The organism is Fictibacillus sp. 7GRE50 (assembly GCF_015903875.1).
Classification (GTDB): Bacteria; Bacillota; Bacilli; order Bacillales; family Fictibacillaceae; genus Fictibacillus; species Fictibacillus phosphorivorans.
Genome location: NZ_JACZDW010000001.1, coordinates 1209735 through 1267405, shown reverse-complemented (window position 1 = coordinate 1267405; position 57671 = coordinate 1209735). Strand labels below are relative to the sequence as shown.

Here is a 57671-nt window from a genome sequence, read left to right as displayed (position 1 = left end):
CTATCCTGACCGGGTGGCTTCTATGACGCTTGGCGGCGCGGTTACAAAAATGAATTTCCGCTCGCGGTTCTTGATTGCGATGGGGAACCTATGTAAATCGTTCATCCCGTACATGTGGCTTTACAGCTTGTTTGCTTGGGTGATCATGCCGAAAAAGAGACATGAAGCTTCGCGTTCTTTGTTTATTGGAGAAGCAAAAAAGCTTTGTCAAAAAGAGTTCAAGAGATGGTTTAAGCTCACACTGAAGATTAATCCATTTCTGCAAAGTTTGCGTAAAAAAGAGATTCCGATCCCTACGCTTTACATCATGGGTGAGGAAGATTATATGTTCTTACCGCCGATTCAGGCGTTCATCGATAAGAAGAAGCATTCGAAGCTTTTAACTATTAAAGATTGCGGACATGTATGTAATGTTGATCAGCCGGAGCTCTTTAACAAAAGTTCGATTGAGTTTATTCGCAAGCAGATTGCTGCTGCACCGAATGCTTCTTAAAAACAGGTGTTTGCGTAAACTTTGTTGTTCTTGAAAGTGGTTGATTTCCGTTGCAGGTGCTTCGCTTTCCGCGGGGCAGACGGTGAGCCCCTTGCCACTTCGTGCCATTAAGGGTCTCACCTGCCCACCTGTCCCGCAGGAGTCTCGCACCTTACACTTCAATCAATTATTCAATGATGCCTTTTAGAGGGCATTTACAGCAATAATCAAGAAAAAATAAGTTAAAATAAAAGAAACGACCCTTCCAGCAGGGTCGTTTCTTTTGTTTATTTAGTTTTGCCAATTATTAATCGTAGTCCCGGGTCCGGAAGATGGGGTAGTGAACGTATGATTTGTTCCACTTTCCCAGACTACATTTCCTGCGGAATCTTTTTTGATGAACTTAAATTCTAGGGCTTTTCCAGAAGGTACACTGATGTCGTAGTACCATGTTGGATACGCTGCGATGATTTGATTGTAAAATGGTCCTACAGCTTTTGCGGCATTCCAATTTCCTAGTTCTTCGGTGTTTCCTACAACATAAACGTTCTGTCCGGTGCTTGTGTAGGCATTGTTGATCAAGAATCGCACGGAGCTTTGGGATCCAGATAATATATCAATCGGTCCGTAGCCAGTACTTACCGTTCCAGAAGAATTTGTTACGGTTACTTGGTAGCTTCCCGCTGATACTGCAGGAACCGTAACTTTGATCTCGTCGTTGCTCCATGATTGAACGTTTGCATTCACGGTGCCTATCTTTACGGTACCCGTCGAGGTTCCGAACGCATCACCACTGATCGTGAGTGAATTGCTTGGTTTCGCCATAGCTGGACCAACTCCACCGATAACCGGAGTAGAACTGCTGCTATTATGTGCATATACGGCTGTTTCGCCTGGCGATAGATCAAACGCAGAAATCGTACCACCTGATACTGTAATATTACTCCCTGTTAAGAGACCCGTTAATTGATCAGTATAAGTTCCAGCTGGTAACGCTGTAGCAGCTCCACTCACGTTATAACTCGTTGAAGTACTTTTGTTTACTGCGACTAAGACAACATCGTTTCCAAACTGTCTTTCGTATACGTAAACATCATTGTTGATCCAGCGCTGTTTTGTTTTTCCGAAGCCAAGGGCTTGATTCGTTTTTCGAAGGGTAGAGAGCTTTTTAATGATCTGATATGCCTTGGTTGTCTGACTAAAAGAAGTCATCTTTCCTCGGTTGTTTGGGTCTCCGTTACCAGACATATATTGTTCTGTTCCATAATAGATGTTAGGAACACCGCGTGATGTGAGCATAACGGCAAGTGCTAGATCTGTCTTTTTCGTATCCGCTCCGTTCGTATGAAAACGATCCATATCATGATTATCAAGGAATGTTACTTGATCGATCGGCTGTTCATATTTGGTTTGGGTTTCTGTGATCATACTGTCAAAACCATACCAGCTATCCGAATTGTTGCGAAGCACTTGGCGGAGTTCTTGACCATAACGGAAATCCAGCAGTGACATTCCGTATTTGTTCGCAAAATCATAATAGTTTTGGTCGACTTCATTTTCTCCTAAGAACCATTCTCCAAATGTAAACACAGGCTGATGAGAATTTATCGTTTCCATGAATGTTTTTTGCCAGCCGAACGGCATATGTTTGACTGCATCTACACGAATACCATCGATTCCCATGTTTAGCCATTGTTTGATCGCATTCTTGAAGTACGTATCTACGGTTGGATTTTGGTGGTTAAAATCAGCGAGGTCATATAGATTACGATAGATTCCATCTTCTATCGAGGAGAAATTCGTTCCTTTGTTGTGATGAAACAGACCTTTCGTATCGTTTGTATACCCACCGACAAGTGTTCCGTTGTCATAAAGTTTACCGTTCTCCATATAGCTTCGCGTGTCCTCAGATGCTGGAGATGTGTGGTTCGGTGCAAAATCAATTATGACTTTGATGCCTTTGGCGTGAGCGGCATTGATTAAGTTTTGAAAGTCAGTCATGCTTCCGAAATAAGGGTTGGCTTTCTTAAAATCCCTGCCCCAATAGCCATGATAAGCCGTGGTGCCAGCCGCATCATTCAATACGCTGTACACATTCTCAACTGGCTGAGAGATCCAAAGTGCTGTAACACCCATATTCGTTAAATATCCATCATTGATCTTGTTGATGATTCCTTGCCAGTCGCCGCCGCAATATTTTCGAAGATTGGAACAGTCACTGCTGAACAGGCTTCCTGTAGGATTATTTGATGCGTTTCCGTCTGAGAAACGATCGGTCATAATCTGATAGATTACATCTTGACCATAGTTAACCTTGTTGAAACTAGCAGCTTCTACGGTTGGTTGGCTGTCTTGAAAGGGAAGGTTTGAGAACGTTAAAGACAAACTAAGTGCAGCTGAAACGAATAAGCTTTTTTTCATGCGGTTATTCACTCCTTTTTTAGAAAATAAAAAACCCCGTTATTCGCAAGGAATAACGGGGTTGTCTTGAAATAAACATTGCCCTCAAGTTTTTACATGTAATAGCGCGCTCTATTACTCTCATTATTCAAATTAATGTAAACGCTGTCAATTAAGTTATTCATGGCCTGAAGGACAAACATTGATACTTAAAGGAAAGACAGAATGAAAATGATTCAAAAGTAATTTTTGCTTGTGAGAAGAAGGTATTTAGGCTTAGGTTTTCTTTAGAGTTCATTGATTTTCTTCTTCACTTTTTTCATCAAACTATTATTTAGAGTGTTCACATGCTCCTCATTTTTAACCAAAATTCGATAAGCATCAATGATGGATAGAGTACGAACCAAAATGTAGACCCCGATGCCTATCAATGCAATAAAAATCGGGTTGTACGGAGTTAATAAGTCTACGTCCACCCATTCTTTTTTTATGATTAAAAAGAAGATAGCTCCTCCAACAATAGAGCAGATTCCAATCATCATTACCGCAGTATACTTACTTTTTATCTCTTCGTATCTAATTTTTAAATCTTTTAAAGTGTTTTGGTCAAAAATCAGCATCTCTTTCTTAAGTAGGCTGTATCGATCCTCTTTTATGAGTCCTGCTGTAATCGTTCCGATTCCAAGAACGGCTATTAAAATCGTTAGTAGAGTAAAGGTGATTGGATCTTCCTTAAATAAGAAGTAAGGAATCGTTGAAAAGATTAACAGACTAAATCCAAGGGCAAGGTATTTCGAGACTTTATTTTGAGATAAGAGGTATCCTTCCGCCATCTCTTTGCTAACATAATAACCATTTTCATTCTCACGACTTTCTTCAACCGTATCTTTCAGTAAGTAATCAATAGATACTTCAAAAATGTTACCGAGCATCAATAGTTTTTCCGTTTCAGGAAAGCCCTGACCATTTTCCCATTTGCTGATCGCTTGTCTGGTTGTATTTAATTGCTCGGCGAGCGCTTCTTGTGAGAGGCCTTTTTGTTTTCTAAGCTTAAAAAGTTTTTCACTGAATGTCATAGGTGAGCTCCTTTCATTTACTCCTTTAATTGTAGTTAAACAATGTATGGTTTTCTATATTTTAGCAGATGCACTATGTCAACTTGAGGTTGCACCTATGTAATATCTACTAAAATAGGTTTGAAGGCATTAGAAAAACGACCAAGTAAATTGGTCGTATAAAGGGTGTTGGTTGCTTCTTATTCAGGTTGGTTGAAACAAGTCTCCTTAAATGGAAATAAAACATTTTCAAGAACAACGAAGCTTATAAAAATAGTGTTTTTATAAACTTACAGCGCGTGCGATCGTGAACAAACGTGAAGCGGGGTGGAAACCTTTTGTGATCAAGTCTTTGGTGATGGTTGCACCTAACATGCTGTAGACGGTTCCGTTACCGCCAAAACCTAAACAATAGTACTCGCCAAGACGGTTAGGGTGTTCACCGATATATGGCAGTCCGTCATGCGATTCTCCAAACGTCGCACACCACGAATGAGAGATTTTTGGGGATAGATCTGGAAAATGTTCTTTGATCTTTTGAAGAATTCGCTCACCACGTTCTTCGATAAGCCCTTCATTTAACGGTGCTTCAGCTTTGTCTTCATCTAGACCGCCGGCAACGATTCTTCCATCTTTAGTCGTCCTCATATAAAGGTATGGGCGCTTCGTTTCCCAGATCATCCATTCGTCGTACCATGTTTTCAGTGATGGTAGAGGTTCTGTTACGATCGCATATGAACGATTCAGGTCCGCTCCTAATTGCTGAGCTAAAAAGTCGTTTTCATAACCAGTCGCAAAGATAACATATCTCGCTGAAATGGTTCCTTTTTCAGATTCACAGGTAAAGCCGTGAACCGTTTTGGTTTTACGAATAAGAGGTGTTTGTTCAAAGATCCTAACTCCGGAAGCGGCCGCATCCTTTAACAAGATTTGTACACACTTATATGGGTTCACATCTGCATCACCACTCGTAACGAGAGCAGCTGGTTTGGAAAAAGGAAAACGTGAAGAAATCTCTTGTGGTTCTAGGTATTCTACTGGAAAATCGTACTTCTTTAATGCCTCATATTCACGTTCGAGTTTTAACGTGTCTTCTGGAGTGCTGGCATAGTACAAGCTTTTTTGTTCACGGAATTCAGGGTCTTCGGATAGGCCAGACGTCATCTTCTTCAAATCTTCTAACGCCTGTAAACAAAGCTGATAGAAATAAACAGCATCCTGTTCACCTTGCTGTTCAATGAGTTCGTGCAGCATCTTATCGCTTGAGAATTGCAGAAGTCCTGTGTTTGCTGAGGAGCTTCCTGCACCGGGGTGTCTTCGATCGATCAATACTACATCTAATTCTTTTTCTTGACCGAGCACATGGGCACATAGGGCGCCTGCCATGCCTCCACCAACGATTAGTACATCACACGATATATCTTCTTCAAGAACCGGGTACTGACCCGTGTTTGTATAGGTTTCAGGCCAATAGAGCTGACCATTGTGTAAATTCATAGTGACTCCTCCTCGTCTTCTCTTCATTCCCCCTATCTTGTGTAAAGAAACGCATGAGAAGAAACTTTTTCAAGAATATGGATTTTGTGTGAATGCTCCTGCTACAAGGTTCAATTTTTAAGGGGAAACTTTAAATTATGATGAGTGAGGAAGAATTAAAATTACACAAAAAAAAGAGCTGCATGCCCGATTGGACAAGCATCTCTCTTCTTCAACTTATGGCAATGTATTAACTTTATCTTCTTCTTTTACAAACAATAAAATTTTGCCCATATCGAGCTTCTTCTCATATTGATCTGCTTCTACATCAGATAACCCTAATTCTGTCATCTTGTTGCGAAGCTCATCGCCTCTGGACTCAAATACATTGCTAATCGCCGTGCCGAGTCCTTCTTCTTTTAAACCGATTGTATTTACATCTGCGTCATATGCGAGATCTTTTGTGTCATCCTTTTCGTGGGATAATACATATAAGTTGTCTTCGTGAATACCTCGAGCTTTCAAATCACTTGCAGCTGCAATCAATTCTTGTTGAGAGTTAAATTCATGTACGATAGGTTTTACCATTTACAATCCTCTCCTTTAAACGAAGTTATAGTGTGTATTCACGAATTTTTAAAGGACTAAACATACTTTTTTGAATGCGTACCGGGATAAAAGTACTAAAAGAGCCGCTTGAACTCAGGTGTGTAGGCATAAACTCCTTTTTTATTGGAATATAACGTTTTTACATCATTTTTACGAAAATCCTCTATCATTTTACATTTCAAAATATATACTTTTAATTGTTGAGTTTTTTACAAAATGAGTGATAGGGGAGTTTGTTTAATGAAAAAGACATTATCAGCTTTAGCACTTGCTTTAGGATTAACACCAATCGGCGCAGGCGTACATGCAGAGGATCACGCCACCCAAAAACACAAGGGCCGTTACTTAGATGTTCAACTGCTCGGAGTAAATGATTTTCATGGACAGATCGATATTACACGTAATGTGGCAGGGGAACCTGTTGGACGTGCAGACTATCTAGCAAGCTATTTAAAGATGAGAGAACGAGAGAACCCTAACACTCTTTTGGTGCATGCAGGCGATATGGTAGGAGCAAGCTCTCCGACATCTGCATTGCTGCAAGACGAGCCAACAGTAGAAATCATGAATAAGATGGGCTTTGATGTAGGAACATTAGGAAATCATGAGTTTGATGAAGGCGTAGATGAGATGATGCGATTGATAAAAGGTGGAACTCATGAAAAAACAGGCTATTTTAGGGGTGCAGACTTTCCATATGTGGTTGCTAATGTCATAGATAAGAAGACGAAGAAAAATATTCTTCCACCTTATGTAATTAAAAAGGTCAAAGGTGTAAACATCGGATTCATCGGAGTAGTTTTCTCAGACACGCCGGATATCGTCATTCCGAGTGGAACAGCTGGCGTTGAATTTATAGATGAAGCAGAAGCGATTAATAAGGCAACGAAATCTCTTAAGAAAAAAGGCGTAAAGTCTATCGTTGTTTTAGCACATAACCCTGTTGAGCAATCGGCGATCGGAGAAGTATCTGGTGAACTCGTGGATATGGCAAACAGAGTGGATGATGAAGTTGACGTAATGTTTGGCGCACACAATCATAGAAACGTGAACGCTGTAGTAGATAACAAGCTGCTTGTACAAGCATTCTCATACGGAACAGCTTTTGCAGATGTGGATCTTAAAATTGATCGCCGTACAAAGGATATCGTAAAAAGTAAAGCAGAAGTAGTTTCGGTTTTGCAAAAAGGTGTAAAACCTGATTCGAGAGTTACAAAAATTATTAAGCAAGCCGAAGACCAAGTAGCACCGATCATCAATGAAGTAGTAGGGAACACGAATCAACTGCTATCAGGGACAGAAGCGTATAATGGTGAGTCTGAATTAGGAAATGTGATCGCAGATTCCATGACAGAACAGACGGGCACTGATTTTGCGTTTATGAACCCAGGTGGTATTCGTGATGTGATCAATCCGGGTGAAGTGACATGGGGAGAACTTTTTAACGTTCAGCCGTTTGGAAACGACCTTGTTACGATGACACTTACAGGAGCGCAGATCAAAGAACTTTTTGAATCTCAATGGGCAACGGACAAAGAGAAAATGCTTCAGATTTCTGGTCTGAAAGCTACGTTCGACCTTTCCAAACCTGTGGGTGACCGAACTGTTTCTATGGTTAAGAGTGATGGAACACCGATTGCAGCAGAACAAGAATATACAGTTACCGTAAATAATTTTATGGCCGGTGGCGGTGATGGTTATACCGTTTTACTAGAAGGGAAGAATCCGACGGTAAGCGTTACGGATCTAGATGCGCTAGTGAACTATTTTAAGAATCGCGATACCGTATCTGCGCAGATTGAAGGAAGAATAACGAAGATCAACCCATAATTAAAAAAGGCAAAGCGTGTAAGATGCGCTTTGCCTTTTTCTATTTATTATCCACGTTCCACAAGGTCAAGTCTTCCTGTAGCAGGGTCGATAACGAGACCATGTACTTTAATATCTTCAGGAAGCAGCGGGTGATTTTTAACAAGTTGTACACTGTTTCTCACAGAATCTTCAACACTTTCAAACCCTTGAACCCATTTCTTCAAATCGAGTCCAGAATATTTTAACGTGTCAAACGTCGATTCTTCAATGCCACGGTCTTTCATCTTGGCAAGTAGTCCATCTGCGTTTACATTGCTCATTCCGCAGTCATAGTGACCAATGACCATTACTTCTTCTGCTTTTAGTTCATAGATAGCCACAAGGATACTTCTCATAATAGAACCGAATGGATGCGAGATTACTGCTCCAGCCGATTTAATAACTTTTACATCACCATTCTTGATATTCATTGCACTAGGCAATAATTCAGTCAGGCGCGTGTCCATACAAGACACAATAACAAGTCCTTTATCAGGAAATTTAGTAGTTTGGAAAGGTTCATATTCTTTGTTTTCAACAAATTGGTGATTGAACGCTAAGATTTCGTTAAGTACGGACATGATTCTCCTCCTTGTTTCTACAGAAAATAATTAAAGTATAAAAAGATTTAGAAGTATACGTCTTTTTCTATCATATTCAGCTTAAACTCGCTAACATATTCACTTCTATATTCACTATTATACAAAAATGTGGGCCGAATCTGCTCTTTTTTGTATTTGAAGCGAATCTTTTGTTGATAGAAACTTTAAAACAAAAGCACATTGTGACAAACATTTTATTAAAAGGTACGTATAATCGCTATTAACACCACATACATTGGTAAGTCGAAGGGAGGGTGAAACAAAGAAAAAAACTTGCCAGTAAAGTAGGGTTTAAATAGATCGGTACAAATCAATGAAAATTTGAAAGGGGTAGGGAAGATGGAAGTTATGACGTATGTACTTTTGGTTCTGCTGTTAATGGGGTCGGTTATGAAGAACTACATGGTGTCAGTTTCTATGCCGAAAACGGGACAAGTTATTATGGCGAATGAATCTGGTGTTAATTTCTTTTCGTATGGCGAAGTGAGTAACAAGAATGCATCGGAAGTTATGTCTGCAATTGCTGGTCCTTTCAATAATCAGAATTTCAGTTGGGTGGATACGTCATAGATTACATAAATGAATGTTTGAATGGGTGTAGTGAAATTTTTGATTTTAATCACTTGAGAAGAAGGGGGTCTGCTGAAAAAAATAAATAGGGCTATTTTTCGCATTCACTATCATGCTCGCGGCAGGATCACCGTACGTGTGCTAGTGTATGAATATACTTGAGCGGAATTTGGAGCTAAAGGCAGCTTGTTTGAGCTGCCTTTTTTGGCATTTATTTTATTTATGTGAACGGGTTTGATAGAATAAGAAAAAAACAATTGTGGTGAAACCGATGAATATATCAGTAAGTCAGTTTGCAAAAAAAATAGAAAAACATGTTGCTGAAATGAAAGTATTAGATGAGAATTCTCCAAAACTGCGCGAACATGTCTCAGCCATTCAAACATTGTGCGAATTAATGCTAGAAGCGGAAGAGGATGATTCAGCTGTTGACGTAAAAGGCTGGGTCCCTTCATATCCAGTTCAAAAACCAGCTAGCCTAGTGACCGCTCCTCCTCCAGCAAAAAAACACAAAAAGTCTATGATGGACTTTGATATGGACTATGAGGATGACGATCAAGACGAAAAAGACGGCAACGGAGACTCTATTTTTGATTTTTAATGCAAGATTGCTGAAAAACCTGCTCTTGTTGAGTGGGTTTTCTTTTTTGTGTTGGTTTGTATGGGGGAGAGTACTTGTGGTGGGGTAGAAGGAGAGGGAATTTCGGAAATTCTGTAGATAATTCCACAAGTTTTCCCCACATTTCCCCGTTTTGATATTTTCACAAGGGTCTTCTCACAACGAACATTCTATTCCAAAAGGTTGTTGTTTTTAAGTAATTTTCTACTTTGATAGTTGATTGTAGTGGAAGGTGCGAGACTCCTGCGGGACAGGCGGGCAGTCCCAAGAGTGGAAGTGGCTCGTTCAGCCCCGACAAGCAAAAGGTGAATGGGCTAGGAAGGCGCCCTTTGCCTTCTGGACCATTTAGCTTTTGACCTCGAGGGGCTAGCCACTGCAACTGGACAGGTGAGACACTTATACGAAACGTACGAATGTGGCTCACCGCCTGCCCCGCGGAAAGCGAGCACCTGGAACGGAAATCAACTACTTTCAAGGGCAACAATGAATGCGCAAAATATCCATAAAAAAAAACAGCACTACTATCAGCGCTGTTAGATCGAAACATAAGTATTCTGGTGTTCCATTCGTGCATCTCTACGTTTGGCAATTTCAATTCTTTCGTTGATCTTTTTATTAGAAAAATAAATGGCAGTCACTGTTGCGATTAGACTTAGAGCAGCTAAACCAAGAATTGTATAAATCATTGTTATAAGAAGTTCCATTTTATTGTTCCTCCTCGTATGTAATTTTTTTCTGTCTTACTTTTTTTATTCCACTGCCACATTTATTTAAACCTCTTTCTAATTTTCTTTCTATGGTTTTAGTTTTTAACTCATCATATGCCTGTTAATTGGAGCGCAAGGTTGACGACTCCTAAAGGCGCAAAGCGGCAGGATGCTCACCGCACGTCCCGTGGAAAGCGTGCAACCTGGAGCGGAAATAAACAAACTCTCAAGACCCATTTCAAATAGGTCCTTTGAATCAAAATAAAAATATGAGAAAGGAATGATGGTAAAAATTCTTCGTTCGCCTTATACTAAAATTACGAACATACGTTCTGTTTTGTTCGATGAAAAATGAGGGGTGAATGGAAATGGTCGGAGCAAGTGAATGGTTAAACTTAGTCAATCTCCTCGGTAATGTGGGATTTCCTATCGTCATTGCGGGCTACTTGCTTTTTCAGTTTGAGAGGCGCATTCAGAGCTTAGAAGGAATCATCCGAGAACTTCACTCTGAATTAGTAGAGAAAGAAGAGCTTGAGCGTAAGATCGATCAGTACGTCCGATTGCTGGACAGCGAACGTCAGCCGAAAAAACGTTAACGTTCGCTTTTTTTATCATGGACAACCCGTCCGCCAAAATTTTTACAATCCTGTGGCAACCTTTGTATTGTCATTTTTCAATGGTAAGATAAAAGAAAAACAGGAGTGGAACAGGATGAAGCTTTTTCTTATATTAGGTGCGATTCACGCAATGCTTGCAGTCATGCTCGGAGCTTTCGGTGCACATGCACTCGAAGCTAAATTAAATGCTAAGAACATGCTAAATGTGTACCAAACTGGAGTTCAATATCACATGTATCATGCACTAGCTTTGTTAGTTGTCGGTGTTTTACTTGGTAAATTTCCAGCTTCAACGCTATTAACAGGAGCAGGTTGGTCTTTCTTTATCGGTATATTGCTTTTCTCAGGAAGTCTATATGCTCTCTCAACGACAGGTATGAAATTCTTTGGTCCTATCACACCGCTTGGCGGCGTAGCGTTTATCGTTGGTTGGATTCTGCTGATTGTTGCTGTAGTAAAAGCATAATAAAAAGGCGCACTCTTAAAATTAGAGGGCGCCTGTTCTATAATTGCCTGAACCAGACATAAATAATATCTATCAACGAGGGCTGTATTGGGACATCTGACCACCTTGTTGCTGTTGCTGCTGTGTGCCATACGGATAGCTATAATTAATCTCTTCATCAAACGTGACATAGTTTACATACACCATCAATAGCAGGTAACGTTTACCTGTTTGCGGATCGCTTAGGATGATATGATCACGGCCAGCGGCTTCAATGATTCCTTTGAACACTTTGGCGTTCCATTTTTCATTGTTTTCGAAGGTCATATAAACGGTTGCGACTTTCCCTTTGTTCATCCTTAAAATATTTTCGATGTAGGACTGTTCGAGCGGAAGCTGCCCAGGTGCACCAATATCTTGCAGAGGGCCGCCGCCCATTCCTGGTGCCTGCTGACTTTGTGCCATGTCTTGAGGAACCCCCATGCCTGCCATTCCTCCCATGCCGCCACCCATCATACCCATTCCATTCTGAGCCCGATAATAATCTTGGCCGTACGGATTAAAGTTGTTCATCAACAAACCTCCCTAAAAGGTGTTAAACACATTTGGACAATCGCTTTGTTTCGGCTGATAAAAACAGTGAGCCTTGAAGCTTCCCGAATGAGGCTGATTGTACCAAGTCTTCGGACAAGCCCCTATTGGATCGAAAAACCATAACGAATTTCTGGCAGGGTGGAAGCGCTGCCCGTTAATAACCCTTCTCGCTAACCTTCTTTCATTCTCTCTAGCACCTTGATAAAAATATCCTTTGATCGTGGCTTCAAATCCACCAGGTCTTTGAAAGACCATCTGCTGCATCGTACGAATATTTTTAAAATCAAGGCAGTTGGAGCGAATTCGATTGACGCCGGTATTACCAACAAGGAGCATCCCTTGGTCACCTTCACCCTCAGCTTCCGCACGTATGAGACGTGCCAGCAAGTCAATATCCTTATTTGTAGCTTTAATGACTGCCAATTGCCTTCCCCCTCTATGTTGTTAATCTTGGTGTACAAGCAGGGAAACAGAACATTCGATATATGTGTATGAGCTGTTTTGGAAAACTAGACCAACGTTTTGTGAAAGTTGTTTTAAGTATGGAAGTAGGCAGGGGGAGTGAAGAGAAATGTCTTTGTAGGGAGAACATTATTGATAGATGGCCGTCTGAGGCGATTACCTCAAAATAATTACGAGGTAAATCTCATTTTATACGAGGTAATCACTCATAATTCCGTACTTAAGCCACATAATTCCGTGTATAAAAAAATTTATCCGATTTTCGATCAAATTCGACAACAAAAAAGATGACTCATCACATAAGAATGAGTCATCTCCATCATTAAACCTGCAAATAAGCAGGCACTGCTTCTTTTGTAAGGATGTTTCCAACGTAGAACGATCCGAACTCGCCGTAGCGCGCACTTACTTCGTCAAAGCGCATTTCGTAAACGAGTTTTTTGAATTGAAGCATGTCGTTTGAGAACAGCGTTACGCCCCATTCCCAGTCGTCTAGACCAACTGAACCTGTGATGATCTGCTTCACTTTTCCTGCATACCCGCGGCCGATCATGCCGTGAGAGTACATCATCTTCTTGCGTTCTTCCATCGGAAGCATGTACCAGTTATCCTCGCCATCACGACGCTTATCCATCGGATAGAAGCAAACATGCTTCCATTTTGGCAGTTCAGGGAACAGACGAGCTTTGATCATTGGATCCATCTCGCCGCTCTCGTTTTGTGGATTGTACGTACTTAGCTCGACAACCGAAACGTAAGAGTATTCTTTTACTGTATATTGTGCGAATGCTGTTTTGTTAAATGCATTTTCGATCTCGTTCAGCTCTTCCATCGTCGGACGAAGAAGCATCAGCATAAAGTCAGCTTTTTGACCCATGATGCTGTAAAGAGCGTGACTGCCCACTTTGTTTGCTTCTACGTTCTCCCATTTCTCAAGGAACGTCAAAAATTCATTGATCGCATATTCTCTCTGGTCACCCGAAAGCGTTTTCCAAGAGGCCCAGTCCATCGTACGGAAATCATGAAGGCAATACCAGCCTTCTAGTGTAATCGCTGCTTCACTCATCAATTATTCACTCCTTGCTAGAAATAAACACGTCCCTACAAATATACCATAAGTAGGGACGAATCCAAAAAGGAGGAATTAGCTGTATTGGCGAAGCAACTGCTCGATTTTACTTTTAACACCAGCAGGATTTCGAAGCTCAGCGCGTGACAGAGTGAGGCGTACCTTCGTCTCATCCATATCCATCGCTTCAGATAGCATGCCGAACAATCCTTTTCCTTTTTTATCGATTTCTAAGAACAGCTCGATGCTGTCTGTTTGTGGAACTAAGATCACTTCAAGCTCATCCAGCTTTCCAGCATATGCTCCTGACGTTGGCACATACTCAAATTCTTGTAAAAACGGAAGTCTGCGGCGCATATAACGCGGTGCAGAACCGCAGTATGCTTTTCTGAGGCGGAATCCAAGCTGCTCGATCGCATCAAAGATCGCAGACGTTTCACTATCTGGCAGTACGCGAATCTGATCGTTATCTGTTGGATCTACAGCCATCTGGATATCAAGTCCAGTTTTGATCCATACCGGAGTGTGGCCAAGTGTTAATGGCGCATCATATGGAAGTTTAAGAGAGAACGGAATCTCTTGCTGACTGCCAGCTTTTACAACAAGTGAGCTCGTTACATTTGTCTTTTCAATCGCAGCAGTATCTCTCACTTTTTTATCGTCCACTTCACGATAGTATTCTGTCATGACATAAAGAGTGATGTGATCGATATTTTGATCGACTTTACCACCCTCGATTCTAATCTTTCCTGTAATGCTCTCACCAGGTGAGTACGTATCTTTATCTAAAATGGTGTCTACCTTTGCTGATCCAATACCTACAGAAGCTAACATACGATTTACAAAAGACATGTATAATTCCTCCTCAACATTTTTCAAACAATTTTACGATAGATGAACGAAAAAGATTCATTTTCCAATAAATAAATTTCATAGACGTAAAAAAATTCTAAATATAAGAACTTCTTTTATCAAGCGCTTACAACTGCATGGATAGGTTTAAAAGGTGTGAAAAAAGGAGTACCCTAATAGTGAGTGCAAAAAAGTACAGTTTATATAGAGAAAATAGGAGGCTAAATCATGAGTGATCTTTTTATAGATTTAAAGAGTAAAGTCCAGTCCGCTAACCCAACAATCGTTTTTCCGGAAGGTACGGATGAAAGAATTCTAGAGGCGGCGAGCCGTCTAGCATCTGAGAAAGTTCTACAACCGATTTTAATAGGAAATCCTGCTGACGTAACAGCAAAAGCACAAGCTGGCGGATTTTCACTTGATGGGGTAGAAGTATTAAACCCTGCTGAATATGGTGAGTTCGACGCTTTGGTTGATGCGCTAGTTGAACGCCGTAAAGGAAAAACAACAGAAGAACAAGCACGCAAAATTCTTTTAGATGAGAACTATTTCGGAACGATGCTTGTTTACACGGGGAAAGCTCACGGACTTGTAAGTGGTGCAGCACATTCTACTGCTGATACCGTTCGTCCAGCTCTACAGATCATCAAAACAAAAGAAGGCGTTAAGAAGACTTCTGGCGCGTTCATCATGGTTCGTGGCGATGAAAAGTATGTGTTCGCAGATTGCGCGATCAACATTTCACCTAACAGCCAAGATCTAGCTGAATCTGCGATGGTTTCCGCTGAAACAGCACGTGTTTTCGGTATAGATCCAAAAGTCGCACTTCTTTCTTTCTCTACAAAAGGATCAGCGGTTTCACCAGAGACAGAAAAAGTAGTAGAAGCGTTGGAAGTATTAAAGGGTATGAACCCAGACTTCCCGTATGATGGAGAGCTTCAGTTCGATGCAGCATTCGTTCCATCTGTAGCAGCGAAAAAAGCTCCTGAATCACCGATCAAAGGGGAAGCGAACGTATTTATCTTCCCAAGTCTTGAAACAGGAAACATCGGATACAAGATGGTTCAACGTCTTGGCGGATTTGAAGCGATCGGGCCGATCCTACAAGGCTTGAACATGCCTGTAAACGATCTATCTCGCGGATGTAATGCAGAAGACGTTTATAAATTAGCGTTGATCACAGCGATGCAAGCTCTGTAAGTTCATAATGTAGTGAAGCCAGCTCTAAAGCAGCTGGCTTTTTTGTATGGAAAATGGATGTTATGGTGGCCGAGCAGCTGCTAAAAATACATCATCACATAAAAATGGAGTCACATCACATAAAAATTACCGCTAATCACATAAAAATAGCCATTCATCACATAAAAATAAATTTCAAGTCATATCCTGTACACCTTAAAAAGACACTGCCACCTAAAGTGACAGTGCCTTCTCGTTTCGATCCCACATTCGCTTTATATTCCCAGGAAGCAGCTCGCTTTCCTCGATCGAGAGCTGACCGCTGTAAAAAAGCTCGCTATTTTTGTGAAGCACTCGTAATAATGAAGCGTGAATTTCAGGAACTGTCACAGGACGTCCAAGCAGTTCCGCTAAACTGGCCATCACATCAGGCTTAATCTCTGGATATTGGAACTTTGTTTCCTCACCAGCCAAACCGCGCTTATAAAACTCTCCGATCACGGATGCGCGCTCTGAACCGCTGCCGTCCACGCATAAGTAAATCTGTACCGCAACACCGCCGCGCATACGCCGCTGAGAGATTCCCGCAAACTTTTTGCCGCCGACACTCAAGTCATAACTTCCCGGGCAATAAGAGCCGACGATCTCATAAGCTTCAAACTTCGCATCATACGGCGCAAGAAGCTCTTCCACAAGTGCAGTCATCGTGTCGTACCCTTGATTGATGTCGATCGTCCCTTCTTTTTCAGGGAGAATAAGCGAGATGTTCAACACGCCGCTATCGAGCACAACAGCAAGCCCGCCGGAATTCCTTACGATTGCCCGGTATCCTCGCGACTCTAAATATTCAATCGCCTCTTTTAGGTGAGGAAGACGTGTGTCTTGTATGCCGAGGACGATTGTGTCGTGATGCACCCATGTGCGTGCTGTTGCTGGAGAATTACCGCTGCCGATCGATGTGCAAAGCGTATCATCTGTAGCGAAAGACTGCCGTGCATCAAAAGACGGACCGAGTGTAGACTGGTCGATCAACCGCCAGACAGATTGAAAGAGTAGATTGTCGGTCATTACAATTTCTCCGCTACGATGATGAACGATTTTGGAATGCCGCGGTCGAGTTCATCTGGGTGTGGTTCTTCAACGAGCTGTTTGATCCATAATCCGGCAGATCCGATAGAAGTTATAATTTCACCAAGCATCCATTGGCGGATCTGTACTTGGAACGGTGTACGCTCTTCTGAAGTCGCATACTGAAGTTCAGGTAAAAATTTTGAATAAGCTACATCTGTTGTAACAAGCTCTTCACTAAAATAATCTCCCGTAACTTTATGCTTCCTTACTCCTTGGCTTTTTCCTTGAGACTCTATCAACTTTGTAGAAACAGGGTGGAAATCTTGCAGGATTAAAGTTCCTCCCTTTTTCAAAAGTCCTCTAACAACGCTGAAGTATTCGTTCAGATCAGCAAAATAGTGCAGAATGCCGTTTTCCATGAATGCCATATCATAATTCCCTGTCATTTCGGATTCTGGCAGATTTAAGATATCTTCTACCACATAGCGGACATCAACGTTAGCGGCAGCAGCCAGTTCACGCGCATATGCTGCGTTTGAATCAGAGATATCGATCACTGTCGTTTCTGCTCCAAGAAGAGAGAGTGCGACTGCTTTACTGCCGTGTGAACCTAAGAGATTCACGATCTTTTTGCCTGAGACTTCACCAATGTACTGATCTAATGGCTGAAGTCTGCGTTTCGGATCTTTTAGAATACGAGAAACTGCTTTCTCCGGCACACCAAAGCGGTTGACCCAGGCTGTATAAGAGCTGTTGCTCCAAGCTTGTCCGTTTCTAATTCTTCGATCTTGATCCATGATTGGTTCCTCCTGAAATCTATATAAAATCTATCATTTCCGTTATAAGCCTTATCTAGTATAACCCAAATGTGAACGGTAAGAAAATGGTGTGAATACCGATAAAAAGGGAGTGTGGATAGAAAAAAATAGTGGTTGTTTTCAAAGTTAAGAACACGATACAATAGGGTATATTCTAGTAGTTACAACACGATACTTATACAGAAAATACCTTCTTAGCTAGACGGACGAGGAAGGGATTTTTCTTTTTCACGAGAATTCTTACCTATAAATGCAGGTGAAGGAGCAGGAAAAAAATCAATGGCTAAACTCTTAGGAAAGTTGCACGAAGAGAAAGTATTTAAAGACCCAGTGCATCGCTATATTCACGTGCGTGATGAGCTGATCTGGCGTCTGATCGGTACGCGCGAGTTTCAAAGACTGCGAAGAATTCGGCAGCTTGGGACGACATACCTAACATTTCATGGAGCAGAACATAGCCGTTTTAGCCATTCTCTTGGTGTTTATGAGATTACGAGGCGGATCATTGATATTTTTCAAGAAAAGAAAACATGGGACCCAGAAAAGCGTCTGCTTGTTCTTTCCGCGGCTCTTCTACATGATGTAGGACACGGTCCATTCTCACACTCTTTTGAAAAAGTGTTCGGTGTGGATCATGAGGAATTCAGTAGAGACATTATACTAGGCGATACAGAAGTTCATCGCGTGCTTTTGCAGATGGGAGAAGATTTTCCTGTACAAGTAGCAGAAGTGATCGCGAAAACACATAGAGATAAATTGATCGTCAGTCTGATCTCCAGTCAGATTGATGCAGACAGAATGGATTATCTTTTGCGAGACGCTTATTTTACAGGAGTGAGCTACGGCAATTTTGATATCGAGCGAATCCTTCGTGTGATGCGACCGACTGAAGAGGGCGTCGTCATTAAATCAAGCGGCATGCATGCGGTAGAAGACTATATCATGAGTCGTTACCAAATGTACTGGCAAGTGTATTTTCATCCCGTAACGAGAAGTGCGGAAGTCATATTGAGTAAAATTTTGCACCGAGCGAAGGAGCTTTATGAAACAGGGTATTCATTCAAAAGAGAACTGTCTCATTTTAAAACGCTTTTTGAAGGCAATGTTTCGCTTCACGATTATATTTCGCTCGATGAAGGTGTGATCCATTATTATTTCCAAGGTTGGATGGAAGAAGAGGACACAATCTTAAGTGATCTATGTCATCGTTTCATCGATCGGAAATTATTTAAGTACACCGAAATGGTCTCATTTACGGACGGACACCTGCTGTCGAGTTACTTTACAGAAGCGGGCATCAATCCGAAATATTATTTAGTAGTCGATTCATCATCAGATCTACCATACGACTTTTACCGCCCAGGCGAAAAAGAAGAGCGTCTGCCGATCAACCTATTAAAACCAAACGGCGATATACGCGAGCTGTCCAGAGAATCAGACGTGGTCGAAGCGATCTCAGGCAAACGCCGAACCGATCACAAACTCTATTATCCACTCGATCTGATCGAAGCGATTGAGGATACAACGCTTAAAAGTAAAATTAAAGAGATTTTGAATAGATAACGACTAGCATTTTTAATTTTCATGTGATTGTTTTACACAAAGAGTCTTTATTAGTTTGTTACTTTAGACATCACTGAAAAGTTGATTGGAGTGTAGGGTGCGAGACTCCTGCGGGACAGGTGGGCAGTTCTTAAAAGTGGAAGTGGCTCGTTCAGCCCCGACAAGCAAAAGTTGAATGGGCTAGGAAGGCGCACTTTGCCTTCTTGACCGTTTAACTTTTGACCTCGAGGGGCTAGCCACTGCAACTAGACAGGTGAGACACCTATACGTGAAACGTTCGAATGTGGCTCACCGCCTGCCCCGCGGAAAGCGAGCACCTGAAACGGAAATCAACTACTTACAAACGCAACATTGAATAATCAAAGAAAAAATAGATAATAACGAAAAAGGATGTTAGGGGGAACGTACTGTGTTTGAGGATCATTTAAAGGTAGTCACCTTGATTCAAGAAGCCGGAGAAGTCGTCGGTCGGAAAAAGCTTCAAAAGATGGTATACATCGCTAAAAAACTAAACTTTCCTTACCAAGAAAAGTATCAATTTCATTTTTACGGCCCATATTCAGAAGAATTAACATTGAAGATTGAAGAGCTTTGCAACATGGGTTACATACATGAAGTGAAAGAAAAGGTGAGCGGCTATTCGCAGTACCGTTATGCTGTAAACGAAGAAGGGAAGAAGCTTCTATCGACTTACGGTGCACAGATTGAAAAACTAGGAAGCTGCGTTCGTTCAATGAATGAACAGTCTTCCAGGTTCTTAGAGCTTGTTTCAACCGTGATGTATTTCGAAAAGCTGGAAAAAGATGAGATCAAGGAAAAAGTACAAACGGTAAAAGCCAAACAAAAGTATACTGAAGAAGAGATGGATGAAGCTTTTCTGTATATTGATTCATTAAAAGGACAAGTTCAATAAAGATAAACCTGTTTAAAGAGCGTGAAATCGGCGCTAATGAACAGGTTTTTTATTTACCATCTAAATTGTAGTGGATGGCCGTTATTGAAAACGCCATAAATATAAATAAATGTGATAAAGATCGTAAATGGAACGATAATGCCGAGCAGCGTCATGAAAAAGCCTTTTGCCACACTTTTCTCATAAAGGCGCGTTGCGTAATAGCCGATTCCGAGTCCTATAAACAAGAGTGATAAAATTAAAGCAACAAGCCAAATCTTCATGCTAGCGCCTCCTCTATTATCAGCATATCCAGCACATTCTCCTTATAAACGACAGTTTCATTGAAACTTTTTTATATGAGGTACGACTAACAGGGTAAAAGGAGGGCTTAGTGATGAAAAACATGAAGCTGATTGTAATGGCATGTCTGCTCGTTCTCCTCGCCGCTTGTGGCTCGAAAGCGATGCCAGAAGAGGATAAGAAGAACGGAGCACCTCAGGTTAAGAACGAGATACCGTCTGAAAAAGAGGGTGTACAAGCTGAACTCGCACTCCAAGAAAATAGTAAAGAAGCAAAATTAACGTTGAAAAACGCATCCGATAAAGAAGCTGGTACTGGAACCGCGTATGCACTAGAAAAGTGGACAGACGGTAAATGGACGAAAGTAAATCAGAATCAGATGTTTACCGAGCAGATGATCATGGTGAAAGCTGGATCAAACTATGATCAAGCGGTTGATCTTAAAGAACAAGATGCAGGAACCTATCGTGTATCGAAAGAGTTCTTTGTAGATGAAAAGAAGGAAAAAGTAGCCGTTGTGTTCGAGACAAAATAACAAAAGACCGGTCAGCCCTATAGTTTTAGGGTCGGCCGGTCTTTCTTTAAGCACGATCTTAGAAGCTTTGAAAGTTGTTAATTTCCGTTCCAGTCGGCTTCGCTTTCCGCGGGGTGTGCGGTGAGCCTCTTAGCGCTATGCGCTGTTAAGAGTCTCACCTGTCCCACTGATCCCGCAGGAGTCTCGCGCCTTCCACTCCAATTAACTTGGCAAAGCAGAAGCTGACACAAGCCTTCAATAAAAATTTTTATTAATGAGGTAAAAACGCTAGTTGATAGAAGAACAATACGGCAAATAAGTAAACCAAGAACGGAACTTCACGATATTTACCTTTTACAATTTTTAGGATCGGATACGAGATGAACCCTAAAGCGATACCTGTTGCGATTGAAGACGTTAATGGCATCGTTAAAATGATTAAGAACGCTGGGAATGCTTCATCAAGTTCGTTCCAATTAATCTTGCTAAGTGAACCAAGCATCAAGCTTCCGACAATAATCAGTGTCGGTGCAGTAATTGCGGATAATCCTGAGATCGCACCAACGAGTGGTGAAAAGAACGCAGCGGCTACAAATAGCATCGCGACCACTACAGACGTCAAACCAGAACGACCACCAGCAGCTACGCCTGAAGATGATTCGATATAAGCGCTCGTCGGGCTCGTACCAAACGCTGCACCAACTGTCGTCGCAACGGAATCAGCTAACAGTGCTTGACGTGCACGAGGCATCTTATTGCCCTTCATTAGTCCAGCTTGTTCTGCTACTCCAACCATCGTACCGGTAGTATCAAAGATCGTTACAAGCAAGAAGGAGAACACAACCGCATATAATCCATATTGAAACACGTCAGAAAAGGCTGTGATCGGATCACCAAAGATGAAAAGTTCTGATGGTAAGTTTGGCGTTGATACAAATCCTTCTTTAAATTCTAAATGCCCTGTAAAGTAGGCGATTGCGCCCGTGATGATCATTCCGAAGAATAGGGCACCGTTCACGTTTAGTCCCATCAGGATCAACGTGATAGCAAGACCACCAAGAGCAAGGAGAACAGTTGGTGAATGCATATCACCTAAAGTTACTAGGTTATCAGGGTGAGCCACAATGATTTTAGTAAGACGCAAACCGATGAACGCGATAAACAGTCCGATACCAGCTGTAATACCATGCTTTAGGTTTGCTGGAATAGATTCGATCAATTTTTCACGAAACGGTGTTAAGGATAAGATGACAAAGATTATTCCTGCCACAAAAACTGCCCCAAACGCGATACGATAGTCAATATTAGGGTTGTTTCCTACAACAGAAAACGCAAAATATGCGTTCAGCCCCATACCTGGAGCAATGGCGATCGGATAGTTGGCCATTAAAGCCATCCACAGTGTACCGACTACCGTGGCAATAATTGTTGCAATAAACACAGTGTCAAAAGGAACACCAGCGGAATGCAGGATAATCGGGTTGACTATAACAATGTACACCATCGTCAGGAATGTTGTGATTCCTGCTAATATTTCTGTTTTGATGGTCGTACCAAGTTCTTTTAGTTTAAAAAATGAAGAAAGCATACGTTAGAACCTCCAAAATACGAACGATTTATGAGTACATGATATATAATATTCGTTTTTAAGTGTGATTTCAACAATTATCTTTAAAGTTTCCAACTGAGAGTTTTTTATGATTTGTGATACAATACGTGATAACAATGAATGTTTAGAGGAGCTGGAAGCATGAAAGATTTTTTCAATTCCAATGATGGTGACAAAAAGAAAAAAGGGATGGGCTTTACCATCATAAGTGGTGACTCCACAGACGGGCATGGCGGTTATGGTGTCGGGAGTCTGACGCTTGATCACGTAACACCTGTAATCGTCGATGTTGAAGAGTCGATCGCTTATATCGACATGGGAGCCATGCACGCGAGAAGCGATGTAGAAAAACGCATAAAATTTACTCCGAATCGTGAAGATACACCAAATCCACGCCTATATTGGCTCGTTTGGGTAACGATCAATCGAAAAGCAGAAGGACCGTTTTACTTCGGATTGACGGCATGTGAGATGCGAGTAGATGTTGAAGCGCGAAGAGGCTATAAAAGTCTGCCAGAACACGTGAACCGTATGGATAAATCCATGAAGGGTAAAATCATCATTGAGGATATGGACGAAAACGCTCGTCGCGTGCTCGGAAACTTCCTTAAAGAACATGATGAAGCGATGTTTAACCGTTCTAGTGACGAAATTAAGTCATTAGTGGAATAAAAATGGCAAAGTTATGAACCTTTTTTGAACATTTTGCAAATAACTTGTGACAAGAAAGCACTTCCATTAAAATATAGGTAGCATTGTACACACAATGTTTCTAGGACAATAAAGTGCCCGGGGCTCCTGTAGTAGAGCTCCGGGCATTTTATTTTGTCTTTTTTAGCATGTTGTAGGCATAGATTGATCGAATATTGTCGACTCGCGGATATCTTTCACAAACTCGTGGGTTAAAGCCCGAAACTTATGGATTCAAGCTCAAAACTTTTGGATTTCAGACCGAAACTTAAGGATCCACCGCTTCGCATAGCAAGCCAGCCACACTTACACACGATCACCAAGAAAAAATCTTCTTAAAAAATCCTTTTTCCTCTTTTTTCTGCTCTAATTTTTCTTTTATTTCACTCGAAGCACCATGTTCATCACAATACTCTACAGGTTCTGTTCCTTTTTCATAATACGAGATCCGTGTTACCGGACAGCTATCGGTTGCGAGCTTTCCGTTTTGCGGGTTGATGGTTACCGCTGTTACGCCTTCTGGCTGTTTAAATGATAAAATCTCTTTGTCTTTCAATGCGCTCTCCATAAAATACGCCCAGATCCGTTTGGAGTAACCTGTATCGTTCACATCATGCAGCTCTTCGTTGTTATCGTATCCTACCCAAACACCTGTAACGAGTTGTGGGGAATATCCGACCATCCAGCTGTCATTTGGTGTAGACCCAGATTTCCCAGCCATTGGACGCGTCAAATAGTGGTTGATACTTGAACCCGTAACACTTGTGTAGTCATTCAATTTTTCATCAAACGTACCGGCTAACAGATCTGTCATAACAAAAGCTTTGTTCTCGTCGATTACTTGTTTGCTTTCATATTTGTGTTCATATAGCACTTTGCCTTTAGAATCGGTGATCTTCGTGATAAACACAGGCTCTACTTTTTTACCACCGTTCGCAAAAACGCCGTATGCGTTCGTAAGTTCTAACACGCCTACTGCTTTTGATCCTAAAGCTAGTGAAGGGATGCTTGCGAGTTCACTTTTGATCCCGAATTTCTTAGCTGTTTTCACAAGTTTCTTAGGACCTAGATAAAGGTTCGTTTTTACCGCATAAATATTATCGGACAGAGCGAGCGCCTGAGCCATCGTAATAAAATCGTTGGCGTAGCGATTCTTGAAGTTCTTCGGCTTATAATCGCCAACACCGTCTCCCATCGCGAATGTTGTTGGTTCAGATTTTATTGGAGTAGACGCGGTGTATCCATGTTCGAGCGCCGTATAATATAGAAATGGCTTAAATGTTGAACCAGGTGCGCGTTTGGCTTGAAGCGCGCGGTTGAACGAACTCTGCTCAAAATCTCTGCCGCCTACGAGCGCTTTTACATCTCCGCTGCGAGGATCCATAGCGACTAGAGCTGTCTGGATCGAACTGTTATCGATGATGCGATTTTCAATCGTGTGTTCAGCATCTGCTTGCATTTTAGGGTCAAGCGTTGTGTAGATACGAAGTCCGCCAAACTGTATCGAATTCGTGTTCACGTTCAATTCCTTTTTTAAAGCGCGCATAACCGCATCCTGAAAATAAGGAGCGACCGTTGCGACCTCATCCTCTTCTTCTCGTACATAAGTTAATGGGGCTGATGCTGCTTTTTGAACGGACGCCTTCTTAATCGTTCCATCTTCAGCCATCGCGTTTAAAATGATGCTCTGTCTTTTCTTCGCGTTCTCTTCATGAAGAATTGGAGAATAGTAGCTCGGACCTTTAGGGATCCCAGCTAACATCGTCGCTTCACTTAGTGAGAGCTCTTTTGCATCTTTGCCAAAATAATAGCGAGAAGCGGATTGGATTCCGTAAGAGCCATGTCCGTAATAGATTGTGTTCAAATAACCTTCTAAAATCTCATCCTTTGAATAGCTCATCTCAAGACGAAGGGTATAGAACGCCTCTTGAAACTTTCTTCGCCATGTTTTGTCATGCGTTAAAAAAAGGTTACGAGCATATTGCTGCGTGATGGTACTCGCTCCTTGAACTTTTGCTCCAGCCTTAAGGTCAGCGAGTAAGGCACCGCCGATCCGCTTCATATCAAAACCGTTATGTTTATAAAAACTTTTATCTTCAATAGAGATCGTAGCGTCGATCACATGTTTGTCGATTTTTTCGAGTGGAACCCAATATCGGTTCTGACCGCCGTTGTTGATCTCTCCCATTTTAGAACCGTCCGCTGCATACATGATGGTTGTTTGAGGAACAAGCAAAGCGGGAGGGCCCATGAGTTTAGCGAGCAGCAACAGTCCAACAAAGGATAATGCAAAGCATCCAGTGACGATAAGACCCCATTTTTTCATCCAGCGTATTTTCTGCTGTTTCGTAGCTTCTTTATAGATCTGCCAAAACTTCATAATCCGCCCTCCTTAAAAACTCTCATTTTGTTATCTAGTATGGTGAAAAAAGATGCTCCTTAAACGTGATAAGGGAATGAAGTGCTATAATGGCTGTGAGAAAGAGGAGGTTCGTAACATGCTTATACAAAACATTCAATATATGACGACTTCGGCAGATGGAAAATGGGTTGTTAACACGGGAGACATCCTTATAAAAGATAATAAAATTGATTCAATAGGAAACGTTGAATGCGAAGAAACGGTTGAGAAGCTAGACGGTAAAGGAATGCTGGCGCTGCCCGGATTAGTAAACGGCCATCAGCATACACCGATGTCTCTGCTACGCTGCTATAGTGATGATGTGACACTTATGACTTGGCTCAATAAAAAGATGCTTCCGCTTGAGATGAAGATGAGTGATGAAGATCGCTATTGGGGTGCTCTTCTTTCCATGGCGGAAATGATCAAGAGTGGAACAACTTCATACGCAGATATGTACATAGGAGTGGATACGATCGGGGAAGCGGCCGTTGAATCGGGCATTCGTTCCGTCATCGCTCGTGGGCTCATCGCGATGGATTCGGATTATGAAGGCCGGTTGAAGGAAGCGGCAGATGTTGTTGATCGCTGGCACGGAGTAGGAGACGGAAGGATTACAACGATGATCGCACCGCATTCACCGTATATGTGTCCACCTGATTTCTTGAGAGCAGCTGTGAATCTTTCAAAAGAAAAGAACGTTCCGCTTCATATTCATCTAGCAGAAACGAAAGATGAAGAAAAGATGATTCAAGAAAAGCACGGGCTAAGACCTGTTGAATATTTAAAACAAGCAGGGGTGTTCGACCGTCATGTACTGCTTGCGCATGGTGTTCATTTTAACGATGCAGACTATGAAACGCTGAAAACCGTAAAGGGTGGGATCATACACAATCCGGTAAGTAACGCGAAGCTAGGCTGTGGGATCAGTGATGTGAAACGATTGATGGATAGCGGTGTGAAGGTTGGTTTAGGAACGGATGGACCAGCGAGTGCCAGCTCTCTTGATCTGTTCTTAGAAATGAAAGCTGCTAGCTGGTTCCAAAAATTGAAGTACGAAGAAGCCGCGGTTCTCAGTGCGCATGATGTGTTATCGATGGCGACTCAGAACGGAGCTGACATCCTTGGAATCGGGGATGAAGTGGGGTCCTTAACGGTTGGTAAGAAGGCTGACATTCTTTTAATGGATATGAACAAGCTTCATCTGACACCAAGTCATGAACCGGCTAACCTTCTAGCCTATTCGGCAACAGGACAAGACGTTGATACCGTAATCATCGACGGCAAGATTGTCATGCGTGGCCGTGAGCTGAAGACGATTGATGAAGAAAAAGTGATTGCAAACGCTAAAGAAAAAACGAAAGAACTTTTAATGCGATTATGATGAGTAGGGTGTCTCAAATTTGAGGCACTTTTTTGTTGTAAAAATAATTGACATGAAAAATAAAATTATGATATTATAAAATATTTGATTAAAATTGAGAGGTGTGGTACTCTTAGAAGGTTAGCAAATCTGGAGGTGGAGTATTTGTTTCAAATTGGCGATAACATTGTGTATCCAATGCATGGAGTAGGTGTAATTGAAGCCATAGAAGAAAAAGAATTCCCCGACGAAAAACAACAGTATTATGTTATAAAAATGTCAGTTAGTAATATGCAAGTTATGATTCCTGCGTGTAAAATTATGAATTCTAGGATACGTCCTGTTACAGAACTCCTAGCATTGAAGCAGATTATGCACGATTTTCAGCATGGAGAATCGGAAACATTACTGACGTGGAAAGAAAGATATAAAGTTAACACGGACAAGCTAAAAACGGGTGAAATACGCGATGGTGCTGAAGTTGTACGTGATTTAATGCGTATGAAGAAAGAAAAGACACTGAATGCAAGCGAAAAAAAGATGTTGGAAAGTGCATATGGATTTTTAATCAGTGAACTGGAAGTAATCGAAGGGATCACTGAAAACCAAATTAAAAGTTTCTGTTAAGGTTTAACAAAATATATGAGGTGTTAATAACATCTCATAAAAAGTCGTTTCAGAAACATACACTTCTTAAACTTACTTATAGTAACCTCATAATTTCTACAACAATCTAATCCTTGATTATCTATTTACTTTCCTCTATAACCTTATAAAGTTTTTTGAAAAATTTCTATCAATAATCACTTGATCGTAGTAATACTGATTCACACTGGCACGGACAAGGAGCCGTAAGGATGGAAGAGAGGTAGGGCTTCCATTGTTTTAGGTATACCTCAGTGACTATTTTGTAGAAGATTTACTTATCCACCTCCACTAGTACTGTTAATTGAATGTAAAATGGGAAAAGCAGCCGAGAGTGGTAGAAGCGGGTTGCTTTTTTTATTTCGGTTAAAAAGTTCAGAAAATTATGTTAAAATAAACAAGGTTTTAATACCACTAAATAAAAGAAGGAGGCCGACGCGTCATGATCATTAAATGGATCAAACTTCGATAATGACAAGTGCAGGCCAAGATGACTCCGTTGAGTACTTATTGCTCTGCGCTTTTCACAAGGCAAAAAATAAAATCACGGAGGAAACAATAATGAAACAACAACTTTTACAAACAAATAAGGTGGATATAAACACAGAAAGCTTCGGTAACCCTAGCGATCCTGCTGTTCTTCTCATTATGGGTGCAATGTCTTCGCTCGATTGGTGGGATTCAGAGTTTTGTGAGCGTCTTGCAGCAGCCGGAAGATATGTGATTCGGTATGATCACCGTGATCTCGGCCAATCCGTCGTCTATGAACCTGGAACATCAAACTATACGATTACGGACCTTGCTGATGATGCGTTTGGAATTCTAGATGCCTATTCCATAGAGAAAGTGAATATCATGGGGATGTCTCTCGGAGGAATGATCGGGCAGATTATGGCGATTAAGCATCCTGAACGTGTGCTTAGCTTGACGATTCTTGGGTCAAGTGTTTTCGGTTCAGAGCAAGCTGAGCTGCCTCAAATGGATCAGAAAATTTTAGATTTCCATGGAAAAAGTGCTTCTATTGATTGGTCTGACCAAGAGGCGTCTGTTGCTTATTTAGCAGAGGGATGGGCAGTCCTTTCAGGATCCAAGCCTTTTGAAAAGGAAAGAATGTACGCATTGGCAGAAAGAGAATACACGCGTGCCAAACAGATTCAAAGCAGATTTAATTATATGTATCTAGGTGGCGGTGAAGAGTATTTGGATCGTATGAGTGAAATTGGAGTTCCGACAATCATTCTTCATGGAAATGAAGATCCGGCACTTCCGTTCGAACACGGTCAAGCGCTTGCGAGGGCGATTCCGCATGCTGAACTCATCACGCTCGAAGGGTCTGGACATGAGCTGCATACAGACGATTGGCAGATTATTATAGAAGCGATTGTAAGGAATAGTTCTGTAGGAAAGTAAGGGTTATAGACCATGAGCGGGAAGGCTGCTCATGGTTTTTTTATTTTTGAGTAGTGCTGTTTGTCAGGGTGATAGAGTTGGGTAATGGAGTCAATTTTGTCAACTCTCCGATATATGATCAAAATTCCGGTTATTATAGCAAAAATTCGCCCGTGCACGAAACACGGACGAATGGGGCGCCAGAAGGGACACACGAGTCGGTAAAGCGAGGCCGGATTTTCTGGAACGAAAAGCCGGTGCTTTTACACGTGTGACAGAGGCCTATTTATTTTTAGACGTAAGGACAGTAACGATAAGCGAGCTGAAAGCGACCGCGAACATCAACGCCTCAAAGATCGTCAGAGGCATCACCCCCCTTAACTGTAAGCTGCGGATACCCGCAAGATGTCCAGCTTCAGTTTAAAAAAGGGAATGCGCCGACCGTCTGTCCTTCTGAACGCTATTTTCATTATACCACTTTAATAGTCAGAATAGTCAGCCTAAAGAAACAGGGTAATCGAACTATTTTTATTGGTTGAAGATTAAGAAAACAGGAATGTGGTATGGATAAGAAGTGGTTATTTGAAAATAGCTGCATTCTTACAAAAATTGAATTGGAATCTTAGGTCCCAGAATGCTATAATCATTTTGTTTGTAAAATCTCGAAACAACGATGCCTGGCATTTCAAAATATATAGTAGGAGTGAGACCAACATGAGTATTTGGTTTACTGAAAAACAAACGGAAAATTTCGGAATTACGATGAAAATTAACAAAACGTACGTATCTGAGCAAACAGAATTCCAAAAGCTAGATATGGTAGAAACAGAAGAGTTCGGAAACATGCTGATCCTTGATGGCATGGTTATGACTACACAAAAAGACGAGTTCGTTTACCACGAGATGGTAGCACACGTACCTCTTTTCACGCACCCTAACCCGAAGAACGTTTTAGTTGTAGGCGGCGGAGACGGTGGAGTAATCCGTGAAGTGCTAAAGCACCCATCTGTTGAAAAAGCCGTTCTTGTTGAGATCGATGGAAAAGTAATCGAGTATTCTAAGCAATATCTGCCTGAAATCGCTGGGGACCTAGAGAACCCACGCGTTGAAGTAAAAGTAGATGACGGATTCATGCACATTGCAACGAGCGAAAATGAGTATGATGTAATCATGGTTGACTCAACTGAGCCAGTGGGACCAGCTGCTAAGCTTTTTGAAAAAGGTTTCTATGAAGGAATCTCTAAAGCTTTAAAAGAAGACGGAATCTTTGTTGCACAAACGGACAACCCATGGTTTACGCCTGAGTTGATCTCTCAAGTGTTCAGTGACGTTAGTGAGATCTTCCCGATCACGCGTCTTTACACAGCGAACATCCCAACTTACCCAAGCGGACTTTGGACGTTCACGATCGGATCTAAGAAGCACGATCCACTAGAAGTACCGGCTGAGCGTTTCCACGATATCGAAACGAAATATTGGACTCCGCAACTTCACACAGCTGCGTTCGCGTTGCCGAAGTTTGTGAGTGATTTGATTAAAAAGTAAATCTGTAATCATAAGCTTTGTTGCTTTTGAAAGTGATTGATTTCCGTTTCAGATGCTTCGCTTTCCGCGGGGCAGGCGGTGAGCCACATTCGCAACGTTTCACTCTTAAGTGTCTCACCTGCCCGCCTGTCCCGCAGGAGTCTCGCATCTTACACTCCAATCACTTTTCGATGAAGCTTCTTTTGGCGAAAAGGAAGCGCGCAGCAACAATCAACGAAAACAGTAAAAAAATAAGAAAAATAGGGGCCGTCAAAAGTGAGTTGTATCTTACTTTCGCGACGGTCCCGTATTTTACATAAGGAGTGTAAAATCATGCGTTTTGACGAAGCTTATTCTGGAAATGTGTTTATTTTAAGTAAGCCTGATTATAAGACGGCTGATGCTGTTCTTTACGGCATGCCGATGGATTGGACGGTTTCATTCCGTCCGGGTAGCCGTTTTGGCCCTGCTCGTATTCGTGAGGCATCTCTTGGTCTTGAAGAGTACAGCCCATACATGGACAAGCACCTTGAAGAAGTGAACTATTTTGATGCGGGAGACATCCCGTTACCGTTCGGAAATCCTCAGCGTTCACTTGATATGATCGAAGAGTACGTTTCAACGTTACTCGCTGACAACAAGTTTCCGCTTGGAATGGGTGGAGAGCACCTTGTGACTTGGCCGGTATTTAAAGCATTGAAGCAAAAGTATGATGACTATGTCGTGATTCATATCGATGCACATGCTGACCTTCGTGAGCAGTATGAGGGAGAAGTTCTTTCTCACTCAACACCGATCCGTAAAGTTTGCAATCTGATCGGCGCGGAAAACGTGTATTCGTTCGGAATCCGCTCTGGTATGCGTGAAGAATTCGAATTCGCAAAAACGAGCGGTATGCACATGTACAAATTCGATGTAGCTGAGCCTTTAAAAGAAGTTCTTCCAACATTAAAGGGACGTAACGTGTACGTTACCATCGATATCGATGTGTTAGATCCGTCTGCAGCTCCAGGAACAGGAACAGCAGAAGCCGGCGGAATCACTTCAAAAGAGCTTCTTGAAGCGATTCAGTTGATCGCAAAAGCGGACATCAACGTAATCGGAGCAGACTTAGTAGAAGTAGCTCCCGTTTATGACCACTCCGAGCAAACACCTATTGCAGCTAGCAAATTCCTTCGTGAAATTTTGTTAGGCTGGGTAAAATAATTGAATTGTAGACCCTGTTTGAAGGCTGTTGTTTGCAGCCGTCGAACAGGGTTTTTTATTAGGTGTGAATTTTAGACGTGGGTGAGTGTCGAGCTGTGTCGAATGGCCTTTATTTGCTGAATTAGACTTAATTGATATGAATTTTGACTTAATTTTTTCGAATTAGACTTAATTGAACCACACTCCGACTTAATACTCATCAAACCGACTTAATTGCCATCCGCCACCCCCATCACACAACATGCAACAGAGCCCAAACATAAGAAAACCGGCCTCGAATCATCGAGACCGGCGAATGTTAAGCTAATTCTTCAACTAATTTTTCTTTTTTGATGTATTTTGCAAACAAAATCGCTTCTACCACGAAATAAACCATTGATCCGATGCATACATATGTCCAGATTTCTTGAAGCTTGGCGTTTTGCCATAGATCAAGCAACATGAATAGGGAAGGTAGCGTTAATGTTACCCAAGACTGAACGAAAGCGACTCTTCCGATATAGTTTTCGTATGGTTTTTTAAGTGCGGACGACAAGAAGAACAGAAACCAAAGGAACGCCCACAACACCCACGTAAGGGCATTGACTACGTCATTTTCTTGAACGTAAAACACAAGTGCATAAACGATAGCCATCATCGATACCCACAAGGAGTACCAACCAAGGCCGCTGGAATCGAATCCTTTTAGAATCGTCACGCCTAGATAAAGGTATGTGAACCCAAACAAGAAAACAGCACCGTTATTGAACATCGACCAGTTTGATCCATCAGACGTGATGATGAGATAGATCGGTGTGATGACTTGAAGTAATCCGACTAATATATTAAAAAACGCGACACTTTTTTCTTCAGCTTTTCCGAGCAACATTAAGCTGTTTAAGAATAAAGCTCCACCTGAGAACAGCAAACCTATAGCACCCATAATTATTCCCTCATTACTCTATAAGATAGTTTTTAGAGGTCAGACCTCTTACATTAATCAAATATAGTAAATTCTTAAGTGTAAAGCAATGGAAATCTGAAGAAAAATAGTAGGAAGGAACTGACTTAAACTGTTCTTAGCTAAATTTGTCGAAATTTGTTATAACATTAAGTCTTTTTTGCTATAGTTACAGTAGAGAATTAGATGGATAAAGGGGGGGACAAATAGAATGACAGCGATTTCAAAAGAGATGGAGTATTTTCAAACGTTCATCGATCAGCTTTCTGATGCCGTAGTGGTTGTGGATCAGAATGAAGAAATAACAGGAGTGAATCAACATTATTTGGATCTGACAGATCAGGCAGCTTTTGAAACAGGAAAGTCGATGGATGAAATCCTTTTACGTCATTCAGATGGTGACGAAGGAACATTGCTTGCTGTAAATGGATTTATTTCGGTAAAAGTGAGTGAAGGGTTTTTGCCGTTTGCTGAAAGTCCGTTCCGCTATTATATCTTGAAAGAACTGCCCGCTGTCGTTCATTCTTGTCAGGAGCCTCTTATGAAAACGTTAATGAACATCGTTCCGGATTTTATCGGGATAAAAGATGGAGATGGGCGTTTTGTGTTTGCGAATGAATTTGTAGGTGAGCTTTTTGAACTGCCGGGGTTTGATTTTACTGGTAAGACCGATGCTGACTTAGCAGAGATCACGCCTAACTTTCGTGAAGTCTTTCAATATTGTATCGAGACAGATGAACAAGTGTGGCAGGCGAAAGAAATTGTTCGATGTGAAGAGTTCGTGCCTGCGCGAGACGGCGGTACACGATTTTTTGATGTATACAAAATTCCAGTGTTTCATCCAAATGGAACTCGAAAGAATTTGCTTGTATTCGGCCGGGAGGTTACGGAAAAGATTGAGTCCCGACAGCTGTTAGAAGAGAGTGAAGCGAGATATAGGCTTTTGGCTGAAAACGCGATGGATATGATCACAACACATAAAGCAGATGGTTCATTTACGTACATTTCACCTGCATCGTTTGCGTTATTAGGAAAAAGACCTGAAGAGATTTTAGGAGATACAGGCTATGGAATGCTTCATCCGGATGACGAAGAGATCTCAAGAAAAGCTCATGAAGATTTAATCTCAGGACCGTGCACGAAAACCGTTCCTTTTCGACTACAGCATAAAGACGGGCACTATGTGTGGCTCGAAACTTCATGTAAAAGCATCACAGATGACACAGGTAAAGTCGTAGAGATCATTGGGGTTACGCGTGATATCTCTGATCGAAAAAAATCAGAAGACTTGCTTCGTCAATCCGACAAGCTTTCAATCGTTGGACAGCTTGCGGCATCCGTTGCTCATGAGATACGAAATCCGCTCACCTCATTAAAAGGGTTCATTCAATTTTTACAAGAAAGCCAAGAGATCGATCCATCCAACTACTACAGCATCATGGATAAAGAACTGAACCGCATCGATCAGATCATGGGGCAGCTGTTATTGTTGGCAAAACCCCAAGTTCGAACATATAAGAAGACGTGTTTAAAAGAAATCATCGAATTTGTAGAAACCCTTCTACAGCCTGAAGCAATCGTCCAAAATATACAGATCAATACGAGGATCCCTGATGTTATGCCTCATATACATGCGGAGGAAAATGAGCTGAAACAAGTGCTGATCAACTTATTGAAAAATGCGATCGATTCGATGGGTGATGGCGGCGAGATCACGATTCAAGCTCAAATGATGGATAGCCAGATTCATATATCCGTCAAAGATCAGGGTTGTGGAATTCCGAAAAATCGAATCGAGAAAATGTGTGAACCTTTTTATACGACAAAAGAAAAAGGGACAGGGCTCGGTCTGATGATCAGCTCTAAGATCATGAAAGAGCATAACGGTGAACTCCGGTTTAGTAGCATAGAAGGCAAGGGAACCACGGCTAGCATGGTATTGCCTGTGTAATGTAATGAACTTGAGCTGATGGTGATGTTTTCAGTTCAAGTTTTTTTCGAGTGGCTTTGTCGCTTTTTGTAAACTCGCCGATATATCTTAAAAAGTTGCCGTATTAAGGTTGAAACTCGCCAAAATATATTAGATTTACGCCGTATTATCTCTATATTTTCTCGAATTCTTTGGAACGACTTCTCCCCAACTACATTAAAAAGAAGCTTTTCACTTCTTTTTGAGTGAAAAGCTCCCTGATTTATTCCCTGTTGTTACACATTCTCCGGCTCAGCTACTTTTACTAGCTGCTTTCCTGTGTTTTCACCAGAAAACAGACCTAAGAATGCATCAATCGTATTTTCAAATCCCTCTACGATGTTTTCGCTATAAGAAATTTTGCCTTCTTTTACCCATTTAGCAAGTTCGATCGCACCTTCTTCAAAATGAGCCGCATAATCGCTAACGATAAATCCTTTCATCAGCGCACTGTTGATCAGAATTTGACTTTGCATACGTGGACCAACATCTACTTTTTCAAGGTTGTAAAGGGCGATCTGGCCACAAACCGGAATACGAGCGCCTTTGTTGATCAATGCGAGTACGCTATCAGAGATTTCACCGCCGACGTTATCAAAATATACATCAACGCCGTCTGGGCAAGCAGCTTTTAGTGCTTCATATACATTTTCCGTCTTGTAGTTGATCGCAGCATCAAAGCCTAGTTCGTCTTTTAAGTAAGAGATCTTTTCATCTGAACCTGCGATTCCGACAACACGAGCACCCTTGATCTTGGCGATTTGACCAACGATCGTACCAACAGCTCCAGCTGCGCCGCTGACAACAACCGTTTCGCCTTCTTGAGGGTTTCCGATATCCAGTAAACCGAAGTAAGCTGTTAAACCAGTCATGCCTAACACACCAAGGTTTGCAGTAAGTGGAGCAAGAGATGGGTCTAATTTACGTACTTCAGCATCACTCGCTACATTATATTTTTGCCACGCTAAGTTACCGATCACGAAATCGCCTTCTGCTAGTTCACCCGAACGAGATTCAACAACTTGTCCGACAATTCCACCAGAGATTGGTTCGTTTAACTGAAATGGAGGCACGTATGATTTTCGGTCGCTCATGCGTCCTCTCATGTACGGATCTACAGATAGATAAATCGTTTTTAAAAGTACCTGATTACTTTCAAGAGCAGGGGTCGAAGTCTCCTCAAAGCGAAAATCACTCTTTTGCGGCGCGCCTTTTGGACGATTCACAAGTAAAATTCTTTCGTTGTTCATTTAAAATCCTCCTCATTTCTATTTCATCTTCTCGAGTGTATAATACGTCATTAACGACCCTCATTCCAAATCATCCACTCATGAAAACGTGTTTTTAGGATATATTTACCTATTAGAACCATGAATTTTTAAAAAGACACCCATAAGGTTGAAGGGAAGCAGTGAAATCTTTTATAATAGGTAAGTTAAAGAGGTACATCAAAAAAGGAAGTGTTGTTCGCATGGATCAAGATACGGAATTGTCTGTTGCGCTTTCGATAAGTTCAGAAGTACATTTCAGCGGTGAACAAGAGAAACATTTCACCGAGACAGAAGGTAAGCTCTATAAACGTGGGGACGTCACCTATCTTCAATATAAGGAAGAGATAGAAGGTGCAGGTTCTGTCAATAATGTGATTAAGATAACGCACGCTGGTATTCTGATTATCCGCTCAGGCAGTGTATCTATGAAACAGAAATATTTAATAGGCCAGACTACAAAAGGCATGTACGACAGCCCGTATGGCCAGCTTTGGATGGAAACGACTACACATGAAATGAATTTCCGCTGGAATCAGCAAAAACAGACGGGGGATCTTAATCTCGCTTATGAACTGGTTCTGCAGGGTGAACATACAGGAACACATCGAATCAAGATTAATTTTCAGGAGGCAAAAGCATGAATATCCTTGACCAAGTCAAGCAGCTGTTAAAAGAAGAGATCGAAGAAGCGGTCGTAAAAGCGGGACTCGCTAAAAAAGAAGAACTGCCTGCAGTCGTTCTTGAAGTACCAAAAGATAAAGCGAATGGTGACTTCGCGACGAACATGGCGATGCAATTAGCGCGTGTTGCTAAAAAAGCCCCTCGCATGATCGCAGACGATCTTGTAGCAAATTTTGATAAAAGTAAAGCATCTATCGCAAAAGTTGAGATCGCAGGTCCTGGTTTCATTAACTTTTACATGGATAACTCATATTTAACAGAGCTTGTACCAACTGTTCTAAAAGCGGGCAAGGATTACGGACGTACGGAGCATGGCGGCGGTAAAAAAGTACAAGTCGAGTTCGTATCTGCGAACCCTACAGGAACGCTTCACTTAGGACATGCACGTGGTGCGGCTGTTGGTGATACGATCTGTAATATTCTAGACTATGCAGGCTATAACGTTTCTCGTGAGTTCTACATCAACGATGCAGGGAATCAGATCAACAACTTAGCTACGTCGATCGAAGCTCGTTACTTCCAAGCGCTAGGCAAGGATAAAGAGATGCCAGAAGATGGTTACCACGGAGCGGATATTATCGAATTTGGTAAAGATCTAGCCGAAGAGTATGGCGATTCTTGGTTAGAAAAAGAAGAGAGCGAGCGTGTGAGCTTTTTCCGTGAATACGGTCTTACACGAGAGCTTGAAAAACTAAAAGCTGATCTCGCTGAATTCCGTGTAGATTTTGATGTGTGGTTTTCTGAGACTTCACTCTATCAAAACGGAAAAATTGATGCAGCACTAGAGAAGTTAAAAGCTAAAGGTGTCGTGTATGAAGAAGAAGGCGCGACTTGGTTCCGTACGACAGATTATGATGATGACAAGAACCGTGTACTTATCAAGAACGACGGATCTTACACATATTTAACGCCAGATATCGCGTACCATAACGATAAGTTTGAGCGTGGATTTGAAAAGTTGATCAACATTTGGGGAGCAGACCACCACGGTTACATCCCTCGTATGAAAGCGGCAATTCAAGCGTTAGGCTATGAAAAAGATCAACTTGAAGTGATGATCATCCAGCTTGTTTCTCTGTTCCAAAACGGCGAAAAAGTGCGTATGAGTAAGCGTACGGGTAAAGCTGTAACGCTACGTGAACTGATGGAAGAAGTGGGCATCGACGCGACTCGTTATTTCTTTGCGATGCGTTCTAACGATACTCATCTTGATTTTGATATGGACTTAGCAGTTTCGAAATCGAACGAAAACCCTGTATTCTACGTACAATACGCACACGCACGTGTATGCAGCATGCTTCGCCAAGGGGAAGAGATGGGTCTTTCTTATGAGGGAGAACTGGATCTTTCTCAGATCGATTCTGAAAAAGAGTTCGAGCTTTTGAAGAAAATCGGAGAATTCCCTGCTGTTATTAATGAAGCGGCTGAAAAACTTTTAACGCACCGTGTAACGAACTATGTGTTTGAGCTCGCATCTGCTCTTCATAGCTTCTATAACGCAGAGCGTGTACTCGACCCAGAAAACAAAACAAAATCACAAGCGCGCTACGCGTTGATGAAAGCTACTCAAGTAACGATTGAAAATGCATTGAACATCATCGGTGTAGAAGCACCAGAGCGTATGTAATATAGAGAAAACCTGTCTGCGGACAGGTTTTTTCGTGTTTTGGAGAGTGGTTTTCTTTGATTTGAAGGCAAATATAGAGGTTTGTGAGCGATTCTAGGGGGTTTGTGAGCGATTCTAGAGATTTGTGAGCGATTCGAGAGGTTTGTGAGCGATTCCAAAGCTATGCTCAATTACCAACGAATCACGAACGCATCCAAAACAAAAAAGGAATTCTACAGCTTTTCTTGAATTCTATTGAAGCACATGATTGCTTAGGAGGTTCCCAAAATGACATCATCCAACAAAAGCCCTTTTGTTATCGGAAAAATTGAAGGGTACTCGAAAGAATTTTCAAACTTGATCTCTATGATGGACTACACGAGGGAAACGACGATCTGGGACGTTCAAGATCTATCCGTTGAAGAGCTAGATTATCGAATAAACGGAATAGGGAATTCAATCGGCATGCTGCTCGCTCATCTTGTGGCTGTAGAAAAGATTTATCAATTTATCACATTTGAGGGAAAAGATCTGCCAGAGGAGGAGATCGAGCGTTATGCAGAAACACTCCAGCCTGCACTCGATCTAGGTGAAGCTGCGGCAATCATCCATGGCAATACAGCAGAATTTTATTTAGAAGATTTAAGAAAGACTCGTGAAATTACCTTGCAGCATTTTCAAAAGCTTGAAGATTCATGGCTCTATGAAACAACACCGTGGTGGGGCAATGAGCTCGGTAACAACTACTTTAAATGGTTTCATGTATTTGAAGATGAACTGAGTCATCGCGGTCAGATTCGTATTATTAAAAAACATTATGAACTCGCGGCAGCGAAATCTTCTACACAATCCTAACACAACGAAAAAAGGGATAATGTAGGGATAACATGCCATATTAATAAGAGATAGGTTTGGAAACTCGTTTGAAAGAGGGGGTACATATATGAAGTTGATCGTATTATCACTAATAACAGGCGCCCTCGTAGGCTTTGTTTTTGCCCTGTTAAAACTCCCGATTCCGGCACCACCCGCATTACCTGGAATCATGGGCATCATCGGCATCTATTTAGGCTATCAAGTTTACATCTGGATGGCAGGTACTTTTCTAAAGTGAGGAGAACATGGCATTAGCCGGACTGACCTCTGAGTTGCAAATCTATTATGAAAAGCTAGGAACCGGTGCTCCGATTGTTTTTTTACATCCGCCTGGTATGAGTCATCTCGTGTTCAAGTATCAAAGAGAACTAGCGAACGATTATCAGACGATCTTTCCTGATTGTAGGGGACACGGTCGTTCATCTAGTAAAGACAAAGAAACGTTTACGATTTGGGACTTGGCAGATGATGTGGCTTCATTATTGGACCACTTATTATTAGAAGAGGCGTACATTTGTGGGTATTCGGCAGGTGGTTCGGTCGCACAAGCGTTTGTTCAAAAATATCCACATCGGACAAAGGGTCTTATTTTGAGTGGCGGCTTTTCTCAAGTTTCTACATTCGCACTGAAAAAGCAGTTTCAAACTGGAATAAGGCTGGCAAAAAATGCACCAGCCCTACTCAATCGAATTCTCGTCAGCACACACTCAAATTCTGTGGAAGATCGAAAAGAAATGTTGTCTTATCATAAGCAGACAGATCCTAAAACGTGTCAGCGGTTCTACCAAGAAAGTCTTTCCTTCCAATGTACGGATCAGCTAAAAGAGTGGCGCTTTCCGTTGTTGTTCATTTACGGGGAACAAGCGGAATATATGCATCCTTACAGAAGAATCTACGCAAGGAATGTTCACCCGAAAGCAAAAATCGTTCTCTTAAACAAAGCGCTGCATCAGCTTCCGATCAAACATTATGCAAGCTTTAATGCAGAGATTAAAAAATTTATTCCTTGCCTTACATAAGGATGGTTCCACCGCTCATCCTCTTGAAGCCGCGCACTTTCTCCAGTTCATCCACAAGCTGAAGAACAGCGCGGTCTTTTTGTTTGGCTTCGATCATAACGTCCAGCTCATCTGTGTAGTTGGACATCAATTTAAAGAACGGCAGGACATAGTCCTTACTAACGAAGTCATGGTGACTTCTGTACGCTTTCTCGTCTTTTGGTGAGGAAAGATGAACTTTTGGCGGTCGACCTGTATTCTCCCACGTTTTCACGAACCTAGGCAATAGTTCCTCTAGAGAACCATCGTCATCCGGATTCGCCATGTAATGATGATAATCAAACATAAGTGGAATTCCTTCATTTTCACAGACTTCTAATGTCTCTTGGGTCGTGAACGTTTTATCGTCGTTTTCAAGCGTCATCCTTGCTTTAATATCGGCTGGGAGAAGTTTAATATTTTCATAAAAACGTTCTAAAGCAGACGGCTTATCACCATAAGCCCCGCCGATATGAATATTGATATAGCTTCGGTCCTCGATCCCCATTCCTTTAAGCAGATCAAAATGATATTGCATATCCTTAACAGCATTTACGGTTACCTCTTTACGAGGGCTTGTAAACAGGGTGAACTGATTAGGATGCATGCTCGTTCTGATGTTATATTTTTTTACGAGCTTCTCGATCTCTTTACATTCTTTCTTCGTCTCCTTCAAAAAATCCCAAGCTGCTTCAGGATGAGTAGCTAAAGGGACGATGGAGGATGACATGCGATGAAGAGGAAGCTCGTGCGCGACACAATAATGAAGAACGCGCAGTGTGCGCTGTAGATTGTTTTTCGTGATGGCAAGCAATTGAGCTCTGCGTTCTTTTTCATCACGTTTTTGATAAGTAGCAAAAGTCATTGTTTTTGCAGGTGAGGCCTCATATAAATTGAGAGCCGTAGATACAAATCCGAAAGATGTTAACATGTTTGGCCCCCTGTTGTTTTGTATGTTTTTGGTATAAGTGCTGGTGAAGGATGTTGATTTCCGCTCCAGGTGCTTCGCTTTCCGCGGGGTGTGCGGTGAGCCTCCTCGTCGCTTTGCGACCTTAGGAGTCTCAACTGTCCCACTGATCCCGCAGGAGTCTCACACCTTACGCTCCAATCAACTAATCAGAGATGTCGAATCAAAAAGTTCACAAAAAGGGAGCTGATCCCCATTAAATTTATAAAAAAGGCGATAGTACAAAACCCACCACTTCTTTAAAGCGAATTTTAACAGAACTTCGTGTCTTCTTTAAACGTGCTAGCGTCAGCTTCTCAGAGCGTTCAAGGTCTGAATCGAGCACTTTTTTAACGGCTTGTATCTCTGTTTTGTCTGTAAAGATGCAATTTAGTTCATCGTTATAAAAAAAGCTGCGCAGATCGAAGTTAGCGGTACCAATATCGCAGATCGTATCATCAAACATGACGATCTTAGAATGATAAAATCCTTCATGAAACTGATAGATCTCTGCACCAGCTTCTAAGAGAGGTTTGACGAAACGATAAGAAGCTTCCTGCACAAAAGGATGATCGGGGTTCATTGGAACGAGCAGCTTCACGTTTACCCCGCGATTTAGTGCTGACAAGAGCTCTCTGTTCATCTTTTTACCCGGAATAAAGTAAGGCGAACCTATAAAAATGCTTTTTTTCGCACGTTTTATTTTTTTAAGAAAAAATTGATAACCTCCACGCCCTTTTGAAGGAAGAAGCATCAGCTCTCTTGCCCTTTCTTCGTTGAGAAGAGACGGGGTCTTGCTATGAGTCATCTTTTCATTTGTTGAACCGTTCCAATCATCGATAAATAATCGTTGTAATTCGCTCACAACGCACCCTTTTAATTTTAAATGATAGTCGCGCCAATCTCCAAACCGTGTGACTCTGCCCATATATTCATTTCCTACATTGTATCCGCCTATATATCCGATCTTAGAATCGATAATCGTAACCTTACGATGATTTCGGTGATTGATGCGGTATAAAAGGTAAGGAAATTGAGGCTTGTTGCTGTATTCAAAATGAACGCCTGCGTCTTTAAGGGCGTGAACGGTCTTTTTTTTCAATCCGTAACTTCCCATGTAATCAAGCAGTAGTCTAACTTCTAAGCCTTGCTGTGCTTTAGCGATCAGTTTCGTGCATAGCTCTTGTCCGAGTTCGTCGTCGCGCAATATGTAGAACTGTATGTAGATCGTACTCCTAGCTTCATCTATGTATTGAAACAGTGAATCAAAAAAATGAGAACCCGTTGTTAAAAGATGCATATTGCCTGTCGTAGTTACAGGAGGTTCTTCTTTTGCGGTCGTTTGTTTATGTCCTAAGTAAAAGTCGATCCAAGCCAAAATCCAGATGGCTATAATCACCAAAACGATCCACACGTTCATCTCCTCCTTTTAAATCAAACTTGTATATAGTATACCCCCACCATATGAAACCACTAAAAAAATTTTTTTAACAGATGTTGACTGAATGCTCATTCATTTATTTTTTTATGCTATAATGAAGTCAGAAAATTAATTTCATTTAGAATTATTAAAAGAGAAAGAATTAGGGAATAGGAGCATTGGAAGGGAGAGAGAGCGATGGACGGCTTAATGGTAGCAAACTGGCTTGCATTTCTTTTTGTAACCGCTTACGCACTGTTTTTATTTGCTTATGTCGTAAAAACAAGGTTTGAATTCATCAAGCTCGGCAAAAAAGTAGAGTTTGATCATACGGTTCAAGAACGAATTAAAGCAGTCTTAGTGAATGTATTTGGTCAAAAGAAGCTGTTAAAAGATAAGAAGAGTGGAATTATCCATATCATGTTCTTTTATGGATTCATTCTCGTTCAGTTCGGAGCGATTGATTTTATATGGAAAGGACTCAACCCTGGGTCGCATCTGCCTTTAGGCCCGCTTTATCCGGGATTCACGTTTTTCCAAGAAATCGTAACGACGATGATCATGATTGCAGTCGTTTGGGCTTTTTACAGAAGATATGTTGAAAAGCTTGTTCGATTGAAGCGCGGATTTAAATCTGGTTTGGTTCTTCTTTTTATCGGGGGCCTGATGCTTTCCGTGTTAGTTGGGAACGGAGCAGAGATTATCTGGCATGACCTTCCGTACGAGTGGACGGCGCCTATCGCGTCCGTAATTGCAATGGCTCTTGGTTTCCTAGGAAAAACAGGTGCTGCAGTCGTATTCTTTATCTCATGGTGGATTCATTTATTGTTCTTATTAACGTTTTTAGTGTATGTTCCGCAATCAAAGCATGCTCACTTGATCGCAGGTCCACTAAACGTTTGGCTTGGCCGCAAAGATAAAGTAGGAAAGCTTTCTTCGATTAATTTCGAAGACGAGACACAAGAAGTTTTCGGTGTGAATAAGATTGAAGACTTCAATCAAAAGCAGCTTGTAGATCTCTATGCATGTGTAGAGTGTGGCCGTTGTACGAATGTTTGTCCGGCAACAGGTACTGGTAAGATGCTTTCGCCGATGGATATGATCGTTAAACTTCGTGATCATCTAACGGTAAAAGGAGCGGCGGTTACATCTCGCACACCTTGGATGCCAGCGTTCGCTTTTTCGAACACAACAGGCAACCAGATCGCTTTTGAAGCGAGAGGAAAGGGCGCTGAGGAAACTGCTGCGACAACTGATGGATCATCTGCACTTGCTTATGATGTTGAGATGATCGGTGAAGTTATGACAGAAGAAGAGATCTGGGCATGTACGACTTGCCGTAACTGTGAAGATCAGTGTCCAGTCATGAACGAACACGTAGATAAGATTATCGACATGCGCCGTTATCTTGTGCTGACAGAAGGTAAGATGGATGCAGAAGCGCAGCGTGCGATTAAAAATATCGAGAAGCAAGGGAACCCTTGGGGAATCTCGAAAAAGGAACGCGAGAACTGGCGCGAGCTGAAAGAAGATATCCACGTTCCTACTGTAAAAGAAAAAGAAAAAGCGGGTGAGGAATTTGAGTACCTGTTCTGGGTAAGTTCGATGGGTGCTTATGACAACCGTTCACAAAAAATCGCACTTTCTTTAGCGAAGATCATGAACGAAGCAGGAATCACGTTTGCGATCTTAGGAAACAAAGAAAAGAACTCTGGTGATACGCCTCGTCGACTTGGAAACGAGTTTTTATTCCAAGAGATGGCGAATGCGAACATCGAGTTGTTCCAAAAGCATGGTGTTAAGAAAATCATCACGATCGACCCGCATGCGTATAACACGTTCAAAAACGAATACCCTGAGTTTGGCCTAGAAGCAGAAGTGTATCACCATACCGAGCTTTTAGCAGACTGGATCAAAGAAGGAAGAATCAAGCCGAAGTTCGAGGTGAATGAAACGATCACGTATCACGATTCTTGTTACCTCGGCCGCTATAACGAAGTGTATGAACCACCTCGTGATATTTTAAAAGCAATTCCAGGTGTGAAGGTTGTTGAGATGGATCGCAACCGTCAGAACGGAATGTGCTGTGGAGCGGGTGGTGGAATGATGTGGATGGAAGAAAAAGCAGGGTCTCGTGTGAACGTTGCGCGTACAGAACAAGCTCTTGCTGTAAATCCAACCATGATCGGAAGCGGATGTCCGTATTGCTTAACGATGTTGAGTGACGGAACGAAAGCGAAAGAAGTAGAAGAGCAAGTTCAAACGCTAGATGTTGTTGAAATCCTAGAAAAATCGATGTTTGGCTCACAGAAACAAGAAGTTCTTCAGTAGTTTTTGAGCATGTGATTAAGCTGCCCGCATATGAGTTGGCAGCTTCATGCTTGGAAGTTGGTCGACTGAGCGTTCGCTCGGCTCGTCTTTAAACAAATTTGTAAGCGTTAACATAATTTTCGCAGCTCTACTATACGAATCGGGAGGTTTTTCTTATGACAAAATCAGTAATCGTTAGTGGTGTACGGACACCTGTAGGGAAATTTGGTGGCGGATTAAGTTCTCTTACAGCGTCAGACCTAGGCGGAATCGCGATTAAAGAAGCGCTTCAACGAGCAAGTGTTGCTCCAGAATCGGTGGATGAAGTCATTTTAGGCTGTGTTCTTCAAGGTGGGCAAGGACAGATTCCTTCTCGTCAAGCGGCTGAAAAAGCAGGATTACCTTGGAAGACGAAAACAGAAACGATCAACAAAGTATGTGCGTCAGGCCTTCGTGCGATCACGATGGCAGATCAGATCATTCGCGCGGGTGATGAAGAAGTCATCGTAGCAGGTGGAATGGAATCGATGAGCAACGCACCATACATTTTACCGAAAGCGCGCTGGGGGCTTCGTATGGGAGATAGCTCAGTGAAAGATCTCATGGTCCACGATGGACTAACGTGTACGTTTACAGGTGTTCACATGGGAATCTACGGAAATGACGTAGCGAAAGAGATGGAGATCTCACGTGAACGTCAAGACGAGTGGGCGTACCGCAGTCATAGCCGTGCTATTGAATCGATTGAAAAGGGAATTTTTGCAGAAGAGATCGTACCTGTGGAAGTGCCTCAACGAAAAGGCGAGCCGGTTGTCGTGTCCCAAGATGAATCACCGCGTAAAGATACGTCTATCGAATCTCTTGCAAAATTAAGACCTGTTTTTTCACAAGATGGAACGATTACAGCAGGAAACGCACCTGGCGTGAACGATGGGGCAGCGGCTGTAGTCGTGATGAGCGATGAGCGCGCTGAAAAAGAAGGCAAAGAAGTGATGGCGACGATCCTTGGTCACACGGCACTTGCTGTGGAAGCGAAAGACTTTCCGAAAACGCCAGGTCTCGTCATCAATGAGCTCTTGATAAAAACAGGAAAATCATTAGAAGAAATTGACCTTTTTGAAATAAACGAAGCATTCGCAGCTGTTGCGTTAGCGAGCTCTGAGCTTGCTGGATTAGATCTTGAAAAAGTGAACGTGAATGGTGGAGCAGTCGCGTTGGGTCACCCGATTGGGGCGAGCGGCACGCGCATCGTACTAACGTTGATCCACGAGTTGAAAAGACGTGGCGGCGGACTTGGCATCGCTTCGATCTGTTCAGGCGGCGGGCAAGGTGACGCGATCTTAGTAGAAGTGAAGAAATAAGGAGGAGCAATATTCATGAGCATTCAAAACATTATTGTGATCGGTGCAGGACAGATGGGTTCAGGAATCGCGCAAGTTTGTGCACAAGCGGGCTATTCCGTTGTTCTGCATGACATGCAAGAAGAGTTCGTACAAAAAGGAATCGGAATCATCTCTAAAAACTTAAACCGCTCAGTGGAAAAAGGACGTCTGGATGAAAGTGAGAAAGAATCCATTCTGTCCCGCATCACAGCTTCTGTTTCTCTAGAGAACGCGTCAAACGCAGATCTTGTGATTGAAGCAGTCGTGGAAAATATGGACGTGAAAACACAACTCTTCAAGATGCTCGACCAATACGCGCCAGCTCACACAATCTTAGCGTCAAACACATCTTCCCTTCCAATCACAGAGATCGCGGCTGCAACGGACCGACCTGAAAAAGTTATCGGCATGCACTTCATGAACCCGGTTCCTGTTATGAAACTCGTAGAGATCATCCGTGGACTTCAAACAGCGGATGACGTATACGCGACGATCGAATCGGTATCTAAGAAGCTGCAAAAAGTACCAGTGGAAGTGAACGATTTCCCTGGTTTCATCTCCAACCGTATCCTTATGCCGATGATCAACGAAGCAATCTTCTCGGTGTATGAAGGAGTGGCTACACCTGAGGCGGTCGATGAGATTATGAAACTCGGAATGAACCATCCGATGGGTCCGTTAACACTAGCAGACTTCATCGGGCTCGACACGTGCCTCTACATCATGGAGACACTTCATGAAGGCTTCGGTGATGACAAGTACCGTCCGTGTCCGCTGCTAAGAAAGTACGTAAAAGCAGGCTGGCTCGGCAAGAAGTCAGGCAGAGGATTCTACAACTACGGGGTCTGACCCCACACAAAGACAAAAATTCCATTTTTGTCTTTGTGGAAGAGACAGCAAACAAAAATAGCAACCACAGAGAAAAAGCGAGTAAAGAAAGAACAAATAGAGAGATAACTCACGGAGAGAGACTACTAGTCGGCATTTCAATATAGGAATGGGGAGAGACCATGAACCTCTTATTTACTGAAGAACAAAAAATGATGCAGAAGATGGTACGGGATTTTGCACAGAAAGAGATAGCACCGGCCATTGAGCATATGGAGGAAACAGAAGAGTTTCCGCGTCATCTGATTACGAAGATGGCAGAGCTCGGGCTGATGGGCATACCGATTCCGGATGAGTATGGCGGAGCAGGGATGGATTTTACGTCCTACATCATCGCGATCAATGAGCTTTCTAAAGTGAGCGCGACGATCGGCGTTATTTTATCCGTCCATACGAGTGTTGGAACGAATCCAATCCTTTATTTCGGGAATGAAGAACAAAAGAGAAAATACATTCCTAAGTTAGCAAGTGGAGAGTACCTTGGTGCGTTCGGATTAACAGAGCCGAGTTCAGGTTCTGATGCAGCAAGCTTAAAGACGAGAGCCGTTAAAAACGGCGATCATTACATCTTGAACGGCTCTAAGATTTTTATCACAAACGCAGGAGAAGCGGACGTGTACATCGTTTTTGCTTCAACAGCACCTGATAAAGGAAGCTACGGGATTTCGGCCTTCATCGTCGATAAAGATACACCAGGTTTTTCAGTAGGAAAGAAAGAGAAAAAAATGGGGTTGAACGGATCAAACACGTGCGAAATCATTTTCGAAGATGCGCGTGTACCTGCTGAAAATCTTCTAGGTAATGAAGGGGAAGGCTTTAAGATCGCGATGAGCAACCTCGATGTGGGCAGGATCGGAATTGCTGCTCAATCACTTGGTATCGCTGAGGCGGCATTAGAATTTGCGACGAACTATGCAAAAGAAAGAAAGCAGTTCGGAAAGCCGATCGGTGCTAATCAAGGTCTAGGATTTAAGCTTGCAGACATGGCGACTGCCGTTGAAGCGGCAAAACTTTTAACCTATCGTGCGGCTGATCTAAAGACAAACAACCAATCATGCGGAAAAGAAGCGTCGATGGCAAAGCTTTTTGCATCAGAAACGGCAATGAAATCAGCGATCGAAGCGGTGCAAGTGTACGGAGGGTACGGCTATACAAAAGAGTATCCGGTAGAAAGACTGTTCCGAGACGCGAAGGTGTGTCAGATCTATGAGGGAACAAGTGAGATTCAACGCATGGTATTAAGCAAACATTTACTAGGATAAGAGGGAGAGATAGAAATGCAATTTATGTTATCTGAAGAACATGAAATGATCCGTAAGATGGTGCGTGATTTTGCCAAAAATGAAGTAGAGCCTACAGCTGCAGAACGTGACGAAGAAGAGCGTTTTGACCGCGCAATTTTTGATCAGATGGGTGAACTTGGCCTTTGCGGAATTCCTTGGCCAGAAGAGTACGGCGGAATTGGCGGCGATTATTTAGGCTATGTGATAGCAGTTGAAGAACTATCACGTGTTTGCGCGTCAGTCGGTGTAACGCTATCTGCTCACACATCTCTTGCAGGATGGCCGATCTTTAAGTTTGGTAACGAAGAGCAAAAGCAAAAGTTCCTACGTCCGATGGCAGAAGGTAAGAAAATCGGAGCATACGGCTTAACAGAACCAGGATCCGGATCAGATGCAGGAAACATGAAAACAACAGCGAAAAAAGACGGCGATGACTATATCATTAACGGCTCAAAGATCTTCATCACGAATGCTGGAGACGCTGAGATCTATGTGGTGTTTGCGCGTACGGATATTGAAGCAGGATCAAGAGGAGTTTCTGCGTTCATCGTAGAAAAAGGAACACCAGGCTTTTCTTTCGGTAAAAAAGAAAAGAAACTCGGCATCCGTTCATCTCCAACATTAGAGATCATTTTTGAAGATTGCCGTGTACCAGCTGAAAACCTTCTAGGTAAAGAAGGAGAAGGCTTTAAGATTGCGATGATGACACTTGATGGCGGACGTAACGGAATCGCAGCTCAAGCGGTTGGAATCGCTCAAGGTGCACTAGATGCTTCCGTAAATTACGCAAAAGACCGCAAGCAGTTCGGTAAGCCGATCGGTGTAAACCAAGGAATCGGTTTTAAGCTTGCAGATATGGCAACAAAAGTGGAAGCGGCTCGCCTTTTAACGTATCAAGCGGCTTGGAGAGAGTCTGAAGGTCTTCCATACGGAAAAGAATCCGCAATGTCGAAGCTATTTGCTGGAGACATCGCCATGGAAGTAACGACAGACGCAGTTCAAGTGTTCGGCGGATACGGCTACACGAAAGAATATCCAGTAGAACGTTACATGCGTGATGCAAAAATTACGCAAATCTACGAAGGTACACAAGAAATTCAGCGTCTCGTTATTTCTAAGATGCTTTTAAAAGATTAAGAGCGTGCACTTTTGGGGATAGCTCTTTAGTCCGTTCTCTATGGTAGAGGTGGTCTTAAGAGGTCTCTGAGCTACTTATCCCTGAAATATTGCAGGTGATGTGTTCATAAAAGAGTATCCCTAAAAAGGGTTTTAATAACACCCTTGCAGTTGATTGGAGCGCAAGGTGCGAGACTCCTGCGGGACTGGCGGTCAGGTGAGACCCTTAAGGGCGCGAAGCGGCAAGGGGCTCACCGCCTGCCCCGCGGAAAGCGAGCATCCTGGAGCGGAAATCAACTCCCCCATTAAAAGGTTTTAAAAATTACTTTAGGAGGAAACCATGCATCTATTAGCACAGCGCATCCAGCAAAGAGAGGAACGTGCTCTCGCAAAAGCGATCACGCTTGCCGAGAACAACGGTGAAGACAAACTGGAGCTTTTAAAGAGCATCTACCCACAGCAAAAAGGCGCTCATTGGATCGGCATCACCGGTTCACCGGGTGCCGGGAAAAGCTCGCTCGTCAATCGTCTCATCTCTTTTTTGCGTAAAAAGAAGATGACTGTTGCAGTTGTTGCCGTTGATCCGACGAGTCCGTTCAGCGGCGGCTCTATTCTTGGAGACCGCGTAAGGATGGCTGACCATTTTACCGACCCTGGTGTGTTTATCCGAAGCATGGGGACGCGTGGCAGTCTCGGCGGCCTTTCACGGTCGACGAAAGAGACGGTAAGGCTGATGGATGCTTATGGTTTTGATGTGATTTTAATAGAGACGGTAGGAGTAGGGCAGTCTGAGCTCGATATTATGAAGCTAGCAGATTCGGTTGCAGTTGTATTGAACCCAGGTAGCGGAGATGTTGTTCAAGTGTTTAAGGCGGGAATCATGGAGATCGCGGATCTGTTCGTTGTGAACAAAGCGGATATGCCAGGGGTTCCGAAGCTTCTCGCAGAGATCGAAGCGATGCTTGATCTTGTGAAACACGACAGCCCGTACCGCCCGCCAGTGGTTCAGACGGTTTCTACTGAAAATAAAGGATTGCAAGAATTATGGGACTCTCTTCTAGCACACCGTGAATATCTAGATAAGAGCGGTGAAGGCAAGGAAAGAAAGCTTTCTAACCTGAAGCGTGAGGTGATGGAAGTGGTTCAGCATGAAATCTATCAGCAAGTGTTGAAACAAGAACAGAAAAATGGGTTCTCCTGGCTGGCCGACTTAGAATCAGGTACGACAGACCCTTATACAGCTGCAGAAAAGATTTTAATAAAACGATTGCAGCCGGCTGACGGGAAACAGAAATGAGGGAGGCCAATTGGGTAAGAAAGAAGTGCCGTCGCTCGTAAAAGATGAAAAGCTGATTCAGAGACGACGGGAAGAGATGGTGAAAGCGGCGGTCTCTCTGTTTAAAGAGAATGGGTTCCACCGCACGACAACCCGGGAGATCGCCAAAGCTTCTGGCTTCAGTATCGGCACACTCTACGAGTATATCCGGTCAAAAGAAGATATTCTCTATCTCGTCTGCGACAGCATCTATGACGGGGTAAAGCTGAGGCTGCAGCAGGATATCAATGGGGAAGATAGCGGGATTCAAGGTGTTGAACGTGCAATCTCTGCTTATTTTAAAGTGATGGACGACATGCAGGATGAGGTGCTCGTCATGTATCAAGAAGCAAAGTCACTTTCTCATGAAGCTCTTCCGTATGTGCTCAAAAAAGAGCTGGAGATGACGGCGATCTTTGAAGAACTGCTTTTTAAAGTGGTAAAGCAAGGTGAACTTCATTTAAGTGAAAAAGAAATACAGGCAGCAGCTCACAATATTTTGATCATTGGACAGATGTGGACGTTCAGACGCTGGGCGCTGCAGAAGATGTATACGTTAGAAGAATACACGGCATTACAGATTCAGCAATTGTTGTACGGCATAAAAGGAGCATAAGAAAGGATGAATGAAATGACTCAGACCGATATTTACAGGCCGAAAAATCCGGTTCGATTTGTAACCGCTTCCAGCCTTTTTGATGGTCATGATGCGTCGATTAACATCATGAGAAGAATCATTCAGTCGAACGGCTGTGAGGTGATTCACCTAGGACACAACCGTTCCGTAGATGAAGTGGTGAGTGCTGCCATTCAAGAGGATGTTCAAGGAATCGCGATCTCTTCTTATCAAGGCGGACACGTTGAGTATTTTAAATACATGATCGACCTATTAAAAGAACGCGGTGCAGGACATATCAAAGTCTTTGGAGGCGGCGGGGGCGTTATAATCCCACCTGAGATCAAAGAGCTGCATGCTTATGGCGTAACACGCATCTTTTCTCCTGAAGATGGAAGATTGCTAGGACTTCAAGGCATGATTAATAAGATGGTAGAAGAGTGTGATTTTCCGACGGTTACCTCTTTAACAGATGAGATCGAAAAAGTAGTAGAAAAAGACGTTCGCTCTGTTTCGCGTTTGATCACGTTAGCAGAAAATGTGAAGCAAGCGCCAGAAGAGATCGCAGCAACCGCTGAACAGACGTTAAACGAATTGAAAAGTCTGCAAAAACAAGTGCCGGTTCTTGGAATCACAGGAACAGGGGGAGCGGGGAAAAGTTCATTAACCGATGAGCTCGTTCGACGCTTCTTAAACGAGTGTGAAGACAAGACGATCGCGATCATCTCAATCGATCCGACCAAACAAAAAACAGGCGGAGCGCTTTTAGGTGACAGAATCCGAATGAACGCGATCTATCATCCACGTGTGTACATGCGTTCACTTGCTACACGTGGTTCACGTTCTGAGCTGTCCGATGCGATTAAGGACGCAATCGCAGTAACGAAAGCAGCTGGATTTGATCTAATCGTTGTTGAAACGAGCGGAATCGGCCAAGGGGACGCTGGGATTTCAGAAATCTCTGATGCTTCTCTATACGTGATGACGAGTGAGTTTGGTGCACCATCACAATTAGAGAAGATCGATATGATCGATTATGCAGATATTATTTCGATCAATAAGTTCGAGCGCAAAGGCTCTGAAGATGCACTTCGTGATGTAAAGAAGCAATATCAGCGTTCTCGCAACTGGTTTGATAAAGACCTTGATGAGATGCCGGTTTACGGAACGATCGCGAGTCAGTTTAACGATGCGGGCACGAACGTCCTTTTTTATCACTTGATGAAAGTGATCGAAGAAAAGTCAGGTATGGATTGGGGCATTCAACCTGCAGCAGAGGCGATGACCGCGAAAAAGAACGTCATCATACCAGGTGAACGTGCTCAGTACTTAAATGAGATCGCACAAACGGTTCGTAAATACCATGAAACGGTGAATGAGCAAGCGAAACTAGCTCGCAAGTCATTCCAGATTCAAGGTACGCTTGAAACAGTAAGAGAATACGACGCTGCAGGTGAAGAAGTAGAAACGTCGTTAAACAAAGCACTGGAAAAAGTTGAAGAGCAATTGTTGCCAACGACTTCAAAAATGCTCAAAGAATGGCCAGCGTTAAAAGAAATGTATAGCAAAAAAGAATTCGTAACGAAGATTCGTGATAAAGAAATCGTGACCGAGCTATCGACGAAAAGTCTTTCTGGTCTTGATATTCCAAAAGTGGCTCTTCCGAAGTTTGAAGACTGGGGAGACATTGTAAAGTGGATCATGAAAGAAAACGTTCCAGGTTCTTTCCCATATACAGCTGGGGTGTTTCCTTTTAAACGTAAAGGTGAAGATCCGAAGCGTCAGTTCGCTGGAGAAGGAACGCCTGAACGTACGAACCGCCGATTCCACTATCTATCAAAAGATGACGACGCAAAACGCTTGAGTACAGCGTTTGATTCAGTAACCCTTTACGGAGAAGATCCGGATCACCGTCCGGACATCTACGGAAAAGTCGGAGAGAGCGGTGTGAGCATCTGTACGCTCAACGACATGAAGAAGCTGTATGACGGCTTTGATCTGATCGCACCTTCTACATCTGTTTCAATGACGATCAACGGTCCGGCACCGATCATTCTCGCCATGTTCATGAACACGGCAATCGATCAGCAAGTGAAGATCTTTGCGGATACGAACGGCAGACAACCGAACGAAGCAGAGTACAGCGAGATTAAGGAGAAGACTCTTGCTTCTGTTCGTGGAACCGTTCAAGCAGACATCTTAAAAGAAGATCAAGGTCAGAACACGTGTATCTTCTCTACTGAATTCGCGCTTCGCATGATGGGAGATATTCAGCAATACTTTATCGACCACCAAGTGCGTAATTATTATTCGGTTTCGATCTCTGGCTACCATATCGCAGAAGCTGGTGCGAACCCGATCACTCAGCTCGCGTTTACACTTGCGAACGGCTTTACGTACGTTGAATATTATTTAAGCCGTGGAATGGATATTAACGCATTCGCGCCCAATCTATCGTTCTTCTTCTCAAACGGACTTGATCCAGAATATAGCGTAATCGGCCGTGTTGCTCGCCGAATCTGGGCTACGGTAATGCGTGATAAATACAAAGCGAACGAGCGCAGCCAGAAGCTGAAGTATCATATCCAAACATCTGGACGTTCACTTCACGCACAAGAGATTGATTTTAACGATATCAGAACGACGCTTCAAGCGTTGATGGCACTTTATGATAACTGCAACTCGCTTCACACGAACTCGTATGACGAAGCGATCACAACGCCAACGGAAGAATCCGTTCGCCGCGCGATGGCGATTCAGATGATCATTACAAAAGAGCTTGGTTTGGCTCGTAATGAGAACTCGCTTCAAGGTTCCTTTATTATTGAAGAGTTAACAGATCTTGTTGAAGAGATGGTTCTGCAAGAGTTCGAGCGCATGAACACAAGAGGCGGTGTGCTTGGTGCGATGGAAACGCAGTATCAGCGTGGAAAGATTCAAGAAGAATCGATGTATTATGAAATGAAAAAGCATGACGGATCGCTTCCGATCATCGGAGTAAACACATACCTCAATCCGAATACACCGTCAGAAGAAGAGTTCAATATGCAGCTTGCACGTGCGACAAAGGACGAAAAAGAACAGCAGATTCAGAATCTGAATGCGTTCCAAGAGTCAAGCAAAGACCAAGCGAGTGAAGCTCTTAAACGTTTAAAAAATGTTGCCTTATCCGGCGGAAACATTTTCGATGAGCTCATGCATACCGTAAAATTTGCAAGTCTCGGTCAGATCACGAGCGCCCTTTATGAAGTAGGTGGGAAGTATAGAAGAAACATGTAGTGTAAGAGGGAAGAGAGCCGTTTTGTGAACGGTTCTCTTTTCTTTGCGAGAGTTTTAAGAGAGTTAATTTCCGCTCTTTGAACTCGCTTTCCGCAGGGTGTGCGGTAAGCCCATTCGCCGCATTACGTCATTGAATGGTCTCACCTGTCCCACTCATCCTGCAGGAGTCTCGTCCTTTCGCTCCAATTAACTATTCGAGGAAGTATTCTCAAAGGTCTCTCTTAGTACTGGTATTTAGAAAGAGTCTTTTAGAAAAGGTTTTTAAAGCTGGTGACATTTCCTTTTTCAATTCTCACCATTTGCAAGTTGATTGGAGCAGAAGGTTGCGAGACTCCTGCGGGACAGGTGGGCAGTTCGAAAAGTGGAAGTGGCTCGTTCGGCCCCGACAAGCAAAAGGTGAATGGGCCAGGAAGGCGCACTTTGCCTTCTTGACCATTTAACTTTTGACCTCGAGGGGCTGGCCACTGCAACTAAACAGGTGAGACACTTAAGGGCGCGAAGCGGCAGTGGCTCACCGCCTGCCCCGCGGAAAGCGAGCAACCTGGAGCGGAAATCAACCTCTTTCAAAAGCACCGAAGCCCTACCTTACACCTTTTACAAAACCTTTTATGGAAAAAAGATAGATTACTACTGGCATATACCCATGGGATTTGTTTATAATGAAGAGTATGATTCTTCTAAAGAATGAGCACAATGTGTTGATATAAATGAGTGTGGAGAAGGAAAGGAAGTGCCGATGTGGCTATGCTGAACACGTACACGAAAGAACAAGTCGTTGAAATGTCAATGGTCGAAATCGCATTTGAAATTTTGCAGAATGCTAAGCAACCTGTACAATTCTATGATTTAGTAAAACAAATTGCTGAAATCAAAGGTTTGTCTAAAACTGCAGTTGAAAACCGAATTGCGTATTTTTACACAGATATGAATATTGACGGCCGATTCGTTTCATTAGGCGATAATAAATGGGGATTAAAAACGTGGTACCCAGTTGAGAGCTCTGAAGAGGAACTTGGTGCAACGAACAAACCAACAAAACGTAAAAAAGCGTCTGAAGATGACTATGACTTTGAAGAGGACTTCGATGATGAAGACTTCGATGAGTTAGAAGTAGAAGATGAGTTCGTTGATGAAGACGACGATCTTGCTGATGACGATGACGATGATGACGATGAAGAAGAAGAATTAGAATTCGATGAAGAAGATGAAGACTTCGACGAAGACGACGAAGATGAAGATGCAGATGAGGAAGAAAATCTGTAAGTCTTTGTGACTCATTAGAACCAGTGCCTTTTGGCGCTGGTTTTTGTTTTTTAGATGCAACTCGTGGATTGCAGGCAAAAACTTTTGGATTCAGGGCGGAAACTCGTGGATTAACGGCAAAAACTTTGGATTCAGAGCCTAAACTCGTGGATTGCAGGCCGAAACTCGCCGATTGCCTAGGCTGAGCGCCATTTCACAAGCTTGTCACACTAAAAAATGGATTCTCACAGATCATCTTGACATGGGCTCTATACTCGGGTAATATTCTTTTTGGGCTATTCCTGTATCTTTTATTTAAAAGACTAATTTTATATGATATCAAAAGCAAAAGTGCCCCCTAACCATAGGGGAAGTGTCTTTTGCTTTTTATTTTTTTACGGATGAGTCTGTGTACACTTCACGTACACCGCCTCTCCCGATAGTAGAAAAAGCGTTAAACGCACATACTTATTTTAGAAAATTTAGGGGGATTGAAAACATGGCAAAATATATTTTTGTTACAGGCGGTGTTGTTTCTTCTTTAGGAAAAGGAATCACTGCAGCATCATTAGGCCGTTTATTAAAAAACCGCGGAGTGAAAGTGACGACGCAAAAATTCGATCCTTACATCAACGTGGATCCAGGGACGATGAGCCCTTATCAGCATGGTGAAGTTTTCGTAACGGATGACGGTGCGGAAACGGACTTAGACTTAGGTCACTATGAGCGTTTTATCGATATTAACTTAAATAAATACAGCTCAGTAACGACTGGGAAAATCTATTCTACCGTTCTTAGAAAAGAGCGTCGCGGTGAGTATCTTGGCGGAACGGTTCAAGTTATTCCGCATATCACGAACGAGATCAAAGAACGTGTTTTCCGTGCTGGCCGTGAAACAAATGCAGATGTCGTGATCACAGAGATCGGCGGAACAGTTGGGGATATCGAGAGCTTACCGTTCCTAGAAGCGATCCGTCAGATCAAAAGTGATGTAGGCTCAGAAAATGTAATGTATATCCACTGTACACTGATTCCTTATATCCGTGCAGCAGGTGAGCTGAAGACGAAGCCAACACAACATAGTGTAAAAGAGCTTCGCAGCCTTGGTATTCAGCCGAACATCATCGTGGTTCGTACAGAGATGCCGGTTCCTCAAGAGATGAAAGACAAGATCGGTCTATTCTGCGACATCGATCCTAAAGCGGTTATCGAAGCTAGAGATGCAGATACGCTTTACCAAGTGCCGATCGATCTTCAAGAGCAGAAGATGGACGAGCTCGTTTGTAAACACCTTAAGCTTGAAACACACGAGCCGGATATGGCGGAGTGGAAAGAACTGATCAACCGCGTAACTAACTTAAAAGGAAAAGCGAAGATCGCGTTAGTCGGAAAATATGTAGCGTTACAAGATGCTTATATTTCTGTTGTTGAAGCGCTTCGTCATGCCGGTTATCAATTTGATACAGATATCGAGATCGATTGGATCAACTCCGAGAACGTGACAGCTGAAAACGTGCACGAACTTCTTCAAGATGCTGATGGTATCTTAGTTCCTGGTGGATTCGGTGATAGAGGGGTAGAAGGTAAGATTCTAGCTACTCAATATGCGCGTGAGAACAAAGTTCCTTTCTTAGGAATTTGTCTTGGTATGCAGCTTGCTTCCGTAGAGTTTGCTCGTAACGTCTTAGGACTTGATGGTGCGCACTCTGCAGAACTTATGCCTGGCACACCGTTCCCAGTTATCGATCTACTTCCTGAACAAAAGGATATCGAGGACCTAGGCGGTACACTACGTCTTGGGCTGTATCCGTGTAAGATTAAAGAAGATACAAAAGCGTTCGCAGCTTATAACGATGAAGTTGTTTACGAAAGACACCGTCACCGTTATGAGTTCAACAACGAATACCGTGAACAGATGGAAAAAGCA

At 42.6% G+C, this 57671-nt stretch carries 52 protein-coding genes (2 of these 52 cut by a window edge); 33 read left to right on the top strand and 19 right to left on the bottom strand.

Annotated features, from left to right (window positions below; all coding sequences use genetic code 11):
• A protein-coding gene (locus tag IHV12_RS06185) for an alpha/beta fold hydrolase (protein WP_197133031.1) crosses the window boundary here: on the top strand, nucleotides 1-493 show its 3' portion. 305 nt of this gene lie to the left of the window's left edge; only the last 493 of its 798 coding nucleotides appear in the window; the start codon falls outside the window, past its left edge; it ends in the stop codon at nucleotides 491-493.
• A gap of 270 nt (nucleotides 494-763) precedes the next feature.
• Here the strand turns inward: IHV12_RS06185 and IHV12_RS06180 are convergent, their stop codons facing one another.
• The 4 genes from IHV12_RS06180 to IHV12_RS06165 form a co-directional block, all read right to left on the bottom strand.
• Entirely contained in the window at nucleotides 764-2893 is a 2130-nt protein-coding gene (locus IHV12_RS06180; RefSeq protein WP_197190217.1) for an alpha-amylase family glycosyl hydrolase, read from the bottom strand.
• 266 nt (nucleotides 2894-3159) lie between these two features.
• Nucleotides 3160-3948 (bottom strand): helix-turn-helix domain-containing protein, encoded by a 789-nt coding sequence (locus IHV12_RS06175; protein WP_197190216.1) that lies wholly within the window; start codon nucleotides 3946-3948, stop codon nucleotides 3160-3162.
• A 261-nt stretch (nucleotides 3949-4209) separates the two neighbouring features.
• Complete coding sequence (locus tag IHV12_RS06170; RefSeq protein WP_197190215.1) at nucleotides 4210-5424, bottom strand: NAD(P)/FAD-dependent oxidoreductase; 1215 nt, start codon at nucleotides 5422-5424, stop codon at nucleotides 4210-4212.
• Nucleotides 5425-5640: 216 nt separating this feature from the next.
• On the bottom strand, nucleotides 5641-5991 hold the full coding sequence (locus IHV12_RS06165) for a general stress protein (protein ID WP_197190214.1): 351 nt from the start codon (nucleotides 5989-5991) through the stop codon (nucleotides 5641-5643).
• Nucleotides 5992-6252: 261 nt separating this feature from the next.
• Here IHV12_RS06165 and IHV12_RS06160 point away from each other — a divergent pair, with 261 nt between their 5' ends.
• Nucleotides 6253-7842, top strand: coding sequence for a bifunctional metallophosphatase/5'-nucleotidase (locus tag IHV12_RS06160; RefSeq protein ID WP_197190213.1), 1590 nt, complete (start codon nucleotides 6253-6255; stop codon nucleotides 7840-7842).
• Nucleotides 7843-7889: 47 nt separating this feature from the next.
• Here IHV12_RS06160 and IHV12_RS06155 read toward each other — a convergent pair whose 3' ends face one another.
• Nucleotides 7890-8444 carry a beta-class carbonic anhydrase gene (locus tag IHV12_RS06155; RefSeq protein ID WP_197133041.1) on the bottom strand — a complete coding sequence of 185 codons (555 nt, stop codon included), beginning with the start codon at nucleotides 8442-8444 and terminating at the stop codon, nucleotides 7890-7892.
• Between the two features lie 360 nt (nucleotides 8445-8804).
• Here IHV12_RS06155 and IHV12_RS06150 point away from each other — a divergent pair, with 360 nt between their 5' ends.
• Both IHV12_RS06150 and IHV12_RS06145 read left to right on the top strand, forming a co-directional pair.
• Entirely contained in the window at nucleotides 8805-9035 is a 231-nt protein-coding gene (locus IHV12_RS06150) for a hypothetical protein (RefSeq protein ID WP_197190212.1), read from the top strand.
• 271 nt (nucleotides 9036-9306) lie between these two features.
• Nucleotides 9307-9636 carry a YwdI family protein gene (locus IHV12_RS06145; protein WP_197190211.1) on the top strand — a complete coding sequence of 110 codons (330 nt, stop codon included), beginning with the start codon at nucleotides 9307-9309 and terminating at the stop codon, nucleotides 9634-9636.
• 551 nt (nucleotides 9637-10187) lie between these two features.
• On the opposite strand, the gene IHV12_RS06140 is transcribed toward IHV12_RS06145, so the two are convergent.
• On the bottom strand, nucleotides 10188-10358 hold the full coding sequence (locus IHV12_RS06140; protein ID WP_197133045.1) for a hypothetical protein: 171 nt from the start codon (nucleotides 10356-10358) through the stop codon (nucleotides 10188-10190).
• Nucleotides 10359-10729: 371 nt separating this feature from the next.
• Between IHV12_RS06140 and IHV12_RS23035 the strand changes: the two genes are divergently transcribed.
• Both IHV12_RS23035 and IHV12_RS06130 read left to right on the top strand, forming a co-directional pair.
• Nucleotides 10730-10957 carry a YvrJ family protein gene (locus IHV12_RS23035; protein WP_066399153.1) on the top strand — a complete coding sequence of 76 codons (228 nt, stop codon included), beginning with the start codon at nucleotides 10730-10732 and terminating at the stop codon, nucleotides 10955-10957.
• A gap of 115 nt (nucleotides 10958-11072) precedes the next feature.
• Nucleotides 11073-11444, top strand: a complete 372-nt coding sequence (locus tag IHV12_RS06130; RefSeq protein ID WP_197133047.1) for a DUF423 domain-containing protein — start codon at nucleotides 11073-11075, stop codon at nucleotides 11442-11444.
• A 72-nt stretch (nucleotides 11445-11516) separates the two neighbouring features.
• Here IHV12_RS06130 and gerQ read toward each other — a convergent pair whose 3' ends face one another.
• The 4 genes from gerQ to IHV12_RS06110 form a co-directional block, all read right to left on the bottom strand.
• The gene (gerQ, locus tag IHV12_RS06125) at nucleotides 11517-11996 is read right to left on the bottom strand and encodes a spore coat protein GerQ (protein ID WP_231618382.1); all 480 of its coding nucleotides are present in this window, start codon (nucleotides 11994-11996) and stop codon (nucleotides 11517-11519) included.
• 12 nt (nucleotides 11997-12008) lie between these two features.
• On the bottom strand, nucleotides 12009-12440 hold the full coding sequence (locus IHV12_RS06120; protein ID WP_197190210.1) for a cell wall hydrolase: 432 nt from the start codon (nucleotides 12438-12440) through the stop codon (nucleotides 12009-12011).
• 361 nt (nucleotides 12441-12801) lie between these two features.
• Entirely contained in the window at nucleotides 12802-13545 is a 744-nt protein-coding gene (hemQ, locus tag IHV12_RS06115) for a hydrogen peroxide-dependent heme synthase (protein ID WP_197133111.1), read from the bottom strand.
• Between the two features lie 78 nt (nucleotides 13546-13623).
• On the bottom strand, nucleotides 13624-14400 hold the full coding sequence (locus IHV12_RS06110; RefSeq protein ID WP_197190209.1) for a sporulation protein: 777 nt from the start codon (nucleotides 14398-14400) through the stop codon (nucleotides 13624-13626).
• Nucleotides 14401-14628: 228 nt separating this feature from the next.
• Here IHV12_RS06110 and pta point away from each other — a divergent pair, with 228 nt between their 5' ends.
• Nucleotides 14629-15600: a phosphate acetyltransferase gene (pta, locus tag IHV12_RS06105; protein ID WP_066399140.1), complete on the top strand. Its 972-nt coding sequence runs from the start codon at nucleotides 14629-14631 to the stop codon at nucleotides 15598-15600.
• Between the two features lie 213 nt (nucleotides 15601-15813).
• Here pta and IHV12_RS06100 read toward each other — a convergent pair whose 3' ends face one another.
• Together IHV12_RS06100 and IHV12_RS06095 are read right to left on the bottom strand one after the other, a co-directional pair.
• A complete protein-coding gene (locus tag IHV12_RS06100; RefSeq protein ID WP_197190208.1) occupies nucleotides 15814-16647 on the bottom strand; it encodes a lipoate--protein ligase family protein in 834 nt (277 codons plus the stop codon).
• Nucleotides 16647-17447: a class I SAM-dependent methyltransferase gene (locus IHV12_RS06095; protein WP_197190207.1), complete on the bottom strand. Its 801-nt coding sequence runs from the start codon at nucleotides 17445-17447 to the stop codon at nucleotides 16647-16649. The genes IHV12_RS06100 and IHV12_RS06095 overlap by 1 nt, the downstream gene beginning before the upstream one ends.
• 300 nt (nucleotides 17448-17747) lie before the next feature.
• Here IHV12_RS06095 and IHV12_RS06090 point away from each other — a divergent pair, with 300 nt between their 5' ends.
• Nucleotides 17748-19031 carry an HD domain-containing protein gene (locus IHV12_RS06090; RefSeq protein WP_197133061.1) on the top strand — a complete coding sequence of 428 codons (1284 nt, stop codon included), beginning with the start codon at nucleotides 17748-17750 and terminating at the stop codon, nucleotides 19029-19031.
• 409 nt (nucleotides 19032-19440) lie between these two features.
• Nucleotides 19441-19944 (top strand): YwgA family protein, encoded by a 504-nt coding sequence (locus IHV12_RS06085; RefSeq protein ID WP_197133063.1) that lies wholly within the window; start codon nucleotides 19441-19443, stop codon nucleotides 19942-19944.
• A 53-nt stretch (nucleotides 19945-19997) separates the two neighbouring features.
• Here the strand turns inward: IHV12_RS06085 and IHV12_RS06080 are convergent, their stop codons facing one another.
• Nucleotides 19998-20207 carry a hypothetical protein gene (locus IHV12_RS06080; RefSeq protein ID WP_197133066.1) on the bottom strand — a complete coding sequence of 70 codons (210 nt, stop codon included), beginning with the start codon at nucleotides 20205-20207 and terminating at the stop codon, nucleotides 19998-20000.
• 113 nt (nucleotides 20208-20320) lie between these two features.
• Here IHV12_RS06080 and IHV12_RS06075 point away from each other — a divergent pair, with 113 nt between their 5' ends.
• Nucleotides 20321-20761, top strand: coding sequence for an immunoglobulin-like domain-containing protein (locus tag IHV12_RS06075; RefSeq protein WP_197190206.1), 441 nt, complete (start codon nucleotides 20321-20323; stop codon nucleotides 20759-20761).
• A gap of 250 nt (nucleotides 20762-21011) precedes the next feature.
• On the opposite strand, the gene IHV12_RS06070 is transcribed toward IHV12_RS06075, so the two are convergent.
• Nucleotides 21012-22328, bottom strand: coding sequence for an NCS2 family permease (locus tag IHV12_RS06070; RefSeq protein WP_197190205.1), 1317 nt, complete (start codon nucleotides 22326-22328; stop codon nucleotides 21012-21014).
• A gap of 162 nt (nucleotides 22329-22490) precedes the next feature.
• On the opposite strand from IHV12_RS06070, the gene IHV12_RS06065 reads away from it, so the two are divergent.
• Complete coding sequence (locus IHV12_RS06065) at nucleotides 22491-23021, top strand: YwhD family protein (RefSeq protein WP_197133075.1); 531 nt, start codon at nucleotides 22491-22493, stop codon at nucleotides 23019-23021.
• A 334-nt stretch (nucleotides 23022-23355) separates the two neighbouring features.
• Here IHV12_RS06065 and IHV12_RS06060 read toward each other — a convergent pair whose 3' ends face one another.
• Nucleotides 23356-25419 (bottom strand): transglycosylase domain-containing protein, encoded by a 2064-nt coding sequence (locus tag IHV12_RS06060; RefSeq protein ID WP_197190204.1) that lies wholly within the window; start codon nucleotides 25417-25419, stop codon nucleotides 23356-23358.
• 118 nt (nucleotides 25420-25537) lie between these two features.
• Here IHV12_RS06060 and IHV12_RS06055 point away from each other — a divergent pair, with 118 nt between their 5' ends.
• The 5 genes from IHV12_RS06055 (at nucleotide 25538) to speB (ending at nucleotide 31567) form a co-directional block, all read left to right on the top strand.
• On the top strand, nucleotides 25538-26824 hold the full coding sequence (locus IHV12_RS06055) for an amidohydrolase (RefSeq protein ID WP_197190203.1): 1287 nt from the start codon (nucleotides 25538-25540) through the stop codon (nucleotides 26822-26824).
• A gap of 144 nt (nucleotides 26825-26968) precedes the next feature.
• Nucleotides 26969-27430: a CarD family transcriptional regulator gene (locus tag IHV12_RS06050; protein ID WP_197133084.1), complete on the top strand. Its 462-nt coding sequence runs from the start codon at nucleotides 26969-26971 to the stop codon at nucleotides 27428-27430.
• Nucleotides 27431-28009: 579 nt separating this feature from the next.
• Nucleotides 28010-28858, top strand: coding sequence for an alpha/beta fold hydrolase (locus IHV12_RS06045; protein ID WP_197128257.1), 849 nt, complete (start codon nucleotides 28010-28012; stop codon nucleotides 28856-28858).
• Nucleotides 28859-29551: 693 nt separating this feature from the next.
• Nucleotides 29552-30382 carry a polyamine aminopropyltransferase gene (gene speE, locus IHV12_RS06040; RefSeq protein ID WP_197190202.1) on the top strand — a complete coding sequence of 277 codons (831 nt, stop codon included), beginning with the start codon at nucleotides 29552-29554 and terminating at the stop codon, nucleotides 30380-30382.
• A gap of 312 nt (nucleotides 30383-30694) precedes the next feature.
• Nucleotides 30695-31567, top strand: coding sequence for an agmatinase (gene speB, locus IHV12_RS06035; RefSeq protein ID WP_197190201.1), 873 nt, complete (start codon nucleotides 30695-30697; stop codon nucleotides 31565-31567).
• A gap of 298 nt (nucleotides 31568-31865) precedes the next feature.
• On the opposite strand, the gene IHV12_RS06030 is transcribed toward speB, so the two are convergent.
• On the bottom strand, nucleotides 31866-32489 hold the full coding sequence (locus tag IHV12_RS06030; RefSeq protein WP_197128259.1) for an AmiS/UreI family transporter: 624 nt from the start codon (nucleotides 32487-32489) through the stop codon (nucleotides 31866-31868).
• 229 nt (nucleotides 32490-32718) lie between these two features.
• Between IHV12_RS06030 and IHV12_RS06025 the strand changes: the two genes are divergently transcribed.
• On the top strand, nucleotides 32719-34458 hold the full coding sequence (locus IHV12_RS06025; RefSeq protein ID WP_197190200.1) for a PAS domain S-box protein: 1740 nt from the start codon (nucleotides 32719-32721) through the stop codon (nucleotides 34456-34458).
• A 254-nt stretch (nucleotides 34459-34712) separates the two neighbouring features.
• Here IHV12_RS06025 and IHV12_RS06020 read toward each other — a convergent pair whose 3' ends face one another.
• Nucleotides 34713-35726 (bottom strand): NADP-dependent oxidoreductase, encoded by a 1014-nt coding sequence (locus tag IHV12_RS06020; RefSeq protein ID WP_197190199.1) that lies wholly within the window; start codon nucleotides 35724-35726, stop codon nucleotides 34713-34715.
• 221 nt (nucleotides 35727-35947) lie between these two features.
• Between IHV12_RS06020 and IHV12_RS06015 the strand changes: the two genes are divergently transcribed.
• The 5 genes from IHV12_RS06015 (at nucleotide 35948) to IHV12_RS05995 (ending at nucleotide 39929) form a co-directional block, all read left to right on the top strand.
• Entirely contained in the window at nucleotides 35948-36388 is a 441-nt protein-coding gene (locus IHV12_RS06015; protein ID WP_197128262.1) for a DUF1934 domain-containing protein, read from the top strand.
• Nucleotides 36385-38055, top strand: coding sequence for an arginine--tRNA ligase (argS, locus tag IHV12_RS06010; protein WP_197190198.1), 1671 nt, complete (start codon nucleotides 36385-36387; stop codon nucleotides 38053-38055). Before IHV12_RS06015 ends, argS begins: the two co-directional genes overlap by 4 nt.
• Nucleotides 38056-38322: 267 nt before the next feature.
• Nucleotides 38323-38889 carry a DinB family protein gene (locus IHV12_RS06005; RefSeq protein WP_197190197.1) on the top strand — a complete coding sequence of 189 codons (567 nt, stop codon included), beginning with the start codon at nucleotides 38323-38325 and terminating at the stop codon, nucleotides 38887-38889.
• An 88-nt stretch (nucleotides 38890-38977) separates the two neighbouring features.
• Nucleotides 38978-39148 carry a DUF1427 family protein gene (locus IHV12_RS06000; RefSeq protein ID WP_197190196.1) on the top strand — a complete coding sequence of 57 codons (171 nt, stop codon included), beginning with the start codon at nucleotides 38978-38980 and terminating at the stop codon, nucleotides 39146-39148.
• Between the two features lie 7 nt (nucleotides 39149-39155).
• Nucleotides 39156-39929 (top strand): alpha/beta fold hydrolase, encoded by a 774-nt coding sequence (locus IHV12_RS05995; RefSeq protein ID WP_197190195.1) that lies wholly within the window; start codon nucleotides 39156-39158, stop codon nucleotides 39927-39929.
• Here IHV12_RS05995 and uvsE read toward each other — a convergent pair.
• Nucleotides 39922-40878 carry a UV DNA damage repair endonuclease UvsE gene (gene uvsE, locus IHV12_RS05990; RefSeq protein ID WP_197190194.1) on the bottom strand — a complete coding sequence of 319 codons (957 nt, stop codon included), beginning with the start codon at nucleotides 40876-40878 and terminating at the stop codon, nucleotides 39922-39924. The two genes, IHV12_RS05995 and uvsE, sit on opposite strands and share 8 nt — an antisense overlap.
• A 238-nt stretch (nucleotides 40879-41116) precedes the next feature.
• Nucleotides 41117-42307 carry a cardiolipin synthase gene (cls, locus tag IHV12_RS05985; RefSeq protein ID WP_197190193.1) on the bottom strand — a complete coding sequence of 397 codons (1191 nt, stop codon included), beginning with the start codon at nucleotides 42305-42307 and terminating at the stop codon, nucleotides 41117-41119.
• Between the two features lie 204 nt (nucleotides 42308-42511).
• On the opposite strand from cls, the gene IHV12_RS05980 reads away from it, so the two are divergent.
• The 11 genes from IHV12_RS05980 to IHV12_RS05930 form a co-directional block, all read left to right on the top strand.
• Nucleotides 42512-44644, top strand: coding sequence for a (Fe-S)-binding protein (locus IHV12_RS05980; protein WP_197190192.1), 2133 nt, complete (start codon nucleotides 42512-42514; stop codon nucleotides 44642-44644).
• 155 nt (nucleotides 44645-44799) lie between these two features.
• On the top strand, nucleotides 44800-45984 hold the full coding sequence (locus tag IHV12_RS05975) for an acetyl-CoA C-acetyltransferase (RefSeq protein WP_197128269.1): 1185 nt from the start codon (nucleotides 44800-44802) through the stop codon (nucleotides 45982-45984).
• Between the two features lie 15 nt (nucleotides 45985-45999).
• On the top strand, nucleotides 46000-46854 hold the full coding sequence (locus IHV12_RS05970) for a 3-hydroxybutyryl-CoA dehydrogenase (RefSeq protein WP_197190191.1): 855 nt from the start codon (nucleotides 46000-46002) through the stop codon (nucleotides 46852-46854).
• Between the two features lie 161 nt (nucleotides 46855-47015).
• The gene (locus IHV12_RS05965) at nucleotides 47016-48155 is read left to right on the top strand and encodes an acyl-CoA dehydrogenase (RefSeq protein WP_197190190.1); all 1140 of its coding nucleotides are present in this window, start codon (nucleotides 47016-47018) and stop codon (nucleotides 48153-48155) included.
• A 15-nt stretch (nucleotides 48156-48170) separates the two neighbouring features.
• Complete coding sequence (locus IHV12_RS05960) at nucleotides 48171-49313, top strand: acyl-CoA dehydrogenase (RefSeq protein ID WP_066399058.1); 1143 nt, start codon at nucleotides 48171-48173, stop codon at nucleotides 49311-49313.
• A 319-nt stretch (nucleotides 49314-49632) separates the two neighbouring features.
• Nucleotides 49633-50589: a methylmalonyl Co-A mutase-associated GTPase MeaB gene (meaB, locus tag IHV12_RS05955; protein ID WP_197190189.1), complete on the top strand. Its 957-nt coding sequence runs from the start codon at nucleotides 49633-49635 to the stop codon at nucleotides 50587-50589.
• A gap of 10 nt (nucleotides 50590-50599) precedes the next feature.
• Nucleotides 50600-51223 (top strand): TetR/AcrR family transcriptional regulator, encoded by a 624-nt coding sequence (locus IHV12_RS05950; protein WP_197190188.1) that lies wholly within the window; start codon nucleotides 50600-50602, stop codon nucleotides 51221-51223.
• Nucleotides 51224-51238: 15 nt separating this feature from the next.
• The gene (gene icmF / locus IHV12_RS05945) at nucleotides 51239-54502 is read left to right on the top strand and encodes a fused isobutyryl-CoA mutase/GTPase IcmF (protein WP_197190377.1); all 3264 of its coding nucleotides are present in this window, start codon (nucleotides 51239-51241) and stop codon (nucleotides 54500-54502) included.
• A 400-nt stretch (nucleotides 54503-54902) separates the two neighbouring features.
• Complete coding sequence (locus tag IHV12_RS05940) at nucleotides 54903-55190, top strand: hypothetical protein (RefSeq protein ID WP_197190187.1); 288 nt, start codon at nucleotides 54903-54905, stop codon at nucleotides 55188-55190.
• Nucleotides 55191-55246: 56 nt separating this feature from the next.
• The gene (gene rpoE / locus IHV12_RS05935) at nucleotides 55247-55765 is read left to right on the top strand and encodes a DNA-directed RNA polymerase subunit delta (protein WP_197129867.1); all 519 of its coding nucleotides are present in this window, start codon (nucleotides 55247-55249) and stop codon (nucleotides 55763-55765) included.
• Between the two features lie 478 nt (nucleotides 55766-56243).
• On the top strand, nucleotides 56244-57671 hold the 5' portion of the coding sequence (locus IHV12_RS05930) for a CTP synthase (RefSeq protein ID WP_144696861.1). 174 nt of this gene lie beyond the right edge of the window; only the first 1428 of its 1602 coding nucleotides appear in the window; its start codon is at nucleotides 56244-56246; the stop codon falls past the right edge of the window.

What these genes read in the sequence shown, in the direction of transcription:
- IHV12_RS06180 (WP_197190217.1), bottom strand. Translation starts at nt 2,893, where the DNA reads ATGAAAAAAAGCTTATTCGTTTCAGCTGCACTTAGTTTGTCTTTAACG.
- IHV12_RS06175 (WP_197190216.1), bottom strand. Translation starts at nt 3,948, where the DNA reads ATGACATTCAGTGAAAAACTTTTTAAGCTTAGAAAACAAAAAGGCCTC.
- IHV12_RS06170 (WP_197190215.1), bottom strand. Translation starts at nt 5,424, where the DNA reads ATGAATTTACACAATGGTCAGCTCTATTGGCCTGAAACCTATACAAAC.
- IHV12_RS06165 (WP_197190214.1), bottom strand. Translation starts at nt 5,991, where the DNA reads ATGGTAAAACCTATCGTACATGAATTTAACTCTCAACAAGAATTGATT.
- IHV12_RS06160 (WP_197190213.1), top strand. Translation starts at nt 6,253, where the DNA reads ATGAAAAAGACATTATCAGCTTTAGCACTTGCTTTAGGATTAACACCA.
- IHV12_RS06155 (WP_197133041.1), bottom strand. Translation starts at nt 8,444, where the DNA reads ATGTCCGTACTTAACGAAATCTTAGCGTTCAATCACCAATTTGTTGAA.
- IHV12_RS06150 (WP_197190212.1), top strand. Translation starts at nt 8,805, where the DNA reads ATGGAAGTTATGACGTATGTACTTTTGGTTCTGCTGTTAATGGGGTCG.
- IHV12_RS06145 (WP_197190211.1), top strand. Translation starts at nt 9,307, where the DNA reads ATGAATATATCAGTAAGTCAGTTTGCAAAAAAAATAGAAAAACATGTT.
- IHV12_RS06140 (WP_197133045.1), bottom strand. Translation starts at nt 10,358, where the DNA reads ATGGAACTTCTTATAACAATGATTTATACAATTCTTGGTTTAGCTGCT.
- IHV12_RS23035 (WP_066399153.1), top strand. Translation starts at nt 10,730, where the DNA reads ATGGTCGGAGCAAGTGAATGGTTAAACTTAGTCAATCTCCTCGGTAAT.
- IHV12_RS06130 (WP_197133047.1), top strand. Translation starts at nt 11,073, where the DNA reads ATGAAGCTTTTTCTTATATTAGGTGCGATTCACGCAATGCTTGCAGTC.
- gerQ (WP_231618382.1), bottom strand. Translation starts at nt 11,996, where the DNA reads ATGAACAACTTTAATCCGTACGGCCAAGATTATTATCGGGCTCAGAAT.
- hemQ (WP_197133111.1), bottom strand. Translation starts at nt 13,545, where the DNA reads ATGAGTGAAGCAGCGATTACACTAGAAGGCTGGTATTGCCTTCATGAT.
- IHV12_RS06110 (WP_197190209.1), bottom strand. Translation starts at nt 14,400, where the DNA reads ATGTCTTTTGTAAATCGTATGTTAGCTTCTGTAGGTATTGGATCAGCA.
- pta (WP_066399140.1), top strand. Translation starts at nt 14,629, where the DNA reads ATGAGTGATCTTTTTATAGATTTAAAGAGTAAAGTCCAGTCCGCTAAC.
- IHV12_RS06100 (WP_197190208.1), bottom strand. Translation starts at nt 16,647, where the DNA reads ATGACCGACAATCTACTCTTTCAATCTGTCTGGCGGTTGATCGACCAG.
- IHV12_RS06095 (WP_197190207.1), bottom strand. Translation starts at nt 17,447, where the DNA reads ATGGATCAAGATCGAAGAATTAGAAACGGACAAGCTTGGAGCAACAGC.
- IHV12_RS06090 (WP_197133061.1), top strand. Translation starts at nt 17,748, where the DNA reads ATGGCTAAACTCTTAGGAAAGTTGCACGAAGAGAAAGTATTTAAAGAC.
- IHV12_RS06080 (WP_197133066.1), bottom strand. Translation starts at nt 20,207, where the DNA reads ATGAAGATTTGGCTTGTTGCTTTAATTTTATCACTCTTGTTTATAGGA.
- IHV12_RS06075 (WP_197190206.1), top strand. Translation starts at nt 20,321, where the DNA reads ATGAAAAACATGAAGCTGATTGTAATGGCATGTCTGCTCGTTCTCCTC.
- IHV12_RS06070 (WP_197190205.1), bottom strand. Translation starts at nt 22,328, where the DNA reads ATGCTTTCTTCATTTTTTAAACTAAAAGAACTTGGTACGACCATCAAA.
- IHV12_RS06065 (WP_197133075.1), top strand. Translation starts at nt 22,491, where the DNA reads ATGAAAGATTTTTTCAATTCCAATGATGGTGACAAAAAGAAAAAAGGG.
- IHV12_RS06060 (WP_197190204.1), bottom strand. Translation starts at nt 25,419, where the DNA reads ATGAAGTTTTGGCAGATCTATAAAGAAGCTACGAAACAGCAGAAAATA.
- IHV12_RS06055 (WP_197190203.1), top strand. Translation starts at nt 25,538, where the DNA reads ATGCTTATACAAAACATTCAATATATGACGACTTCGGCAGATGGAAAA.
- IHV12_RS06045 (WP_197128257.1), top strand. Translation starts at nt 28,010, where the DNA reads ATGAAACAACAACTTTTACAAACAAATAAGGTGGATATAAACACAGAA.
- speE (WP_197190202.1), top strand. Translation starts at nt 29,552, where the DNA reads ATGAGTATTTGGTTTACTGAAAAACAAACGGAAAATTTCGGAATTACG.
- speB (WP_197190201.1), top strand. Translation starts at nt 30,695, where the DNA reads ATGCGTTTTGACGAAGCTTATTCTGGAAATGTGTTTATTTTAAGTAAG.
- IHV12_RS06030 (WP_197128259.1), bottom strand. Translation starts at nt 32,489, where the DNA reads ATGGGTGCTATAGGTTTGCTGTTCTCAGGTGGAGCTTTATTCTTAAAC.
- IHV12_RS06025 (WP_197190200.1), top strand. Translation starts at nt 32,719, where the DNA reads ATGACAGCGATTTCAAAAGAGATGGAGTATTTTCAAACGTTCATCGAT.
- IHV12_RS06020 (WP_197190199.1), bottom strand. Translation starts at nt 35,726, where the DNA reads ATGAACAACGAAAGAATTTTACTTGTGAATCGTCCAAAAGGCGCGCCG.
- IHV12_RS06015 (WP_197128262.1), top strand. Translation starts at nt 35,948, where the DNA reads ATGGATCAAGATACGGAATTGTCTGTTGCGCTTTCGATAAGTTCAGAA.
- argS (WP_197190198.1), top strand. Translation starts at nt 36,385, where the DNA reads ATGAATATCCTTGACCAAGTCAAGCAGCTGTTAAAAGAAGAGATCGAA.
- IHV12_RS06005 (WP_197190197.1), top strand. Translation starts at nt 38,323, where the DNA reads ATGACATCATCCAACAAAAGCCCTTTTGTTATCGGAAAAATTGAAGGG.
- IHV12_RS06000 (WP_197190196.1), top strand. Translation starts at nt 38,978, where the DNA reads ATGAAGTTGATCGTATTATCACTAATAACAGGCGCCCTCGTAGGCTTT.
- IHV12_RS05995 (WP_197190195.1), top strand. Translation starts at nt 39,156, where the DNA reads ATGGCATTAGCCGGACTGACCTCTGAGTTGCAAATCTATTATGAAAAG.
- uvsE (WP_197190194.1), bottom strand. Translation starts at nt 40,878, where the DNA reads ATGTTAACATCTTTCGGATTTGTATCTACGGCTCTCAATTTATATGAG.
- IHV12_RS05980 (WP_197190192.1), top strand. Translation starts at nt 42,512, where the DNA reads ATGGACGGCTTAATGGTAGCAAACTGGCTTGCATTTCTTTTTGTAACC.
- IHV12_RS05975 (WP_197128269.1), top strand. Translation starts at nt 44,800, where the DNA reads ATGACAAAATCAGTAATCGTTAGTGGTGTACGGACACCTGTAGGGAAA.
- IHV12_RS05970 (WP_197190191.1), top strand. Translation starts at nt 46,000, where the DNA reads ATGAGCATTCAAAACATTATTGTGATCGGTGCAGGACAGATGGGTTCA.
- IHV12_RS05965 (WP_197190190.1), top strand. Translation starts at nt 47,016, where the DNA reads ATGAACCTCTTATTTACTGAAGAACAAAAAATGATGCAGAAGATGGTA.
- IHV12_RS05960 (WP_066399058.1), top strand. Translation starts at nt 48,171, where the DNA reads ATGCAATTTATGTTATCTGAAGAACATGAAATGATCCGTAAGATGGTG.
- meaB (WP_197190189.1), top strand. Translation starts at nt 49,633, where the DNA reads ATGCATCTATTAGCACAGCGCATCCAGCAAAGAGAGGAACGTGCTCTC.
- icmF (WP_197190377.1), top strand. Translation starts at nt 51,239, where the DNA reads ATGACTCAGACCGATATTTACAGGCCGAAAAATCCGGTTCGATTTGTA.
- IHV12_RS05940 (WP_197190187.1), top strand. Translation starts at nt 54,903, where the DNA reads ATGGGCCAGGAAGGCGCACTTTGCCTTCTTGACCATTTAACTTTTGAC.
- rpoE (WP_197129867.1), top strand. Translation starts at nt 55,247, where the DNA reads ATGCTGAACACGTACACGAAAGAACAAGTCGTTGAAATGTCAATGGTC.